This is a genomic window from Streptomyces sp. NPDC107575, from assembly GCF_055657265.1.
Genome location: NZ_JBVKBG010000007.1, coordinates 167688 through 224792, shown reverse-complemented (window position 1 = coordinate 224792; position 57105 = coordinate 167688). Strand labels below are relative to the sequence as shown.

49 protein-coding genes and 1 pseudogene (2 of these 50 running past the window's edge) are annotated in these 57105 nt (G+C 71.0%); 26 read left to right on the top strand and 24 right to left on the bottom strand.

All coding sequences use genetic code 11. From position 1 onward, the window contains the following. The 5 genes and pseudogenes from prcB to arc form a co-directional block, all read right to left on the bottom strand. Positions 1-450, bottom strand: the 5' portion of a protein-coding gene (gene prcB, locus ACZ7L4_RS33420; protein WP_472108483.1) for a proteasome subunit beta. The gene continues 396 nt to the left of window position 1, outside the view; only the first 450 of its 846 coding nucleotides appear in the window; the start codon lies at positions 448-450; the stop codon falls past the left edge of the window. Then, positions 402-589 (bottom strand): annotated as a pseudogene (locus ACZ7L4_RS33415) (endonuclease domain-containing protein); the annotation flags it as partial. The pseudogene ACZ7L4_RS33415 and the gene prcB, both read right to left, overlap by 49 nt. Positions 590-684: 95 nt before the next feature. Beyond that, positions 685-903, bottom strand: a complete 219-nt coding sequence (locus tag ACZ7L4_RS33410; protein WP_327664184.1) for a ubiquitin-like protein Pup — start codon at positions 901-903, stop codon at positions 685-687. Between the two features lie 202 nt (positions 904-1105). Continuing rightward, positions 1106-2617 (bottom strand): depupylase/deamidase Dop, encoded by a 1512-nt coding sequence (dop, locus tag ACZ7L4_RS33405; RefSeq protein ID WP_472108481.1) that lies wholly within the window; start codon positions 2615-2617, stop codon positions 1106-1108. A gap of 280 nt (positions 2618-2897) precedes the next feature. After that, positions 2898-4664: a proteasome ATPase gene (gene arc, locus ACZ7L4_RS33400; RefSeq protein WP_450817373.1), complete on the bottom strand. Its 1767-nt coding sequence runs from the start codon at positions 4662-4664 to the stop codon at positions 2898-2900. A gap of 263 nt (positions 4665-4927) precedes the next feature. Between arc and ACZ7L4_RS33395 the strand changes: the two genes are divergently transcribed. After that, complete coding sequence (locus tag ACZ7L4_RS33395; RefSeq protein ID WP_472108480.1) at positions 4928-5242, top strand: ferredoxin; 315 nt, start codon at positions 4928-4930, stop codon at positions 5240-5242. 79 nt (positions 5243-5321) lie between these two features. Here the strand turns inward: ACZ7L4_RS33395 and ACZ7L4_RS33390 are convergent, their stop codons facing one another. From ACZ7L4_RS33390 to ACZ7L4_RS33380, 3 genes are all read right to left on the bottom strand, one after another. After that, positions 5322-5897, bottom strand: coding sequence for a hypothetical protein (locus ACZ7L4_RS33390; protein ID WP_472108479.1), 576 nt, complete (start codon positions 5895-5897; stop codon positions 5322-5324). 219 nt (positions 5898-6116) lie between these two features. Continuing rightward, the gene (locus ACZ7L4_RS33385; protein WP_266721490.1) at positions 6117-7022 is read right to left on the bottom strand and encodes a tRNA (adenine-N1)-methyltransferase; all 906 of its coding nucleotides are present in this window, start codon (positions 7020-7022) and stop codon (positions 6117-6119) included. Positions 7023-7068: 46 nt separating this feature from the next. Next, on the bottom strand, positions 7069-8895 hold the full coding sequence (locus ACZ7L4_RS33380) for a site-2 protease family protein (RefSeq protein ID WP_472108477.1): 1827 nt from the start codon (positions 8893-8895) through the stop codon (positions 7069-7071). Between the two features lie 178 nt (positions 8896-9073). On the opposite strand from ACZ7L4_RS33380, the gene ACZ7L4_RS33375 reads away from it, so the two are divergent. Together ACZ7L4_RS33375 and ACZ7L4_RS33370 are read left to right on the top strand one after the other, a co-directional pair. Continuing rightward, positions 9074-9973: a RecB family exonuclease gene (locus ACZ7L4_RS33375; protein WP_472108475.1), complete on the top strand. Its 900-nt coding sequence runs from the start codon at positions 9074-9076 to the stop codon at positions 9971-9973. A gap of 64 nt (positions 9974-10037) precedes the next feature. Further along, positions 10038-10709 (top strand): response regulator, encoded by a 672-nt coding sequence (locus tag ACZ7L4_RS33370; RefSeq protein WP_266721484.1) that lies wholly within the window; start codon positions 10038-10040, stop codon positions 10707-10709. 68 nt (positions 10710-10777) lie between these two features. Here ACZ7L4_RS33370 and ACZ7L4_RS33365 read toward each other — a convergent pair whose 3' ends face one another. The 4 genes from ACZ7L4_RS33365 to metH form a co-directional block, all read right to left on the bottom strand. Then, the gene (locus tag ACZ7L4_RS33365; protein WP_472108474.1) at positions 10778-12355 is read right to left on the bottom strand and encodes an ABC transporter substrate-binding protein; all 1578 of its coding nucleotides are present in this window, start codon (positions 12353-12355) and stop codon (positions 10778-10780) included. Between the two features lie 71 nt (positions 12356-12426). Next, entirely contained in the window at positions 12427-14043 is a 1617-nt protein-coding gene (locus ACZ7L4_RS33360; protein WP_472108472.1) for an ABC transporter substrate-binding protein, read from the bottom strand. Positions 14044-14400: 357 nt separating this feature from the next. After that, positions 14401-15096: an HAD family hydrolase gene (locus ACZ7L4_RS33355; RefSeq protein WP_450817380.1), complete on the bottom strand. Its 696-nt coding sequence runs from the start codon at positions 15094-15096 to the stop codon at positions 14401-14403. A 99-nt stretch (positions 15097-15195) separates the two neighbouring features. Further along, the gene (gene metH / locus ACZ7L4_RS33350) at positions 15196-18705 is read right to left on the bottom strand and encodes a methionine synthase (protein ID WP_472108470.1); all 3510 of its coding nucleotides are present in this window, start codon (positions 18703-18705) and stop codon (positions 15196-15198) included. Positions 18706-18982: 277 nt separating this feature from the next. Between metH and ACZ7L4_RS33345 the strand changes: the two genes are divergently transcribed. The 4 genes from ACZ7L4_RS33345 (at position 18983) to ACZ7L4_RS33330 (ending at position 24152) form a co-directional block, all read left to right on the top strand. Beyond that, a complete protein-coding gene (locus tag ACZ7L4_RS33345; protein WP_472108468.1) occupies positions 18983-19774 on the top strand; it encodes an IclR family transcriptional regulator in 792 nt (263 codons plus the stop codon). A 356-nt stretch (positions 19775-20130) separates the two neighbouring features. Next, positions 20131-20928: an MIP/aquaporin family protein gene (locus ACZ7L4_RS33340; RefSeq protein ID WP_472108466.1), complete on the top strand. Its 798-nt coding sequence runs from the start codon at positions 20131-20133 to the stop codon at positions 20926-20928. Between the two features lie 50 nt (positions 20929-20978). Further along, positions 20979-22526, top strand: coding sequence for a glycerol kinase GlpK (glpK, locus tag ACZ7L4_RS33335; protein ID WP_450817351.1), 1548 nt, complete (start codon positions 20979-20981; stop codon positions 22524-22526). 9 nt (positions 22527-22535) lie between these two features. Continuing rightward, a complete protein-coding gene (locus ACZ7L4_RS33330) occupies positions 22536-24152 on the top strand; it encodes a glycerol-3-phosphate dehydrogenase/oxidase (protein WP_450817350.1) in 1617 nt (538 codons plus the stop codon). Positions 24153-24286: 134 nt separating this feature from the next. Here ACZ7L4_RS33330 and ACZ7L4_RS33325 read toward each other — a convergent pair whose 3' ends face one another. The 5 genes from ACZ7L4_RS33325 to ACZ7L4_RS33305 are packed head-to-tail and all read right to left on the bottom strand — an operon-like array spanning position 24287 to position 29291. Next, complete coding sequence (locus ACZ7L4_RS33325; RefSeq protein WP_472108464.1) at positions 24287-24826, bottom strand: MarR family winged helix-turn-helix transcriptional regulator; 540 nt, start codon at positions 24824-24826, stop codon at positions 24287-24289. A 58-nt stretch (positions 24827-24884) separates the two neighbouring features. Then, positions 24885-25499 carry an SRPBCC family protein gene (locus tag ACZ7L4_RS33320; protein ID WP_472108462.1) on the bottom strand — a complete coding sequence of 205 codons (615 nt, stop codon included), beginning with the start codon at positions 25497-25499 and terminating at the stop codon, positions 24885-24887. A gap of 23 nt (positions 25500-25522) precedes the next feature. Continuing rightward, positions 25523-27865: a xanthine dehydrogenase family protein molybdopterin-binding subunit gene (locus tag ACZ7L4_RS33315; protein WP_472108460.1), complete on the bottom strand. Its 2343-nt coding sequence runs from the start codon at positions 27863-27865 to the stop codon at positions 25523-25525. 5 nt (positions 27866-27870) lie between these two features. Continuing rightward, positions 27871-28434, bottom strand: coding sequence for a (2Fe-2S)-binding protein (locus ACZ7L4_RS33310; RefSeq protein WP_472108458.1), 564 nt, complete (start codon positions 28432-28434; stop codon positions 27871-27873). Further along, a complete protein-coding gene (locus ACZ7L4_RS33305) occupies positions 28431-29291 on the bottom strand; it encodes an FAD binding domain-containing protein (RefSeq protein WP_472108456.1) in 861 nt (286 codons plus the stop codon). Before ACZ7L4_RS33305 ends, ACZ7L4_RS33310 begins: the two co-directional genes overlap by 4 nt. A 204-nt stretch (positions 29292-29495) precedes the next feature. Here ACZ7L4_RS33305 and ACZ7L4_RS33300 point away from each other — a divergent pair, with 204 nt between their 5' ends. Further along, a complete protein-coding gene (locus ACZ7L4_RS33300; RefSeq protein WP_472108454.1) occupies positions 29496-30584 on the top strand; it encodes a TetR family transcriptional regulator in 1089 nt (362 codons plus the stop codon). Positions 30585-30677: 93 nt separating this feature from the next. On the opposite strand, the gene ACZ7L4_RS33295 is transcribed toward ACZ7L4_RS33300, so the two are convergent. After that, positions 30678-32060, bottom strand: a complete 1383-nt coding sequence (locus tag ACZ7L4_RS33295) for an MFS transporter (protein WP_472108452.1) — start codon at positions 32058-32060, stop codon at positions 30678-30680. Between the two features lie 219 nt (positions 32061-32279). Between ACZ7L4_RS33295 and ACZ7L4_RS33290 the strand changes: the two genes are divergently transcribed. The 15 genes from ACZ7L4_RS33290 to ACZ7L4_RS33220 all read left to right on the top strand — a co-directional run bounded on the left by ACZ7L4_RS33290 (position 32280) and on the right by ACZ7L4_RS33220 (position 47298). Further along, positions 32280-33764 carry an aldehyde dehydrogenase gene (locus ACZ7L4_RS33290; protein ID WP_472108450.1) on the top strand — a complete coding sequence of 495 codons (1485 nt, stop codon included), beginning with the start codon at positions 32280-32282 and terminating at the stop codon, positions 33762-33764. A 23-nt stretch (positions 33765-33787) separates the two neighbouring features. Then, on the top strand, positions 33788-34711 hold the full coding sequence (locus ACZ7L4_RS33285; protein ID WP_472108448.1) for a VOC family protein: 924 nt from the start codon (positions 33788-33790) through the stop codon (positions 34709-34711). Next, on the top strand, positions 34708-35502 hold the full coding sequence (locus ACZ7L4_RS33280) for an aspartate dehydrogenase domain-containing protein (protein WP_472108446.1): 795 nt from the start codon (positions 34708-34710) through the stop codon (positions 35500-35502). The genes ACZ7L4_RS33285 and ACZ7L4_RS33280 overlap by 4 nt, the downstream gene beginning before the upstream one ends. Beyond that, positions 35499-36263, top strand: coding sequence for an alpha/beta fold hydrolase (locus ACZ7L4_RS33275; RefSeq protein ID WP_472108444.1), 765 nt, complete (start codon positions 35499-35501; stop codon positions 36261-36263). Before ACZ7L4_RS33280 ends, ACZ7L4_RS33275 begins: the two co-directional genes overlap by 4 nt. 43 nt (positions 36264-36306) lie before the next feature. Then, a complete protein-coding gene (locus ACZ7L4_RS33270) occupies positions 36307-36828 on the top strand; it encodes a cupin domain-containing protein (RefSeq protein WP_450817338.1) in 522 nt (173 codons plus the stop codon). Position 36829: 1 nt separating this feature from the next. Then, on the top strand, positions 36830-37570 hold the full coding sequence (locus tag ACZ7L4_RS33265; RefSeq protein ID WP_472108820.1) for an SDR family oxidoreductase: 741 nt from the start codon (positions 36830-36832) through the stop codon (positions 37568-37570). 28 nt (positions 37571-37598) lie between these two features. Further along, positions 37599-38375, top strand: a complete 777-nt coding sequence (locus ACZ7L4_RS33260; protein ID WP_472108442.1) for an SDR family oxidoreductase — start codon at positions 37599-37601, stop codon at positions 38373-38375. A gap of 9 nt (positions 38376-38384) precedes the next feature. Continuing rightward, the gene (locus tag ACZ7L4_RS33255; RefSeq protein ID WP_472108440.1) at positions 38385-40031 is read left to right on the top strand and encodes a thiamine pyrophosphate-binding protein; all 1647 of its coding nucleotides are present in this window, start codon (positions 38385-38387) and stop codon (positions 40029-40031) included. Between the two features lie 13 nt (positions 40032-40044). Next, positions 40045-40986 (top strand): PDR/VanB family oxidoreductase, encoded by a 942-nt coding sequence (locus ACZ7L4_RS33250; RefSeq protein WP_472108438.1) that lies wholly within the window; start codon positions 40045-40047, stop codon positions 40984-40986. Positions 40987-41015: 29 nt separating this feature from the next. Beyond that, positions 41016-41258, top strand: coding sequence for a recombinase-like helix-turn-helix domain-containing protein (locus ACZ7L4_RS33245; RefSeq protein ID WP_472108437.1), 243 nt, complete (start codon positions 41016-41018; stop codon positions 41256-41258). A gap of 6 nt (positions 41259-41264) precedes the next feature. Then, on the top strand, positions 41265-42266 hold the full coding sequence (locus ACZ7L4_RS33240; protein WP_472108435.1) for a Rieske 2Fe-2S domain-containing protein: 1002 nt from the start codon (positions 41265-41267) through the stop codon (positions 42264-42266). Beyond that, entirely contained in the window at positions 42263-43510 is a 1248-nt protein-coding gene (locus ACZ7L4_RS33235; RefSeq protein ID WP_472108433.1) for an MFS transporter, read from the top strand. The genes ACZ7L4_RS33240 and ACZ7L4_RS33235 overlap by 4 nt, the downstream gene beginning before the upstream one ends. Positions 43511-43650: 140 nt before the next feature. Next, the gene (locus ACZ7L4_RS33230) at positions 43651-44616 is read left to right on the top strand and encodes a PAC2 family protein (protein WP_450817331.1); all 966 of its coding nucleotides are present in this window, start codon (positions 43651-43653) and stop codon (positions 44614-44616) included. A 286-nt stretch (positions 44617-44902) separates the two neighbouring features. After that, positions 44903-46657, top strand: coding sequence for a S8 family peptidase (locus ACZ7L4_RS33225; RefSeq protein ID WP_472108431.1), 1755 nt, complete (start codon positions 44903-44905; stop codon positions 46655-46657). Between the two features lie 38 nt (positions 46658-46695). Continuing rightward, the gene (locus ACZ7L4_RS33220; protein ID WP_472108429.1) at positions 46696-47298 is read left to right on the top strand and encodes a hypothetical protein; all 603 of its coding nucleotides are present in this window, start codon (positions 46696-46698) and stop codon (positions 47296-47298) included. Positions 47299-47376: 78 nt separating this feature from the next. Here ACZ7L4_RS33220 and mshC read toward each other — a convergent pair whose 3' ends face one another. The 4 genes from mshC to ACZ7L4_RS33200 form a co-directional block, all read right to left on the bottom strand. Continuing rightward, positions 47377-48606 carry a cysteine--1-D-myo-inosityl 2-amino-2-deoxy-alpha-D-glucopyranoside ligase gene (gene mshC / locus ACZ7L4_RS33215; protein WP_472108427.1) on the bottom strand — a complete coding sequence of 410 codons (1230 nt, stop codon included), beginning with the start codon at positions 48604-48606 and terminating at the stop codon, positions 47377-47379. A 173-nt stretch (positions 48607-48779) separates the two neighbouring features. Continuing rightward, complete coding sequence (locus ACZ7L4_RS33210) at positions 48780-49613, bottom strand: SCO1664 family protein (protein ID WP_472108425.1); 834 nt, start codon at positions 49611-49613, stop codon at positions 48780-48782. Beyond that, positions 49577-50167 carry a DUF3090 domain-containing protein gene (locus ACZ7L4_RS33205; RefSeq protein WP_472108423.1) on the bottom strand — a complete coding sequence of 197 codons (591 nt, stop codon included), beginning with the start codon at positions 50165-50167 and terminating at the stop codon, positions 49577-49579. The genes ACZ7L4_RS33210 and ACZ7L4_RS33205 overlap by 37 nt, the downstream gene beginning before the upstream one ends. 98 nt (positions 50168-50265) lie before the next feature. Beyond that, positions 50266-50952: a histidine phosphatase family protein gene (locus ACZ7L4_RS33200; RefSeq protein ID WP_472108421.1), complete on the bottom strand. Its 687-nt coding sequence runs from the start codon at positions 50950-50952 to the stop codon at positions 50266-50268. Between the two features lie 62 nt (positions 50953-51014). Between ACZ7L4_RS33200 and corA the strand changes: the two genes are divergently transcribed. Beyond that, positions 51015-52016: a magnesium/cobalt transporter CorA gene (gene corA / locus ACZ7L4_RS33195; protein WP_472108419.1), complete on the top strand. Its 1002-nt coding sequence runs from the start codon at positions 51015-51017 to the stop codon at positions 52014-52016. Between the two features lie 6 nt (positions 52017-52022). Here the strand turns inward: corA and ACZ7L4_RS33190 are convergent, their stop codons facing one another. Both ACZ7L4_RS33190 and ACZ7L4_RS33185 read right to left on the bottom strand, forming a co-directional pair. Then, a complete protein-coding gene (locus ACZ7L4_RS33190) occupies positions 52023-52808 on the bottom strand; it encodes a ferritin-like domain-containing protein (RefSeq protein WP_472108417.1) in 786 nt (261 codons plus the stop codon). 246 nt (positions 52809-53054) lie between these two features. Further along, positions 53055-54116 (bottom strand): LLM class F420-dependent oxidoreductase, encoded by a 1062-nt coding sequence (locus tag ACZ7L4_RS33185; protein ID WP_472108415.1) that lies wholly within the window; start codon positions 54114-54116, stop codon positions 53055-53057. Positions 54117-54267: 151 nt separating this feature from the next. Between ACZ7L4_RS33185 and ACZ7L4_RS33180 the strand changes: the two genes are divergently transcribed. Next, positions 54268-55251 carry an aldo/keto reductase gene (locus tag ACZ7L4_RS33180; protein WP_472108413.1) on the top strand — a complete coding sequence of 328 codons (984 nt, stop codon included), beginning with the start codon at positions 54268-54270 and terminating at the stop codon, positions 55249-55251. Then, positions 55248-57105: the 5' portion of a helix-hairpin-helix domain-containing protein gene (locus ACZ7L4_RS33175; RefSeq protein ID WP_472108411.1), read on the top strand. 518 nt of this gene lie beyond the right edge of the window; the window shows 1858 of its 2376 coding nt (coding positions 1-1858); the start codon lies at positions 55248-55250; its stop codon lies off the right edge, out of view. Before ACZ7L4_RS33180 ends, ACZ7L4_RS33175 begins: the two co-directional genes overlap by 4 nt.

Sequence of the window (57105 nt, the reverse complement as noted above, 5' to 3'; positions counted from 1 at the left end):
GCCCTGCATGGCCATCCCGAGGTTCGACCGGATCATGGTCGACAGCCGGTTCGCCTTGCCCTCCAGCGACAGCTGGGCACCCTCGACCTTCTCGAAGTGCTCCAGTTCCAGCTGGAAGAGCTTCACCATCTCGACGGCCAGGCCGGCGGTGCCGGCGATGCCCACGGCCGAGTACTCGTCCGCGGGGAAGACCTTCTCGATGTCGCGCTGCGCGATCACATTCCCCATCGTGGCCCGCCGGTCACCGGCGAGCACGACGCCGCCGGGGAAGGTGATGGACACGATGGTCGTGCCGTGCGGGGCCTCGATGACGCCCTGCGTCGGCGGCAACTGCCGGTTGCCCGGCAGGATTTCGGGCTGGTGCTCGGACAGGAAGTCCATGAACGACGACGATCCAGGCGTCAGGAAGGCAGCCGGTAGACGCCCGGTGCTACGAGGGTTGGCTTCCACGCGTTTCCTTCCACGTAGGCGATGGCCCGACGGCCGGTGTCGGGATCGTCTCCCAACTTGCCGATGGCCGAATTGCAGTTGAAGCACAGTACGCCAGGACCCTACCCGGCTCGCGGCAGTGATCCACATGTAGTTCCGGTACGCACGGGCGCGGGACCTGCGAGGCCCCGCGGCCCGTCGCGATCACCCGAGTGGCGTGGGAACGGCGCACGCAACACCGTTCACATACGTGGACTACTCTCCACCCTTTTGAACGAAGGACCTCACGAAGTCCTCCGCGTTCTCCTCCAGGACGTCGTCGATCTCGTCCAGGACGGAGTCGACGTCATCACTCAGCTTCTCCTGGCGCTCCTTGAGGTCCTCGGTCGACTGCTCGTCGACCTGCTGCTCCTCGACCTCCTCGGTGGAGCGCGTCGCCTTCTGCTGTCCGCCGCCGGTGTCCTTGGTTGCCATGTCCAGCTCACCCCGCTCGGTTCGACATCCACGCCGGGGACGACGTGGTTCGCTCAGGTCGTTCGTGATCAGAACCCTACGCGTCGGCTCTGACATCGGCCCCGCACTTTGTGCAACGTGCGGGGCCCACCTCTGTGATTCCCCTGCCGCCGACTTTTCAGCCCCGGATCGGTGATTGATCATCGGCGGATCCACCCGCGGGTCACTGACCGGACAGCACCCTGACCAGGTCCTCGGCCGTGCGGCACCGGTCCAGGAGCTCCTTCACGTGGTTACGCGTTCCGCGGAGGGGTTCCAGGGTTGGGACGCGCTGCAGCGAGTCCCTGCCGGGGAGGTCGAAGATGACCGAGTCCCAGGAGGCCGCCGCCACGTCGTCCGCGTACTGCTCCAGGCAGCGACCGCGGAAGTACGCCCGGGTGTCCTCCGGCGGCTTCGTACGGGCGTTCTCGACCTCTGTCTCGTCCAGGAGGCGCTTCATCTTGCCGCGCGCCTCCAGGCGGTTGTAGAGGCCCTTCTCGGGCCGTACGTCGGCGTACTGGAGGTCGAGGAGGTGGAGCTTCGCGGCGTCCCATTCGAGGTTGTCGCGGCGCCGGTAGCCCTCCATGAGCTCCAGCTTGGTGACCCAGTCGAGCTCGCCGGACAGACCCATGGGATCCGACTCCAGGCGCCCCAGTACGTCCTCCCAGCGGCTCAGGACGTCCTTGGTCTGGTCGTCCGCGTCGGCGCCGAAGCGCTCCTCCACGTACTTCCTGGCGAGTTCGAAGTACTCCATCTGGAGCTGGACCGCGGTGAGTGTGCGGCCGCTGCGGAGCGTGATCAACTGCTGCAGGGACGGATCGTGCGAGACCTGGTGGAGGGTGCGGACGGGCTGGTCCACGGCCAGGTCGACGGCGATGAAGCCATCCTCGATCATGGACAGAACGAGTGACGTCGTGCCGAGCTTGAGGTAGGTCGAGATCTCGGAGAGATTGGCGTCGCCGATGATCACGTGCAGGCGGCGGTACTTCTCCGCGTCCGCGTGCGGCTCGTCACGGGTATTGATGATGGGCCGCTTGAGCGTGGTCTCGAGGCCCACCTCGACCTCGAAGTAGTCGGCGCGCTGGCTGAGCTGGAAGCCGTGGTCGTGGCCGTCCTGGCCGATTCCGACGCGGCCGGCCCCCGTCACCACCTGCCGGGAGACGAAGAACGGCGTCAGGTGGCGCACGATGTCCGAGAACGGGGTCTCCCGCTTCATCAAGTAGTTCTCGTGCGTCCCGTAGGAGGCGCCCTTGTTGTCGGTGTTGTTCTTGTAGAGGTGGATGGGCTGGGCCCCGGGCAGCTGGGCCGCCCGCTCCGCGGCCTCGGCCATGATGCGCTCGCCGGCCTTGTCCCAGAGCACGGCGTCGCGGGGGTTGGTGACCTCCGGGGCGCTGTACTCGGGGTGTGCGTGGTCTACGTAGAGGCGCGCTCCGTTGGTGAGGATGACATTGGCCAGGCCGATGTCCTCGTCGGTGAGCTGGCTGGAGTCGGCGGCCTCGCGTGCGAGGTCGAAGCCTCGCGCGTCGCGCAGCGGGTTCTCTTCCTCGAAGTCCCAGCGGGCCCTGCGGGCCCGGTGCATCGCCGCGGCGTAGGCATTGACGATCTGGGACGAGGTGAGCATGGCATTGGCGTTGGGGTGGCCGGGGACGGAGATCCCGTATTCCGTCTCGATGCCCATTACTCGCCGTACGGTCATGCGGCCCTCCTTGCCCGGCAGCGCCCTCGGTCGGGGGCGTCGCTCAAGTACCGCTGTTTCTCCGGTGCGTGTGCGGTGCCCGTCCCCGCACTGCGCGACCCGGCGGCATGGAAGAGCCTAGAACGCCTTTGCGCTGGTGGGGAGATCATTTGCGTCATTGGATTCGCTCCGGCTTCGAGCGGTGGGTGGCGTGGTCGGTTCCTGTGGTGCGCCGCGGAGTGCTGCCGCAAAACAGTCGGCTGCGGGTACCCGGTTCGGGCACCCGCAGCCACCCTGTCTTTTACAGGTACTGACCGGTGTTCGCCACCGTGTCGATGGAGCGTCCGGTGTCCGCGCCCTGCTTTCCGGTGACAAGGGTGCGGATGTAGACGATCCGCTCGCCCTTCTTGCCGGAGATCCGGGCCCAGTCGTCCGGGTTGGTGGTGTTGGGCAGGTCCTCGTTCTCCTTGAACTCGTCGATGCAAGCCTGCAGGAGGTGGGAGACCCGAAGTCCCTTCTGGTTCTGCTCGAGGAAGGCCTTGATGGCCATCTTCTTGGCGCGACCGACGATGTTCTCGATCATTGCGCCGGAGTTGAAGTCCTTGAAGTAGAGGACTTCCTTGTCACCGTTCGCGTACGTCACCTCGAGGAAGCGGTTTTCCTCGGATTCGGCGTACATCTGCTCCACGGCCGTCTGGATCATGGCGTGGACGGTGGCCGCCCGGTCGCTGCTGTGCTCGTCGAGGTCGTCGAGGTGCAGCGGCAGGCGCTCGGTGAGGTACTTGCCGAAGATGTCCTTGGCGGCTTCGGCGTCCGGGCGCTCGATCTTGATCTTCACATCGAGTCGACCGGGTCGCAGGATGGCGGGGTCGATCATGTCCTCGCGGTTGGAGGCGCCGATCACGACCACGTTCTGCAGGCCTTCCACGCCGTCGATCTCGGCGAGCAGCTGCGGGACGATGGTGTTCTCCACGTCCGAGCTGACGCCGGAGCCGCGGGTGCGGAAGAGGGATTCCATCTCGTCGAAGAAGACGATGACGGGGGTGCCCTCGCTGGCCTTCTCCCGTGCGCGCTGGAAGACGAGGCGGATCTGCCGCTCGGTCTCACCGACGTACTTGTTGAGGAGCTCGGGACCCTTGATGTTGAGGAAGTAGCTCTTGCCCTGCGCCTGCCCGGTCACTTCCGCGACCTTCTTGGCGAGGGAGTTGGCGACCGCCTTCGCGATCAGGGTCTTTCCGCATCCGGGGGGCCCGTACAGCAGGACGCCCTTGGGCGGCCGCAGTTCGTGCTCCCGGTAGAGGTCCGGGTAGAGGTAGGGGAGCTCGACGGCGTCGCGGATCAGTTCGATCTGGTTGCCCAGGCCGCCGATCTGCTCGTAGCCGATGTCCGGGACCTCTTCGAGGACCAGTTCCTCTACTTCGCTCTTCGGTACGACTTCGTAGACATAGCCGGATCGGGGTTCGAGAAGGAGGGCGTCGCCGGGGCGGATGGTGACGTCCAGCAGCGGCTCGGCGAGCCGTACCACCCGTTCCTCGTCGGTGTGCCCGACCACGAGGGCTCGATCGCCGTCCTCGAGGATTTCCTTGAGGGTGACGATGTCGCCGACGCTCTCGAACTCCATGGCCTCGACCACGTTGAGCGCTTCGTTGAGCATGAGTTCCTGGCCGCGCCGGAGCTCTTCGAGTTCGACGCTTGGGCTCACGTTCACACGGAGTTTGCGGCCGCCGGTGAAGATGTCGGCGGTGCCGTCCTCATTGGCCGAGAGAAAGACTCCGAAGCCTGCCGGCGGTTGTGCGAGCCGGTCGACTTCTTCCTTGAGGGCCACGATTTGGTCGCGGGCCTCTCGGAGTGTGTTGGCGAGCCGCTCGTTCTGGGCGGACACGCCGGCCAGGTTGGTCTGCAGCTCGACGATCCGCTCTTCGAGAATCCTCGTGTGTCGCGGAGAGTCGGCGAGCTTGCGCCGCAGGACGGCGATTTCCTGCTCGAGATAGGCAACCTGCCCGGCAGGGTCTTCGGACCCTCGTCCCGGGCGGATGCCGCGGTTGATGTCGTCGTCGTGGGCTGCCACGGTCCTCACCTCCTCCAAGGGGAGCTGGACGCTTCCAGACCCTACCTGGGCGGGTGTCGATTGAAACCCCTAGATCAAAAAGACGATGGGGTGTGTCCGATCTTCACCCTTGCGCTCTCCCTCACGCCAGGGGAATACCCACCCAACAACATCGGAAAGCGGCCGGTTGTAGGGTCGAAGCGTTCAACACCCGTCAGGCTTGGCCCGACTTGCTCCTCTGAAGGGGTTTTTCGGGGGCCGCGACGCAGGAAACGGCAGGAGACATGAGCGTGCGGCAAGAGGCCGGATCCGGTACCGACAGCGACGTTCCGCTGGAGGTGTGGATCGACCAGGATCTGTGCACGGGCGACGGGATCTGCGCGCAGTACGCTCCCGAGGTCTTCGAGCTGGACATCGACGGTCTGGCGTATGTGAAGAGCGCCGACGACGAGCTGCTGCAGGACGTCGGTGCGACAACGCCGGTGCCGCTTCCGCTTCTCACGGACGTGGTGGCGTCGGCGAAGGAGTGCCCGGGCGACTGCATCCATGTACGGCGGGTTTCGGACAGGGTCGAGGTGCACGGGCCCGACGCGGAATGAACGCGGGGTAGCCCGAAGTGTACGAACGGGCCCCGTTCGCCGGTTTTCCGGCGAACGGGGCCCGTTGCGTTCGGTGCCGTCAGGCGGCGCGGGCCTCGGAGGGCGTGGAGCGGACGAACGACCCGTCCTTCCACTGCCACTTGGCCTTCTCGTGGACGTCCGGGCGGTAGCGGGGCACGGAGTCGGAGGAGTAGCCGTCCAGGGCGGCGAGGACGGATCCGTCCTGTATGGCGAGGGTCGTCGCCGAGTAGTTGTCCTTGGGCTCGACGAGCGTGGCGACGACGCGCGGCTTGGCGCCCGCGGGCTGGGTGAGGACGTAGATGCCGCTGGGCGGCGTGCCGACGCCGGCGTCGCAGCGGACGACGGCGACCGTCTCCGGGCGTCCGTCGCCGTCGAGGTCACCGGCGGCCTTCTTCACGACCTTGGCCTTGACGGGCCCGCAGTCGAGCGGGAAGTGGACGGCGGCGGGGTCGGGGGCGGCGACGGCCGCGGGTCTGTCCGCGGGGGCCTTGTGGCCGGCCTGGGCCGCGGTGGCGGAGTCCGGCTTGAGGAAGCCGGAGACCGCGACGACCGCGGCGAGGGCCGCCGCGGTGGCCAGCCAGTGGATGGGTCGTGTGGTGGTGTGCGCCAGTTCCGGGACGGCGGATTGCTGCACGAGGAGCGTCTCCTGTGAGGGCTGTGCCGGTGGGGGTGGCCAGCATCGTGCCATACGTCACAGTGCGCGGGAACGGCGGGGTCCGTTCTTTCTCAGGTGATATCTGGTCCTGGTGCTGCCGCTTCGCCAACGAACAGGCGCCGCCGCGGAGTTCCCGTTGACGTGGGGAACTCCGCGGCGGCGCTGTCGCGTTGTGCGCTTGTACGTTTTTTTGGTGGCTCAGCGGCCGCGGTTGCCGCCCGCGGCGTTGGGGCCGTCGTAGTCCTCGCCGTAGGCGCCCTTGGCGGGGCGGCGGCGGCGCATGGGCGGCTCGACGCCGTCCGCGAGGCGGCGGGCGGTGAGCAGGAAGCCGGTGTGGCCGATCATCCGGTGGTCGGGGCGGACGGCGAGGCCCTCCACGTGCCAGTTGCGGATCATCGACTCCCAGGAGGTCGGCTCGTTGAAGCAGCCGATCTCGCGGATGGACTCGACGGTGCGGGCGAGCTGCGTGGTGGTGGCCACGTAGCAGCACAGGATGCCGCCGGGGACGAGCGCCTTCTTGACGACGTCCAGGCACTCCCAGGGGGCCAGCATGTCGAGGATGACGCGGTCGACGTCACCGTCGGACAGGTTGTCCTGGAGGTCGCCCACGGTGAGCTGCCAGGCGGGGTGCGGGCCGCCGAAGTAGCGCTCGACGTTGCCCTTGGCGATCTCGGCGAAGTCCTCGCGGCGCTCGTAGGAGTGCAGCATGCCTTGGTCGCCGATGGCGCGCAGCAGGAAGCTGCTGAGTGAGCCGGAGCCCACGCCCGCTTCCACGACGCGGGCGCCGGGGAAGATGTCGGCGAAGGCGAGGATCTGCCCCGCGTCCTTGGGGTAGACCACGGCGGCGCCGCGGGGCATGGACAGGACGTAGTCGGGGAGCAGGGGGCGCAGCGCGAGGTAGGCGACGTTTCCGGTGGTGCGGACAACGCTGCCCTCGGGTGCGCCGATCAGCTCGTCGTGCGGGAAGGAACCCTTGTGGGTGTGGAAGTTCTTTCCCTCTTCGAGCGTGAACGTGTAGTGGCGGCCCTTGGGGTCGGTCAGCTGAACCTGGTCCCCGACCGTGAAGGGCCCGCGCCTGCGGGCGGCACCGGTCGGTTCGGACATGCGAACAGACTACCGGGCTCGGCGGGGGACGCCGACCACAGTGCCGCTACGAGGGGCGGGCCATGGCCTTGACGAAGGCGCGTTCCACGTCGGCGGCGGAGAGGACTCCGTAGATGGCGCCGTTCTCCTCGACGACGAGGTATTCGGTGGCGGGGGTTTCGCGGAGGGTGTCGAGGAGTTCTTCGCCGGCGAGTTCGGCGGAGACGCGCATGCCGTCGGTGAGGTCCTGGGCGAGGCCGCTGACGGGGACCCAGGGGCGGCGGTGCTCGGGGATGCCGACGATGGCGGCCTCGCGGACGAGCGAGTGCGGGTCGCCGTCCGCGTCGACGACGACGAGGGCGCGGGCGCCCGCCTCGTTGGCGCGGCGGAGGGCCTCGGAGAGCGGGGTCTCGGCCTCGACGGGGACGGCCCGCCGGGTGAGGGTGCGGGCGCGCAGGTCGGGGAGGTGTTCGCGCAGTCGCGCCATGCGCAGGCTGTTGCCGGCGCCGGTCCAGATGATCGCGGCGAGGATGGCGGCGAGCAGCGCGTCCATCAGGGTGTCCATGCCGCCGGCCTCTTCGGCGCCTTCGCCGAGGGCGCCGGACTGGGTGAGCAGCGGCAGGCCGATGAGGACGGTGACGGCGAGGGCGCGGCCGACCCAGGCGGCGGCGATGGTGCCGCTCATGGGCTTGCCGGTGAGCTTCCAGACGACGGCGCGGAGCATGCGGCCGCCGTCGAGCGGGAGGCCGGGCAGCAGGTTGAAGGCGGCGACGATCAGGTTGGAGATCATCAGGCCCGCGAGGAGCACGCCGGGGACGGTGCCCGGTTCGACGGCGCGCATCGCCGCGTAGAAGACACCGGACAGGACGAGGGAGAGCAGCGGGCCCACGAAGGCGAGCATGAATTCGCGGCCGGGGGTCTCGGACTCCTTCTCGATCTCGGAGACGCCGCCGAAGAACTGGAGCTGGATGCGGCGCACCGGGAGCTTGTAGCGCAGCGCGACGACGGTGTGCGCCAGTTCGTGGATGAGCACGGAGGCGTAGAAGGCGACGGCGAAGAAGAGGGAGACGAGGTAGCGGGCCGCGCCGAGCTCGGGCAGCACGCGGTCGAGCTGGCCGCCGAAGACCCAGGTGATGAGCGCGGCGACGAGGAACCAGCTGGGCGCGACGTACACGGGGACGCCGAAGGGGCGCCCCATGAGCAGTCCGCCGCGCGGTTCCGGGCGCTTGGTGGGGCCCTTGGTGGCGCCCTTGCGCTTGCCGGAGGTGGCGGCGGCGCGCTCGGGGTGGAGGTCGTGGCGGTCGTAGGGGTGCGCGGGGGGTGCGTCCTGGGGCTGGGTGGCCGGGAGCGTGTCGGCACGGTCAGCGGCCGGGAGCGAGTCGGACCGGTCAGTGGCCGGAGGCGGGTCGGACCGGACCGCGGCCGAGGGCGCGTCGGCGCGGTCAGTGGCCAGAGGCGAGTCGGCACGGTCAGCGGCCGGAGGCGAATCGGACCGGCCCCGGGCCGGGAGCGCGTCGGCACGGTCCACGGCCGAGGGCGAGTCGGACCGGTCCGCAGCCGGAGGCGAGTCGGCACGGTCAGCGGCCGAGGGCGCGTCGGCGCGGTCAGTGGCCGGGAGCGCGTCGGTCCGGTTCGCCGCCGGTTGCGTGTCGGCACGGTCAGCGGCCGGGAGCGCGTCGGCGCGGTCAGTGGCCGGTTCCGTGCCGGAGGCCTCCGCCGCCGTGTGCTTCTCCCGTGCCGCGTGCTCCCGGTCCTCGGTCGCCGCGTGCGGCGCGTCCGGCTCCTGGGCCCCACTGGTTGCGCGGGCTTCGGCCGCGTCCGGCTCGACCGCGGCCGGCGGCCGGGGTGGCGTCGCCTCGCCGGTGCCGGACTGCGGCTGCCCGCTCTCGTCCACGGTGATCCCTCGGTCCCCTCGTTCGAAGCGTTTCCCGCCGTCCGGCGGGACGTTCTGGCGTCGATGGTATGCGGACAGTGCCGACGGGCCCCCGTCGACTCCCCCGCGCCACGCTACGCAAGACGCGGCTCCCGTGCAGGTGCCTGACTGTCAGTGCGGGCCCGTATCGTCGTGACGCATGGAGACCAGCACCGATCAGGCCCCCGCACGGGGCGTGCCCGCCCCGCCGGGGTCGCTCTCGCCGTCGCGCGCGAGCGATTTCATGCAGTGCCCGCTGCTGTACAGGTTCCGGGTGATCGACAAGCTGCCGGAGAAGCCGAGCGAGGCGGCGACGCGGGGCACGCTGGTCCATGCCGTCCTGGAGCGGCTCTTCGACGCGCCTGCGGACGAGCGGACGGCGCCGCGGGCGACCGCGCTGATCCCCGGCCAGTGGGAGCGGCTGCGGGAGTCGAAGCCGGAGCTGGCCGAGCTGTTCGCCGACGCGGGCGAGGGCGAGGAGGCCGCGGGCGAGCGGCTGGCGCGCTGGCTCGGCGATGTCGAGCGCCTCGTGGAGCGCTGGTTCACGCTGGAGGATCCGACGCGCCTCGAGCCGGTCGAGCGGGAGCTGTTCGTCCAGGCCGAGCTGGAGTCGGGCCTGAAGCTGCGCGGGATCATCGACCGCGTGGACGTGGCGCCGACCGGCGAGGTCCGCATCGTCGACTACAAGACGGGCAAGGCCCCGCGCCCCCAGTACGCGGAGGGCGCGCTGTTCCAGATGAAGTTCTACGCGCTGGTGGTGTGGCGCCTGAAGGGGGTCGTGCCGCGCCGCCTGCAGCTCGTGTATCTGGGCAGCGGGGACGTGGTGACGTACGACCCGGTGCCCGCGGACCTGGAGCGGGTGGAGCGCAAGCTGCTCGCGCTGTGGGAGGCGATCCAGCAGGCGACGGAGACGGGCGACTGGCGGCCGCGGCCGACGAAGCTGTGCGGCTGGTGCGACCACCAGGCGGTGTGCCCGGAGTTCGGCGGCACTCCCCCGCCGTACCCGTTGCAGATCGTCCCGGCGCCCGCGGCCGGGGTGGCGGACCTCCCGCAGGCATAGCAGGGCAGAATGGGCCGCCGGGTCTGTTCAGGGATCACCTGACCAAGGATCAAAGGAGAGTTTCGTGGCCATCCGCGTCCTACTGGTCGACGACCAGCCGCTGCTGCGTACGGGCTTCCGCATGATCCTGGAGGCCGAGCAGGACATCGCGGTGGTCGGCGAGGCCGGGGACGGTCTGCAGGCGCTCGACCAGGTGCGTGCCCTGCAGCCCGATGTGGTCCTGATGGACATCCGGATGCCGCGGATGGACGGCGTGGAGGCGACCCGGCAGATCTCGGGCCCCGGCAAGGACGGCCCGGCGAAGGTCCTGGTGCTGACCACGTTCGATCTCGACGAGTACGTGGTGGAGGCGCTGAAGGCGGGGGCCAGCGGCTTCCTGCTGAAGGACGCGCCCGCGGGCGAGCTCGTGCAGGCGATCCGGGTCGTGGCGGCCGGTGAGGCGATGCTCGCGCCGAGCATCACGCGCCGCCTCCTGGACAAGTACGCGGACCATCTCCCGTCCGGGGACGAGCCGGTCCCGGACACGCTGCACACGCTGACGGAGCGGGAGGTCGAGGTGCTGAAGCTGGTCGCGCGCGGCCTGTCGAACGCCGAGATCGCCGCCGACCTGTTCGTCAGCGAGACGACGGTGAAGACGCACGTGGGTCATGTGCTGACGAAGCTGGGCCTGCGGGACCGGGTGCAGGCGGCCGTGTACGCGTACGAGAGCGGTCTGGTCCGCCCCGGCGCGCAGTAGGCCACCGATCGCCCCGCTCGCGGGCCCGCCCCGGCGCGCGGCTGCGGCCGGGGCGGTTTCGTGAGCGGTCAGCCCTTGCTGATCTCCCAGAACCGGAAGACGGTCGACGCGTCGAGGCAGTTCTCGAGCCCGTACACGTCGGACTTGGCGACGGCGTACTGCTTGGCCTGCCAGACCGGCAGGATGGGCAGCTCGTCGGCGACGATGTTCTGCAGCTGCTCGTAGCGCGGGGCCGTGCCGGAGCGGTCGCTCTGGGCGCCGGTCTCGGGGATGATCCGGCCGCTGATGGTGCTGTTGTCGTAGCGGTTGTCGAGGACGTTGCCCTTGCCGAAGAACGGCTGGGTGAAGTTGTCCGGGTCCGGGTAGTCGGGCACCCAGCCCTTGACGTAGACGCCGTACTTGCCGGACTTGATGTCCCGCTCGTACTGGGCGAACTCGACGGACTTCACGTCGGCGTCGAACAGCCCGCTCGCGTTGAGCTGCTTGGCCATGGTCCTCAGCTCGGCGTCGGTGGCGGGGCCGTAGCGCGCGGGCGTGGACCAGAGCGTGAGCTTGACCGGCGTGCTGATGCCGTCGGCGCGCAGCGCGGCGGCCGCCCTGCTCTTCGAGGGGCGGGGCCCGTACTTGTCGAAGAACGCGGTGTTGTGGCCGGTGATGCCCGCCGGGATGATCGAGTACAGCGACGTGGCGGTCTGGTCGTACACGTCGTCGATGAGGGCGTCGCGGTCGATGAGGTGGGCGATCGCCTTGCGGACACCGATCTTGCCGGCGACCGGGTCGTCCATGTTGAAGACGAGGTGCTGGACCTCGGCGCTCGTGCCCTCGATGACGTCCATGTTCTTGGTGCCGGACTTCTGGATGTCGGCGACGTCCTTGGCGGCGAGGCCGCGGTAGGCGAGGTCGAGCTTCCCGGCGAGCAGGGACTTCTTCAGGCCCGCCTGGTCACCGTGGAAGAACTTCATGGTGACGCCGTGGTTCTTGACCTTGGCGGTGCCCTGGTACTTGGCGTTGACCGAGAAGTCGGCCTGCTTCTTGCCGAAGGAGTCGAGCTTGTAGGGGCCCGAGCCGACGGCCTTGCCGTCCGTGCGGAGCTTGTCCGCGGGGTACTCGGTGTGGTCGACGATCGATCCGGCGCCCGAGGCGATCTTGCTGGGGAAGGTCGCGTCGGCGGACTTCAGCTTGAAGGTGACGGTCTTCGCGTCCGGGGTCTCGACCTTGTCCAGCATCGGGAACATGATCGCGGGACCGGCCTCGTCGTTGATCCGCATCATGCGGTCGAAGGAGAACTTGACGTCCTTCGACGTGAGCGCGTGCCCGTTGCTGAACTTCAGGCCGGAGCGGAGCGTGCACGTGTAGACCTTGGTGGCGCTGTCGCTGAAGTGGCACTCCTTGGCGGCTTCCGGCTGCGGCTCGGTGCCTCCGTTGGGGAAGCTGAGCAGCGACTGGAAGACGTTGTTGAACAGCAGCCACGAGCCGGGGTCGTAGCCGGAGGCCGGGTCGGTGGCCTGGATGTCGTCGGACATTCCCATGACGACGGCGTCGCCGCCGTCGGCGGAGTCGCTGTCGTCGGAGCCACAGCCGGTCAGGAGTGCCGCGGCGAGTCCCGCGCCGAGGGGCATGACCAGCCACTGGTTGCGCATTCTCACGTACGTGCCTTGTCGTCGGTCGAGCGGACGGGCTGGGGCCGGCCCGCCAGTGGACCGGCCCCGGGGTGGGCTCAGCCGCTGACGCCGCGGCCCAGCTCCCACAGCTGAAGGACCGAGGAGGCGGACAGCGCCCATTCCACCCCGGTGATGTCGTCGCGGGCGGCGACGTACTGCTTGCCCTGCCACAGCGGGAGCACCGGCACGTCGTCGGCGACGACGTTCTGGATCTGCTGGAGGGGCTTGGACGCGGTGAGCCGGTCGGCCTCGCGGCGCTCGGCCGGGATCAGGTCACTGCGGATCCGGCTGTTGGTGTACGGGGACGCCAGGAAGTTGTCCTTGTCGAGGAACGGCGCGAGGAAGTTGTCGGCGTCCGGGAAGTCCGGGAACCAGCCGAGGCCGTAGACGTCGTACTTCCCCTTGAGCTGGGCGTCGCGGTAGGTGTCCCAGACGTCGCCCTTGATGTCCACGTGGAAGAGCCCGCTGGAGTTCAGCTGCTTCTGGAGGAGCTCGAACTCCTTCTTCGTGCCGGATCCGTAGTGGTCGCTCGTGTAGTGCAGGGTGAGCTTGACCGGGGTGCTGATGCCGGCCTGCTGCAGGATCGAGGCGGCCTTGGTCTTGCTGGGGTCGCCGTACTTGTTGAAGAACGAGTTCTGGTGGCCCGTGATGCCGCTGGGCACGAGCGAGTAGAGCGGCTCGGCGCCGGTGCCGTACACCTCGGAGGCGAGCTCGCCGCGGTCGACGAGCTGCGCCATGGCCTGCCGGACGGCCTTGTCGCGGACGGTGCTCGCCTTGGTGTCGAAGCCGAGGTAGCGGATCTCCATGCCGGGCATCTCGACCAGGTTGATGTTCTTGGGCGCGCCGGCGGTGGTGTCGGAGTACTTCTTGATCTGCTCCGGCGACATGGTGCGCGTCATCATGTCGATGTCGCCCTTCTCCAGCGCCTTGCCCATGGCGTCGGCGCCGGTGAAGGAGTCCAGCTCCACCTTGTCGTTCTTCGGCTTCAACTGACCCTTGTAGTTGGGGTTCTTGGTGAAGACGGTCTTGACGACGGCGTCGTTCTTGACGGTGGCCTTGAGGGTGTACGGGCCGGAGCCGTTCACCTTGAAGCCGTTCCGCAGCTTGTCCTTCGGGTACTCGTCGGGGTCGACGATGCCGGCGGAGGGCGTGGCCAGCTTGTACGGGAACGTGGCGTCCGGGGACTTGAGGTGGAAGATGACCTCGCGGTCGCCCTGCGTCTCGATGGTGTCGATCGAGGAGAGCAGACCGTAGGAGCCGCTGTCGCTCTTGATGTTCCTGACGCGGTCGATGGAGTACTTCACATCGGCCGCGGTGATCGGCTTGCCGTCGGCGAACTTGAGGCCCTTGCGCAGCTTGCAGGCGTAGCGCTCGCTGCCGCTGTCGGAGAATATGCAGCTCTGGGCGGCCTCGGGCACGGGCTCGCCGCTGCCGCTGCGCGGCATCGCCATGAGCGTCTGCACGGTCTGGCGCAGCACGTTCCAGGACCCGGTGTCGTAGGCGTACGCCGGGTCGAACGGCGCGGGGACCTTCCCGGAGGCGATGAACCGGTCCGTGGTGCCCACCTTGATCGCATCGCCGCCCGCGTCTCCGCTGTCCGACCCGCCGCATGCGGCGAGCACGGGGGCCAGCAGACCGATGATGGCCGGCAGCACCAAAGTCTTGCGGTTCATGCTCGAAGTTCTCCAGAGCTGTTGAACCCGCCGGCCCGGCGAAAGGGGTGGGACGCGTGGGCGACGGGAGGGTACGGCGATGTTCTCGCGACGACATTAATGGGCGTGCCGCCGCGGTTCGCGGGCGCGGGAGCGGAGCTTCCATCACGCTGTGGAATCAGGCGTGGACGCACCGAAAACACCTCAGGAGGAAGGTTCGTCGCATGGGGTGGCCAATCGGGACACAAGGGCACCCCGTACCGCACGGAAAGCGGTCGCACAGCACGCGCCCGACGGGCTGTCGACCCCCGTGGAAGTGGGAAAGGTCACACCATCAACGAGCTTGTCGTGCGCACCGATTCAGCCACCCCGCGGACTTCAGGACGTCATGAGTCCCTTCAGGAAAGGCACGTTGACGTGTTCCAGGGAGCGGACGACGGTGCGCCGGGGCGCGGGTTCGATCGGCGACACGGACGGCACGGCGACGACCTGACAGCCCGCGGCCTCGGCCGCCGTGACGCCGGTGGCGGTGTCCTCGATGACGGCGCAGCGCCCCGGCTCGGCGCCGAGTCCCGCCGCGGCGAGCAGGTACGGGTCGGGGTGCGGCTTGGTGCGTGAGACCTCGTCACCGGCCACGGTCAGGCGGAAGTTGGCCGGTCCGAGCGAGTCCAGGACGCGGTCGATGATGCGCCGGTGGGAGGCGGAGACGAGCGCCGCCGGCACGTCGTGCGCGGCGAGTTCGGCGAGGAGTCTCGCGGCCCCCGGCATCAGCGGCAGGGAGCTGCTGATGCGCTTCTCGAAGCCTTCGTTGAGCAGCACGGTCAGCTCGGGCACCGTGATGTCGGCGCCGGTGGCCTCGATGAGGAAGCCGGCGCTGCGGGTCATGGGCCCGCCGACGACGACATGGCGCCAGGCGTCGTCGAGGGCGTGGCCGAGTTCGGCGAAGACGGCCACTTCGGCGTCCCACCAGAATCCCTCGGTGTCGACGAGTGTTCCGTCCATGTCGAGGAGCACGGCCTGAAGGGTGGAGCCTTCGGCCGTTCGGGTACCGAGTGCGGGGACCGTGCTGGTCATCCGTACACCTCCATGAGGGACGAAGAGGCCGGTTGCCCCCTTTCGAGCTCAAGGGGCAACCGGCCTGCGCTGGACCGACCAGTGTACGACTGTTCGGAATTACCGCGCGTTGAAGTACTTCGCCTCGGGGTGATGGATGACGATCGCGTCGGTGGACTGCTCGGGGTGGAGCTGGAACTCCTCGCTGAGCTGGACGCCGATCCGCTCCGGCTCCAGGAGGTCGGCGATCTTCGCGCGGTCCTCCAGGTTCGGGCAGGCGCCGTAGCCGAGGGAGAAGCGGGCGCCCCGGTACTTCAGGTCGAACATGCCCGCCATCTCGTCCGGGTCCTCGCCCGCGAAGCCCAGCTCGGAACGCACCCGCGCGTGCCAGTACTCGGCGAGCGCCTCCGCCAACTGCACGGACAGGCCGTGCAGTTCGAGGTAGTCGCGGTAGGAGTCGGACGCGAACAGCTTCGCCGTCTCCTCACCGATCCGGGAGCCGACGGTGACGACCTGGAGGCCGACCACGTCGATCTCGCCGGACTCCTCCGGGCGGAAGTAGTCCGCGAGGCACAGCCGGCGGCCGCGGCGCTGGCGCGGGAAGGTGAACCGGGTCCGCTCGTTGCCCGCGTCGTCCAGGATGATCAGGTCGTCGCCCTTGGACACGCACGGGAAGTAGCCGTGCACCACGGCCGCTTCCAGCATGTTGTCCGTGTGCAGCTTGTCGAGCCAGCCGCGCAGCCGCGGACGGCCGTCGGTCTCCACCAGCTCCTCGTACGAGGGCCCGTCGCCGGTACGCGCCTGGCGCAGGCCCCACTGGCCCTTGAACAGCGCGCCCTCGTCGAGCCAGGACGCGTACTCCTTGAGCTGGATGCCCTTGATGACGCGGGTGCCCCAGAACGGCGGCTCGGGCACCGGGTTGTCGACCGCGACGTCGGAGCGCACCGGCCCCTCGTCGGGCGTCTCCTCGACCACGACGTCCCGCTTGGGCACCCGGCGCTGCTTGAGCTCCGGCAGGGTCGCGCCGGGCACGCCACGCTTGACCGCGATGAGCGCGTCCATCAGGCGCAGGCCCTCGAACGCGTCGCGGGCGTAGCGGACTTCGCCCTCGTAGATCTCGTGCAGGTCCTGCTCGACGTACGCGCGGGTGAGGGCGGCGCCGCCCAGGATCACCGGGAAGTCGGCGGCCAGCTTGCGCTGGTTGAGCTCCTCCAGGTTCTCCTTCATGATCACGGTCGACTTGACCAGGAGCCCTGACATGCCGATGACGTCGGCGCGGTGCTCGGCGGCCGCGTCCAGGATCGCGGAGACGGGCTGCTTGATGCCCAGGTTGACCACGTTGTAGCCGTTGTTGGACAGGATGATGTCGACGAGGTTCTTGCCGATGTCGTGGACGTCGCCGCGCACGGTGGCGAGCACGATGGTGCCCTTGCCCTCCGAGTCCGACTTCTCCATGTGCGGTTCCAGATAGGCCACCGCGTTCTTCATGACCTCGGCGGACTGGAGCACGAACGGCAGCTGCATCTGGCCGGATCCGAACAGTTCGCCGACGACCTTCATGCCCTCCAGGAGGGTGTCGTTGACGATGTCGAGGGCGGGCCGGTCCGCCAGCGCGTCGTCGAGGTCGGCCTCCAGGCCGTTCTTCTCGCCGTCGATGATGCGCCGCTGCAGGCGCTCCTCCAGCGGGAGGGCCGCCAGCTCCTCGGCCTTGCCGGCCTTCAGGGACTTGGCGGTGGCGCCCTCGAACAGCGCCATCAGCTTCTGCAGCGGGTCGTAGCCCTCCGCGCGCCGGTCGTAGATCAGGTCGAGGGCGGTGGTGACCTGCTCCTCGTCGAACCGGGCGATCGGCAGGATCTTCGAGGCGTGCACGATCGCCGAGTCAAGACCGGCCTTCACGCACTCGTCGAGGAAGACCGAGTTGAGGAGGATACGGGCGGCCGGGTTGAGGCCGAACGAGATGTTCGACAGGCCCAGCGTCGTCTGCACGTCCGGGTGGCGGCGCTTGAGTTCACGGATCGCCTCGATGGTGGCGATGCCGTCCCCCCGGGACTCCTCCTGACCGGTACAGATCGTGAACGTCAGGCAGTCGATGAGGATGTCCGACTCGTGGATCCCCCAGTTCCCGGTCAGGTCCTCGATCAGCCGCTCGGCGATCTGGACCTTGTGCTCGGGGGTACGGGCCTGGCCCTCCTCGTCGATGGTCAGCGCGATCAGCGCGGCGCCGTGCTCGCGGGCCAGCTTGGTGACCTTCGCGAACCGGGACTCCGGGCCGTCCCCGTCCTCGTAGTTCACCGAGTTGATGACGGCGCGGCCGCCCAGCTTCTCCAGGCCCGCCTGGATGACGTCGACCTCGGTCGAGTCCAGGACGATCGGCAGCGTGGACGCGGTCGCGAAGCGTCCGGCCAGCTCCTGCATGTCGGCAACGCCGTCACGGCCCACGTAGTCGACGCACAGGTCGAGCATGTGCGCGCCCTCGCGGATCTGGTCGCGGGCCATCTCCACGCAGTCGTCCCAGCGGGCCTCCAGCATGGCCTCGCGGAACTTCTTCGAGCCGTTGGCGTTCGTCCGCTCACCGATCGCCATGTACGCGGTGTCCTGGCGGAACGGCACCGTCTGGTAGAGCGAGGCGGCGCCCGGCTCGGGCTGCGCGGTGCGGGTCGTGGGCTCCATGCCGCGCACCCGCTCGACGACCTGGCGCAGGTGCTCGGGCGTGGTGCCGCAGCAGCCGCCGACCAGGGAGAGGCCGTATTCGCGTACGAAGGTCTCCTGGGCCTCGGCCAGCTCGGGCGCCGTGAGCGGGTAGTGGGCGCCGTCCTTGCCGAGGACCGGCAGGCCCGCGTTGGGCATGCAGGAGATCGGGATGCGGGAGTGCCGGGCGAGATAGCGCAGGTGCTCGCTCATCTCGGCGGGGCCTGTGGCGCAGTTCAGGCCGATCATGTCGATGCCCAGCGGCTCCAGGGCCGTCAGGGCGGCGCCGATCTCGGAGCCGAGCAGCATCGTGCCGGTGGTCTCGACGGTGACCGAGCAGATCAGCGGGAGGTTCACGCCGGTGGCGTCCAGGGCCCGGCGGGCGCCGAGGATCGCGGACTTGGTCTGCAGGAGGTCCTGGGTGGTCTCCACCAGAAGGGCGTCGGCGCCGCCCGCGATCATGCCTTCGGCGTTGGTCTGGTAGGCGTCGCGCAGCACCGTGTACGGGGCGTGGCCGAGGGTGGGGAGCTTGGTGCCGGGGCCCATCGAGCCGAGAACCCAGCGCTGCTGCCCCGTCTTCTCGGTGAATTCGTCGGCGACCTCGCGGGCGATGCGGACACCGGCCTCGGAGAGCTCGAAGTTCCGCTCGGGGATGTCGTACTCGCTCAGGGCGGCGAAGTTCGCGCCGAACGTGTTCGTCTCGACGCAGTCGACGCCGACGGCGAAGTACTCCTCGTGGACCGAGCGGACGATGTCCGGCCGCGTCACGTTCAGGATCTCGTTGCAGCCTTCGAGCTGCTGGAAGTCCTCGAGCGTCGGGTCCTGCGCCTGCAGCATGGTGCCCATCGCTCCGTCGGCCACCACGACGCGGGTGGCGAGGGCTTCTCGGAGGGCGTCCACACGGGCGCGGGAATCGGATGCGGGCGTTGGCGACGAGGCCATGAAAGTTCTCCCAGAGGTGCGACGGCTGTCGGCTTTGCGGCTCCACTCCCGGAGGCGCACCCGGTCAGGGTAACGGGGACCATGGTCCCGTCGTAGTGACGTCCACGAGCCGGAATGGTGTGCGCGTGTCGTGGCCGGATCCGTTCGTTGGAAATAATGGCGCACGCCGCGCTCGCCGGAGGTCGGCAACGACCGATACTGTTCAGCATTGCCGAACGTTGCATGGCGACTCCAGCCAGCGACCTGTCAGCGAGACACCGAGGAGGAAGGGACTGCGATGGCACGCAACATCCAGTCGCTCGAACGGGCCGCGGCCATGCTCCGGTTGCTCGCGGGCGGCGAGCGGCGGCTCGGCCTCTCGGACATCGCCGCCGCGCTCGGCCTCGCGAAGGGCACGGCCCACGGCATCCTGCGCACCCTCCAGGCCGAGGGATTCGTGGAGCAGGACTCCGCCTCGGGCCGCTACCAGCTGGGCGCCGAGCTGCTGCGCCTCGGCAACAGCTATCTGGACGTGCACGAGCTGCGGGCGCGCGCCCTGGTGTGGACGGACGACCTGGCCCGCTCCAGCGGCGAGGCGGTCTACCTCGGCGTACTGCACCAGGGAGGCGTGCTGATCGTGCACCACGTCTTCAGGCCCGACGACAGCCGGCAGGTCCTGGAGGTCGGCGTGATGCAGCCGCTGCACTCCACGGCCCTGGGCAAGGTGCTCTCCGCGTACGACCCGGTGGCGCACAGCGAGGTCCTGGAGGCCGAGCGCAAGGACTTCACCGCCCGCACGGTGTGCGACCCAGGCGAGCTCGAGTCGGTGTTCGACCTCACCCGTGCGCGCGGGTACGCCGCGGACATCGAGGAGACCTGGGAGGGCGTGGCCTCGGTCGCCGCGCCGATCCACGACCGGCACCGGATGCCGGTGGGCGCCGTGGGCATCACGGGCGCCGTCGAGCGGGTGTGCAGGGACCCCGAGACCGGGGGCGACGCCGGTTCCGGCGGGCTGCGCCCCGAGCTGATCGCGGCCGTGCGCGACTGCGCGCGTGCCGTCTCCCGCGATCTGGGCGCCAGCCGCTTCTGAGCCGCGCGGTCCCGACCCGGGGCGCAGGCCGCACCGACTCAAGGTGCAGGCCGCACCGATCCGAGTGACCATCGTTGAACGCCCACCGGCCTGCCGCCCCACAACGGCGGGTCGACAACCGCAGGCGATCAATAACGATCGCGCATTCGATAAAAGATCCCTTGACGAGCCGGGAACCGCAGAGCGAGACTCGCGTCCATCGGTCGGCATTGTCGAACACCTACCGGCAATACGCGTTAGAGTGTGAACAGGCCAGACCGGACCCGACCCTCGCCTGAGGGCTCGGACCACCGGAAAGGGACCCGGGAGGTTCGTTACTCGGGTTATCCCCTGGACGAAGGACAAAGGAGTCGCGGGTGTCCAGCCACGACATCTTCCTCGGCGAGACCATCGGTACCGCCATTCTGGTTCTGCTGGGCGGTGGCGTCTGCGCCGCCGTCACTTTCAAGCGCTCTAAGGCGTTCAACGCCGGCTGGGTCGCCATCGCGTTCGGCTGGGGCCTCGCGGTCATGACCGCCGCCTACATGACGGGCGCCGTCTCCGGCGCTCACCTGAACCCCGCGGTCACCGTCGGCCTCGCCATCGAGGGCGGCACCAAGTGGAGCGACGTACCGCTCTACCTGGTCTCCCAGCTCTTCGGCGCCATGATCGGCGCGGCTCTGGTCTGGCTCGCGTACTACGGGCAGTTCCACGCCCACCTCACCGACCGCGAGGTCCTGAGGGCGCACAACGGCGCCGCTGCCGACGACGAGGGCCTCGTCGACCCGAAGGCGGCCCCCGAGGCCGGCCCCGTGCTCGGCATCTTCTCCACCGGTCCGGAGATCCGGAACACGGTCCAGAACCTCCTCACGGAGATCATCGCCACGATCGTGCTGGTCCTGGCCATCCTCACGCAGGGTCTGAACGCCGACGGCAACGGCCTGGGCGTCCTCGGCGCCCTGATCACCGCGTTCGTCGTCGTCAGCATCGGCCTCTCCCTCGGTGGCCCCACGGGCTACGCCATCAACCCGGTCCGTGACCTCGGCCCGCGCATCGTGCACTCGCTGCTCCCGCTGCCCAACAAGGGTGGTTCGGACTGGTCGTACGCCTGGATCCCGGTGGTCGGCCCGCTCATCGGCGGTGCCCTCGCCGGCTTCATCTTCAAGCTGTTCTGAGCGACGCCACCGAGACCGACCACCCACGAACCACGCACGAGGAGCACTCCGTGACCGACGCACACACCACCGGCCCCTTCATCGCGGCGATCGACCAGGGCACCACGTCCAGCCGCTGCATCGTGTTCGACAAGGACGGCCGGATCGTCTCCGTCGACCAGAAGGAGCACGAGCAGATCTTCCCGAAGCCGGGCTGGGTCGAGCACGACGCGAACGAGATCTGGGCGAACGTCCAGGAGGTCGTCGCCGGTGCCGTCACCAAGGCCGGCATCACCCGCGACGACATCAAGGCCATCGGCATCACCAACCAGCGCGAGACGACGCTGCTCTGGGACAAGAACACCGGTGAGCCCGTCCACAACGCCATCGTCTGGCAGGACACCCGCACCGACGCGCTCTGCAAGGAGCTCGGCCGCAACGTCGGCCAGGACCGCTTCCGCCGCGAGACGGGTCTGCCGCTCGCGTCGTACTTCGCCGGTCCGAAGGCCCGCTGGCTGCTCGACAACGTCGAGGGCCTGCGCGAGCGCGCCGAGCGCGGCGACATCCTCTTCGGCACCATGGACACCTGGGTCATCTGGAACCTGACGGGCGGTGTCAACGGCGGCAAGCACTTCACCGACGTCACCAACGCCTCCCGCACGATGCTGATGAACCTGCACGAGATGCAGTGGGACGAGCGGATCTGCTCCTCCATCGGCGTCCCGATGTCGATGCTGCCGGAGATCCACTCCTCCGCCGAGGTCTACGGCGAGGTCACCGGCGGCAAGCTGGGCGACCTGCTCGGCGGCATCCCGGTCGCCTCGGCGCTCGGCGACCAGCAGGCGGCCCTGTTCGGCCAGACCTGTTTCGCCGAGGGCGAGGCCAAGTCCACGTACGGCACCGGCACGTTCATGCTGATGAACACCGCCGACAAGGCCATCAACTCGTACTCAGGACTGCTGACCACGGTCGGCTACCAGATCGGCGACCAGAAGCCGGTCTACGCACTCGAGGGCTCGATCGCCGTCACGGGCTCCCTGGTGCAGTGGATGCGCGACCAGATGGGCCTGATCAAGTCGGCCGCCGAGATCGAGACGCTCGCGTCCTCGGTCGAGGACAACGGCGGCGCGTACTTCGTGCCCGCCTTCTCCGGCCTGTTCGCCCCGTACTGGCGCTCGGACGCGCGCGGTGTCATCGCGGGTCTGACCCGCTACGTCACCAAGGCGCACCTCGCGCGCGCCGTGCTCGAGGCCACCGCCTGGCAGACCCGCGAGATCACCGACGCCATGACGAAGGACTCCGGCGTCGAGCTGACCGCGCTCAAGGTCGACGGCGGAATGACCTCCAACAACCTGCTGATGCAGACCCTCTCGGACTTCCTGGACGCGCCGGTGGTGCGTCCGATGGTCGCCGAGACGACCTGCCTCGGCGCCGCCTACGCCGCCGGTCTCGCCGTCGGCTTCTGGTCCAACACCGACGAGCTCCGCGCCAACTGGCGCCGGGCCGCCGAGTGGACCCCCCGCATGGACGCGGCCACCCGCGACCGTGAGTACAAGAGCTGGCTCAAGGCCGTGGAGCGGTCCATGGGCTGGCTCGAAGACAGCTCTGTCGAGGAGTAACACCCCACCATGAGTACCCAGTCCACCCTGCAGACCGTGCCTGCCCTCGGAACGCACCCGGTCGCCGGTTCCAACCCGAGCCGCGCCGAGACCCGCGAGCAGCTTTCCAAGGCGACGTACGACCTCCTGGTCATCGGCGGCGGCATCCTGGGCATCTCCACTGCCTGGCACGCGGCGCAGTCCGGTCTCAGGGTGGCCCTGGTCGACGCCGGCGACTTCGCCGGCGCCACGTCCTCCGCGTCCTCCAAGCTGCTCCACGGCGGTCTGCGCTACCTGCAGACCGGTGCGGTGAAGCTGGTCGCGGAGAACCACTTCGAGCGGCGTGCGGTGTCCCGCAACGTGGCCCCGCACCTCGCCAACCCCCTGACCTTCTACCTGCCCGTCTACAAGGGCGGCCCGCACGGCGCGGCCAAGCTCGGCGCGGGTGTCTTCGCGTACAGCGCGCTGTCCGCGTTCGGTGACGGTGTGGGTCACCTGCTGTCCCCGGAGAAGGCGCAGCGTGATGTGCCGGAGCTGCGGACCGACAACCTGAAGGCCGTCGCCGTGTACGGGGACGACCAGATGAACGACGCGCGGATGGCGCTGATGACCGTGCGTGCCGCGGTCGACGCGGGCGCTGTTGTTCTCAACCACTCCGAGGTCACGGGCCTTCGTTTCACCAACGGCCGGGTCACCGGCGCCGAGCTCAAGGACCGCACGAGCGGCGACGAGTTCGGGGTCAACGCCCGCCTGGTGCTGAACGCGACCGGCCCCTGGGTCGACCACCTGCGCAAGATGGAGGACCCGAACGCGGCGCCGTCCATCCGCCTCTCCAAGGGCGCGCACCTGGTCATGAAGCGCACCTCCCCCTGGAAGGCCGCGCTCGCCACCCCGATCGACAAGTACCGCATCACCTTCGCCCTCCCCTGGGAGGACATGCTGCTGCTCGGCACGACCGACGAGGAGTACGAGGGCGACCCGGCCGATGTCTCGGTCACCGAGAAGGACATCGACCAGATACTCGACGAGGCGGCCTTCTCGGTCCGTGACCAGCAGCTCAAGCGGGAGCTGATGACGTACTCGTTCGCCGGTCTGCGCGTGCTGCCGGGCGGCCCCGGCGACACGTCGAAGGCCAAGCGCGAGACGGTCGTCAACGAGGGCAAGGGCGGCATGCTGTCCGTCGCGGGCGGCAAGTGGACGACGTTCCGGCACATCGGCCGCACGGTGATGCAGAAGCTGGAGGCGCTGCCGGGGCACCCGCTCGGCGACGACTACGAGCCGATCAACTCGCTGCCGAAGAAGCTGCCGCTGCCGGGTGTCGCCAACCCGCGCGCCGTCGCGCACCGGCTGCTCGTCGACAGCCCGGCGCCCGGGCCGCGGATGGGCGCCGACACCGCCAAGCACCTGGCGACGCACTACGGTTCGCTGTCCTTCGACATCGCGCGCCTGGCGAACGAGAACCCGGAGCTGGCGGAGCGGGTCCACCCGGACGCGCCGGAGATCTGGGCGCAGGTCGTGTACGCGCGTGACAACGAGTGGGCCGAGACGCAGGACGACGTGCTGCGGCGCCGTACGACGCTGACGATTCGTGGCCTGGACACGGACGACGTGCGGTCCAAGGTGCAGGACCTGCTCGACAAGAAGTAGGGCTCACCCGGCGTGACGAGGGGCGGCTCCCACGGGGGGGAGCCGCCCCTTTTTTCTGTCACCTGCGGCGGGGTTGACGTCTCGGGGCTCTGCCCCGGGCCCCGCTGCTCAATCGCCGCAGGGGCTTGAATTGCTCACCCGGCAGCGGCACTGGATGGGTCGTCCGAGTCCAGGATCGAGTGCTCCAGCTTGCCGAGCAGGCGGGCCAGTTGGCGGCGTTCCGCCGGGGAGATGCCGGCGAGCATGCGTTCCTCGTTGGCGAGGTGGTCGGTGAAGACCTCGTCGACCGTGGCGAGGCCGAGGTCGGTGAGGCGGGAGTAGACGACACGGCGGTCGTCGGCGTCCCGCTCGCGCACTATCAGGCCCTCCTTCTCCAGGCGGTCCATCCGCAGGGTGACCCCGGCGGACGAGACGAGCCCCGAGTCGGCGAGCTGCCCGGCGGTGAGCCGGTAGGGCTTGCCCGCGCGGCGCAGCGCGGTCAGCACGTCGAACCCGGCGACCGACAGGCCGTGCCGCTCGATCGACGCGTTGAGCTTGGTGTTGTAGCGCAGGAACGAGCGGTGCAGGCGGGCCAGCACCTCCAGCGGTCCTGTGTCGAGCTCGGGCCGCTCGCGCGCCCAGTCCGCCACGATCTGTGTCACGGCGTCGTGCCGCTTCGCCTTCCGCTCGGCCATCCCCGTCCCCTCGCGCGCTTTCCACGGGCGGACGCGAAATCGTACGCCCCTGAAAATTCTACCCCTGAAGCGATCCGCGGCGGCGCCTGCCGATCACCGCGACCAGTATCACCGCCGCGAGCGCGGCGGCGGCCGGAACGGCGGCCTTCTTCACGAGTACGGGCAGCGCGGCGGCGCCGAGGTCGACGGCCTCCGGCTCGGCGGGCGCCACCGGAGCCGCGGACTCCGCCTGCTGGCCCGACATCAACTCCGCGAGCCGCTCCGCGAACTGGCCGACGATCCGGTCGCCGACCTCGGTCATGATGCCGCGGCCGAACTGGGCGGGGCGGCCCGTGATGTCGAGGTCGGTGCGGACACGGACGCGGGTGCCCGCGGGGTCGGCGACGAGCTCGGCGGTGACGGTCGCGGAGGCGGTGCCCGCGCCTCGGGTCTCGCTGCCGGTGAGGTCGAGCCGCATGCTGCGGGCGGCCTCGTCGCGGGTCACGGTGCCCTCGCCCCGGTAACTCATCTGCACCGCGCCGACCTTGACCTTCACACGGCCGGTGAAGGCGTCGCCGTCGAGGGCGTCGAGGACCGCGCCCGGCATGCAGGGGGCGACGCGGCCGAGGTCGTGGAAGAGCTTCCAGGCGTCGTCCGGCGCGGCCGGGACGGTGAAGGTGTGGTCGAGCTGCATGGTCGGGCTCTTTCGGTCGGGGGTCAGCGGGTGGTGGCGGGGGCGTCGCGCAGCAGGTCGCGGATGCGGCTGGGCGAGAGCGGGCCGCGGCGGACGACGACGCCGAAGGGGCGCAGGGCGTCCTCGACGGCGTTCGCGAGGACGGCCTGCGGGGCGATGGCGCCGCCCTCGCCGAGGCCCTTGACGCCGAGGTCGTTCATGGGGCTCGGCGAGTGGATCTCGTCCATGTCGAGGTCGGGGATCTCGGACGAGGTGGGGACGAGGTAGTCCATGTAGGTGCCGGTGCGGGGCTGGCCGTCGGGGCCGTAGATCATCTCCTCGTAGAGGGCGCCGCCGATGCCCTGGGCGATGCCTCCGGTGACCTGGCCCTCGGCGATGAGCGGGTTGACGATGACTCCGGCGTCGTGCACGACGACGTACTGGAGGATCTCCAACTCGCCGGTGTGCTCGTCGACTTCGACGACGGCGGCGTGCGCTCCGCTGGCGACGGCGAAGCCGGGCGGGCGGAAGTGGACGGTCTCGCTGAGCTCGGTGCCGTGCCGGCCGTCGGTGGGTTCGGGGGTGCCGGGGAGCGGCGCGCGGCCCGCGAGTTCGGCGAGGGTGAGGGTGGGCCCGTCGGGCGCCTTGGTGGTGAACACGCCGTCGGTGAGGGTGAGTTCGGCGGGCGGGACGTCCAGGCGGCGGGCCGCGAGGGAGAGGGCCTTCTCGCGGACGAGCCTGCCCGCCCGGTGGGTCGCGTTGCCCGCGTTGACGAGGGCGCGGCTCGCGATGGTGCCGACGCCGAAGGGGGTCGCGGAGGTGTCTCCACCGACCACGTCGATGACGTCGAGCGGCACGCCGAGCGCGTCGGCGGCGATCTGCGCCATGGACGTGCGGTGGCCCTGCCCCTGCGAGGGCGCGCCGATGGCGAGCTTGACGCGGCCGCTCGGCGCGATGTCGATGCGGGCCGTCTCGAAGGGTCCGAGCCCGGTCGCCTCGATGTACATGGCGTAGCCGACACCGATGCGCTTGCCCTCGCGCTCCTCCGTGGGCACGGAGACCTTGGCGCGGGCCCGGCGCAGCAGTTCGGGGAAGTCCCCGGAGTCGTACGACTGGGGGTTGCCGGAGCGGTCGACAAGGCCGGTCGTGTACGGCATGTCGTCGGGGCCGATGAGGTTGCGGGCCCTCAACTCGGCCGGTTCCAGGTCGAGTTGTGCGGCGAGGCGGTCCATCGCCCGTTCCATCGCGAAGACCGTCTCGGGGCGCCCCGCTCCCCGGTACGGCGTGGCGAAGGCGGTGTTGGTGAGGACGCCGATGACGTCGATGTCGACGTTCGGGATCCGGTAGGGGCCGAGGAGGTGGCACAGCGAGTTGTACGGGACGACCAGGCCGGTCATGTTGTACGCGCCGAAGTTGACGGTGATCCGGTCGCGGACGGCGAGGATCGTGCCGTCGGCGTCGGCGGCGAGTTCGATGCGGTGGAGCTGCTCGCGGGCGTGCGAGGCGGCGGTGAGGTTCTCGTTGCGGTCCTCGCGCCACACCACGGGGCGACCCAACTTGCCCGCCGCGTACGGGATCAGCATTTCCTCGACGTAGAGGATGCCCTTCTGGCCGAAGCCGCCGCCGACGTCGGTGGCGATGACGCGGACGGACTCGGCGTCCAGGCCGAGGGTGGTGGCGATGGACTCGCGGACGCGGTGCGGGGTCTGGGTGTTGGACCAGACGGTGAGTTCGCCGCTGTACGGGTCGGTGCGGGCGGCGACGGCGCGGGTCTCGATGGGCGAGGCGACGTAGCGGTGCGCCTGGAACTCCTCGCTGATCACGGTGTGCGCGGCGGCGAACGCGGCATCAGGGTCACCGACCTGGGCCGCGACGGCGACGGCCGTGTTGTCCGGCAGGTCCTCGTGGAGCAGCGGGGCGTCGTCGTCGAGGGCGCGGTCGGGGTCGACGAGGACGGGCAGCGGCGCGTACCGCACGTCGACGAGTTCGAGCGCGTCCTCGGCGAGGTAGCGGCTGTCGGCGAAGACGATGGCGACGGGCTGGCCGACGTACAGCACCTTGTCGGTGGCGAGCAGCGGCATCGGGGTCGTGGCGACGCGCGGGGCGAGGAGTTCGGCGAGGCGGGGCGGGGTGCGCAGCTCCTCCTTGTTCAGGAGCGGCGCGAGGTGGGCGACGTCCGTGCCGGTCCAGACGGCGAGGACGCCGGGGGCTTCGAGGGCGGCGGTGACGTCGACGGACTCGATGCGGGCGTGGGCGTGCGGGCTGCGCAGGACGGCGGCCTCTGCGGCGCCCGGCAGGTCGATGTCGTCGACGTAGCGGCCGTTGCCGCGCAGCAGGCGGTCGTCCTCGACGCGCGGGACGGGGCGGCCGATCCAGGTGGTGGTCATGCGGGTCACTCCCCTCGCTGTGCGTCGGTGGCCGGTACCGGTTCGTACGTCTCGTCGAGGGCCCGGGTGAGCGCGCGGCGGATGCCCCGGTAGCCGGTGCAGCGGCACAGGTGGCCGCTGAGGGCGTCGGCGACCTCGGTGTCGTCGGGCCGCTCGTCCTGTTCGGTCAGGGCGGTCGCCGTCATGAGGAAGCCGGGGGTGCAGAAGCCGCACTGCATGCCGTGGCAGGCGTGGAAGGCCTCCTGGACCGGGGTGAGCGGGGCGTCGGGGCGGGTCAGGCCCTCGACGGTGCGCAGCTCGGCGCCCTCGCACTGCACCGCGAGCGTGAGGCAGGAGCGGACGGGCGTGCCGTCGACGAGGACGGTGCAGGCGCCGCACACGCCGTGCTCGCAGCCGACGTGGGTGCCGGTGAGCCGGAGCCGGTCGCGCAGGAAGTCGCTGAGCAGCAGCCGGGATTCGACCTGGGCGGTGACGGGTTCGCCGTTCACGGTGAGCCGGATCTCGTGCCAGCCGGAGGGTTCGGCGAGCGGTGGCGTCCGTACGGTGGCGGGGCTCGGCGTCGTGGTCATCGAGTGCGCTCCCAAGCTGTCGTGCAGGCGCGGACGAGGAGGTGGGCGGCGGCCTCGCGGCGGTACGCAGCCGTGGCGTGGACGTCGTCGGACGGGTCGAGGTGGGCGAGGGCGGCGTCCCGCGCGGCGGCGAGGGCGGCCGGGCCCGCGTCGGTGCCGGTCAGCGCCTCTTCGGCGGCGGGGAGGCGGACCGGGGCGGGGCCGACGCCGCAGAAGACGACGCGGGCGGCGCTCACGGTGTGCTCCGCGCGCTCCAGGAGGACGGCGACGCCGACCGTGGCGAAGTCGCCGTGTCTGCGGGCGAGTTCCTCGAAGGCCCAGCCGCCGCCGTGGGCCGGGAGGACGACCTCGGTGAGGAGTTCGTCCGGTTCCACGGCGGTCTGGAAGGTGGCGACGAAGAAGTCCTCGGCCGGGACCGTGCGCTCCCCCGCGGGTCCCGCGATGACGAAGCGGGCGTCCAACGCCAGTGCGGCGGTGGGGAGTTCGGCGGCCGGGTCGTGGTGGACGAGGCTGCCGCAGACGGTGCCGCGGGCGCGGATCTGCGGGTGCCCGATGTGGCCGATCGCGGCGGCGAGCAGCGGCCAGCGCTCGCGTACGCGCGGGTCGGCGGCCGCGTCGTGCTGGCGGACGGCGGCACCGATGTGCAGCGCGCCCGACGCGTCCACGGAGAGTTCGCCGAGGCCGGGGATGCGCGTGATGTCGACGAGCAGGCCGGGGCGGGCGAGCCGCATGCTCAGCATCGGGATCAGCGACTGGCCGCCGGCGACCACCTTGGGTTCGCGGTCCTCGTCGGCGAGCAGGGCGAGCGCCTCCGGGACGGAGCGCGGGGCGCAGTAGTCGAAGGGTGTGGGTTTCAAACCGTCTGCCACCAGGCCTCTCGGAGCGAGCGAACGGTACGGATTACCTAAGAGCTGAAATGATTGACTCTGAAGTACCGTCTTGGCAAGGGGGTGACTCACATCCGTTTCCCCCAGACCCTGCAAGGATTGTCAATTTGAACGGGCGTGCATAAGGTGCCCCGCACAGGCTGCCCCCGCCCTCGGCTCGACTACTGTTGCGGCGTGGATCCACAGCAGGAGAGGCGGCGCGGCCGCTCGCACGACCCCGAGGGGAACCGGAGGGCCGTGCTCGACGCGGCCCGGCGGCTGTTCGCGGCGCACGGCTATCAGGGCGTCGGCATCCGGGCCATCGCCGCCGACGCCGGGGTGACACCCGGCCTCGTCATGGCGTACTTCGGATCCAAGGACGGGCTCTTTCGCGCGGTCGTCGGCGAGGGCACCGGCGTCACCGCCGCCCTGCTCGACGAGGCGGGCAACGACCCTGCTGGTCTCCCCGGGGCCCTCGCCCACTCCTACCTGGACCGCTGGGACCGCCTCTCCGCCCAGGACCCGCTGGCCGCGCTGATCCGCTCGGCGCTCGACCACCCGCCCAGCGCCGAGCAGTTGAGCGAGCTCCTGGAGCGTCTGGTGACCGGGCCCCTGCGGGGCGTGCTCGGCGAAGGACCGGAGGCGACGGCCCGGATCGCCATGATCCGCAGCGTTCTGTTCGGCGTCATCATGGAGCGCTACCTGTTCGCGCACGAGCCCGCCCGCTCGGTGCCGACGGTCGACCTGGAGCCGCTGCTCACCGACGTACTGGCCGCGGCCATCGGGACGCCCGCGGAGGACCCCGACGGGCCGCCGCGCCCCGGGACCTCCCCCGCCACCGACGCCGACACCCGCGTCTTCGCCGCCCTCACCGACTGCGCCGCCCGCTACCGCACGCTGATCGGCCGCGTCGTCAAGCGGCACGGCATCTCGCTGGCCGCCTTCGAGGTGCTCGCCGAGCTGCGCCGCACCCCCGCCCCGCACCGCCGCACCATGGGCGAGCTGGCGGCGGCCGGTGCGGTCGGGGCCGGCGGGATGACCCAGCACGCGGACCGGCTCGAGCGGGCCGGGCTCATCGAGCGGGAGGGCGACGCGCGGGACCGGCGGGTCGTGCAGCTGCGGCTGACGGAAGCCGGACGGGAGCTGGTCGACCGGGTCACCGAGGAGCGCCGGGCGGGCGAGCGGGAGCTGCTCGACGGGCTGCGGCCCGAGGAGCGGCGCGGGCTGCGGGCCCTGCTGGGGACGCTGGGCGAGGCCCTCACGGACGGGCCGGGAGCCGGCTGAGGCCGCACGGCTCCGTGCTCGGCGTGACACCGCACCGTACGACAACGGCGCCGGAGCCATCAGGCCCCGGCGCCGCGCCATCGCACTCCCCCGTTACGCGTTGAGCTCCTCCAGCGTCTTGCCCTTCGTCTCCACCGCGAACAGGGCGATCACCGCGCCCACGACGGCCACGATCGCCAACTGCGCGAAGACCAGGCCGAGTCCGCCGCCGGATCCGATGATCGCGCCGACCGTGATCGGGCCGAGGATGACGCCGAGCCGGTTCCACAGGCCGCCGAAGGCCGCGCCGGTGGCCCGGTTCCGCGTCGGGTAGAGCTCCGGCGAGTAGAGGTAGAGGCCCGCGTTGATCGCGTAGACGAAGAACGTCGTGCAGGAGGCGAACAGGGCGACCTGCAGCCCCGACGTCACCCCGACCAGGGCCAGGATCCCGAGCGTGAGCGCCGTGCCGCCGAGCGCGGCGACCAGCGCCGGGCGCCGCCCGATGCGGTCGATGAGGAGCGCGACGACGAAGGTGCCGATCAGACCGGTGATGTTGCTGAGCAGCGTGTAGACCAGCGCCGTCGTGAGGTCCAGGCCGAAGTTCTTGGTGTAGAGCGAGGGCAGCCACGTCGAGATGCCGTGGTTGACGTAGTACGCGACGAACCACAGGCCGGACAGGACGGCGGTGCGCCGCAGATAGCGGCCGGTGAACAGATCCCGCAGCCGGCCCCTGCCGGTCTCCGCCACGGGCGCGGGACCGGGCTCGGGCAGCGGTTCGCCCACGGCCCGCTCGACCTCGGACTCGATCCTGGCGATGACCTTCTCGGCCTCCTCCAGGCGCCCCTGGGAGAGCAGCCAGCGCGGCGACTCCGCGACGTGCTTGGGCAGCGCCACGGCGATCAGGACGGGCAGCCCGCCGAGGATGAACATGGCGCGCCAGCCCAGGTTCGGCACGACCCACACTGCGACGAGGCTGGCGGCCGCGAGCCCGGCCGGGAAGATCATCTCGTAGAGCAGGACGAAGCGGCCGCGCTTGTCGGAGCGGGAGATCTCGTTGATGTACGTGGCCGCGACCGGGACGACGCCGCCGATGCCGAGTCCCTGGACGAACCGGAAGAGCGAGAACAGCTCGATGCCGTTCGCCGTGGCGACGGCGAGGCTGGCGAGGCCGGTGATCGCGACGCCCAGGGCCACCGTGCGCACCCGGCCGATCCGGTCCCCCAGCCAGCCGGCGACCAGCGCGCCGAGCAGCATGCCGATGGAACCCGTGGTGACCGCGAAGGTCGCCTGCCCCGTGCTCAGGTGCCAGTCCTTGATGAGGACGGGCAGGGCGGACGCGGCGAGGAGCTGGTCGAAGGCCTCGAAGAACGTCACGGCGCCGATCAGGAAGCGCACCTTGACGTGCCAGCGGGAGTGCGGCAGCCGTTCGAGTCTGGCCGCGATCGAGCCGAGGCCCTGTTTGCCGGATTCTCCGGCTTTACCGGCCACAGTCGTCATGGAGGGGTCCTTCCGCGAGCACGCGAGCGTGCGGAGAGTTCATGAGGAGTTCCGGCGACAGTAGAAGGCAACTCCTAAGCGGTCAATGGTTAGCCACTTAGGGATCTGAAGACGGGTGAACGACGAAGACCCCCACGACAGGGTCTTGCGGAGAAACATTTAAGCGCTTAGCTTTCTAGTGCTTCAGCAAGTCAACTCCCGTGCGCCGGAGGTCCCGCCGTGTCCCACCACCCCACCGAAATCCTTGTCGCGGGCCAGTGGCGGCACGGCTCGGGCGCCCCGCTCGACACGGTCGACCCCGCCACCGGACAGGTGCTCGCCACGCTGCACACCGCGTCCGCCGAAGAGGTCGACGAGGCCGCGAAGGCGGCGGCAGCGGCCGTGGCGGACCCCGCCTGGCGCGCGCTCCTCCCCCACCAGCGGGCCCGGCTCCTGTACCGGATCGCGGAGCTGACCGAGGAGGCCGCGGACGAGCTGGCCGCGACGCAGACCGCCGACACCGGCAAGACCCTCACCGAGACGAAGGCGCTCGCGCTCAGCGCGGCCGGCACCTTCCGGTACCTGGGCGCCACGCTGGAGACCGCCGAGGAAGCGATCACCCCGTCGCGCGGCCCGTACGTCACGATGAGCGTGCACGAGCCGATCGGCGTGGTCGGGGCGATCAACCCGTGGAACTCCCCGGTCGCGAGCGACGCGCAGAAGATCGCGCCCGCGCTCGCCGCGGGGAACGCGGTGCTGCTCAAGCCCGCCGCCTGGACCCCGCTGGTCTCCCTGAAGCTCGGCCGGATCATCACACGGGCCCTCACCGAACTCGGCCTGCCCACCGCCCTGCTGTCGGTGCTCCCGGGCAGCGGCCGGGTGGTCGGCGACGCCGTCGTCAAGCACCCGCTCGTCGGCCGGATCGGCTTCACCGGCGGCACGGAGACCGGCCGCTCCATCGCGGAGATCGCCGCCCGCAAGCTGATCCCGGCCTCGCTCGAACTGGGCGGCAAGTCGCCCACGATCGTGCGGGCCGACGCGGACGTCGAACAGGCCCTCGCGGGCGTGATGTTCGGGATCTTCTCGTCCAGCGGGCAGTCCTGCATCGCGGGTTCGCGGCTGTTCGTCCACGCGTCGCTGTACGAGTCGTTCGTCGGTGAACTCGTCTTGCGCGTGCGGAAGTTGCGGGTCGGGCCGGGCACCGACCCCGACACCCAGGTCGGCCCGCTCGTGCACACCAAGCACCGGGACTCGGTCGCCGCCTACGTCGACCTCGCCCGCTCCGAGGGCGCCGAGGTGCTGTGCGGCGGCGCCGCGCCCGAGGGCCCCGCGTACGAGAACGGCGCGTACTACCTGCCGACCGTCCTCGCCGGCCTCGCGAACGACTCCCGTACCTGCCAGGAGGAGATCTTCGGCCCCGTCCTGGTGGTCCTCCCCTACGACGACGAGGACGACCTGATCGAGCAGGCCAACGACTCCGTGTACGGCCTGGCCTGCGGGATCTGGACCCGGGACCACCGCGCCGCCTGGAACCTGGCCCGCCGCATCGACGCGGGCACCGTGTGGATCAACACGTACAAGCAGTTCAGCGCGTCCACCCCGTTCAGCGGGATGAAGGACAGCGGCCTCGGCACCGAGAAGGGACGTGACGCCATCCGCGCCTACCAACGCCAGAAGTCCCTGTACTGGGGCACGTCCGAAGCCCCGCTCCCCTGGGCCAACTGACCATCCCCACAACGGAGTTCCGTATGCCTCACCCCCCGATCGCCCGGCTGCGCGCGCTGCGCTCCGTCGAGCTGCTCACCCCCTCGTTCGCCGAGGCCACCGACTTCTACGAGGAGGCGTGGGGCCTGGAGGTCGTCGAGTCCGAGCACAGCGCGAGCTGGCTGCGCGGCACCGGCGAGCAGCACCACGCCCTCCAGCTGACCCGCTCCGACCGCACCGGGCTCGGCCGCCTCGTGTTCGCCGTCACCACGCCCGCCGAGATCGACGAGGCGGCGCGCCGCCTGGAGGCCCGCGGCATCGTGCCCGTCGCCGGGCCCGGACCGCTCGACCAGGTCGGCGGCGGCTACGGCCTGCGCTTCCACGACCACGAGGGCCGGCTCGTCGAGCTGTCCGCCGAGACCTGGGCCGTCGCCCCGCGCGGGCAGGACGGGGCCGTGCCTGTCGGTGTCACGCACGCCGTCCTCAACACCCCCGACATCGACGCCGCCGTCGCCTTCTACTGCGACGTCCTCGGCCTGCGCGTCTCCGACTGGTCCGAGCACCAGATGGCGTTCCTGCGCTGCAACGCCGACCACCACTGCATCGCGTTCAACCAGGCCGAGTGGGTGTCCCTCAACCACGTGGCGTACGAGATGAGTTCGGTCGACCACTTCATGCGCGGGCTCGGCCGCCTGCGCCACCACGGGATCGTCCCGCAGTGGGGCCCGGGGCGGCACGGGCCGGGCAACAACACCTTCTCCTACTTCACCGACCCGACCGGGCTCGTCTGCGAGTACACGTCCGAGGTCGCCCAGATCGTCGAGGACCGGTGGATCGCCAAGGTGTGGCGGCGGATCCCGGAGCTCTCCGACCTGTGGGGCACGGCGGGCCCGCCGTCGAAGGAGATCCGCTGTCACATGGCCGGTTCGCCGGAGTCCCCGATCGTCGCCGAAGGAGTACGGAAATGAGCACGCTGAAGGTCGGACTCGTCGGCTGGGGCGCCATCGGCCGCGTGGTCGGCACCGCGCTCGCCGGGCGGGAGATCCAGGGCGCCGAGCTGACGTGCATCGTCGACAACCGTCCGCTCGGCGAGGCGGCGCCCGCGCCGCAGGTCACCTTCGAGGAGGCCATCGAGCGCTGCGACCTGATCGTCGAGGCGGCCGGTCAGGGCGTCGTCCGGGAGTGGGGCGAGCACGTCCTCACCTCCGGCACCGATCTGCTCGTGGCATCCACCGGGGCCCTCACCGACGACGAGCTGGCCAAGCGGCTGCTCGCCGCCGGGCCCGGCCGGGTGTTCTTCACGGGCGGCGCGGTCGGTGGCCTCGATCTGCTCCAGGCCGTGCGGGCCCTGGGGCCGATCGAGGACGTCCGGCTCACCACCACGAAGCTCCCCTCCACCCTCGAACAGCCTTGGATGGACGAGGAGTTGCTGGGCCGGATGCGCTCGGCGACCGGCCCGGTCACGGTCATGTCCGGCACGGCGCGCGACGTGCCGGTGAAGTTCCCCAAGTCGACGAACGTGGCCGCCTCGGTCGCCCTCGCCGTCGGCGACCTGGACGCTGTGCGGGTCGAGGTCGTCGCCGACCCGGGGGCCGAGCGCACCCGGCACGTCATCGAGGCGTCCGGGGAGCACGGCGCGTACCGCTTCGAGGTCGCGCACCGCCCCGACCCGGGCAACCCGGCGACCAGCCAGGTCGTGCCGTACGCGGTGCTGCGCTCGGTGGCCGCGCTCGCCGGGCGGTCGGGGCAGATCCTGTGATCCACCTGGAAGAAGCGGGTACCGAAGGCCCCCTGCTGCTGTGCCTGCACGGCATCGGCTCCTCATCGGCCGCGTTCGCGCCGCAGCTCGAAGGGCTCGCGCCGCACGCCCGCGTCGTCGCCTGGGATGCGCCCGGCTACGCCAAGTCGGCGGATCCGGAAGGCCCGTTGGACCTCGACGGCTTCGCGGACGCCGCGGCCGACGTGATCCGCTCGTACGGACCGTCCGCGCATGTCCTCGGTGTCTCGTGGGGCGGCGTCATCGCGCTGCGGCTCGCGACCCGGCACCCTTCGCTCGTCGATTCGCTGATCATCGCCGACTCCAGCGCGGGCTCCGGCACCGATCCGGAGAAGGCGGAGGGCATGCGGGCCCGCGCCGCCGAGCTGGCCGAGGCGGGCCCGCGCGCCTTCGCCGAGAAGCGCGGCCCCCGCCTGGTCTCCGAGCTGGCGCCCACCGCGCTCGTCGAGCGGGTCGTCGACACCATGGCCGCCTCCGTGCGACTGCCCGGATACGGGTACGCCGCCGAGGCCATGGCGGGCGCCGACCTGCGCCCCGAACTGTCCGCCGTCACCGCTCCCACGCTCGTGATCTGCGGCGACCGCGACAAGGTCACCGGCGTCGAGGCCTCCCAGGTCATCGCCGGCGGCCTGCACAAGACGGCCTACGTGATCGTCAAGGACGCCGGTCACCTGGCCAACCAGGAACAGCCCGAGCGGTTCAACGCCTGGGTCCTGTCCCACCTGCACATCGTCACCGCCTGACCGCCACTGCCCGGCTGTCGGCACCTACCTAAGGACGCACACCATGCCTTTGACCACCACCGAGTACGACAACGGCGGCGACCTCGGCAAGTACACCGACTCGCTGATCGCCTCGAAGGAGTCCCGCGTCGCGGACTTCGACACGCTCTCCTTCCAGGAGAAGGCGGGCCCGCAGTACCGCCGCGGCCAGATCCGCTACGTGGGCTCCGGCGCCACCGGCAACCACGAGGGCGACAGCCGCATCCTCCCGTCCGGCGGCTTCACCTTCTCGAACATGCTCCTTCCGCCCGGCGCCGAGGGTCCGGCCCACACCCACCACGACGTGGAGGAGGCCTTCTTCGTCCTGGAGGGCGAGGTCCGCGTGGGCGTGCACCGCGGCGCCGACGAGGTCGAGTACCGCACCCTCGGCTACCGCGACATGATCGTGGTGCCCGCCGGTGTGACCCGCTCGCTGAAGAACGAGGGCGACACCGACGCCCTGTTCTGCGTCGTCATCGGCACGCAGAAGCCGCAGGTGCCCTCGTACCCCGAGTACTCGCCGATGCACGGCGTCACCCGTGACTGACGTGCGTGACGCGCGCACGGTCGTCGTGACCGGGGCGGGCCGTGGCCTGGGACTGGCCATGGCCCGCCGGGCCGGCGAGGACGGCTTCCGGGTCGTCGTCGCCGAGGTCGACCCCGAGCGCGGCGCCCGGGCGGCGGAGGAGCTGCGGGCCGAGGGCCTCGACGCGCACTTCACCCGCTGCGACGTGGCGGACCCGGCATCCGTCGAGGAACTCGCCGCGTTCGTACGGGAGTTGGGCGGGCTGTACGGCCTCGTCAACAACGCGGCCCTCGCCAACGGCGTCGGCGGCAAGGAGTTCCAGGACATCGACATCGAGACCTGGGACCGCCTGATGACGATCAACGCGCGCGGCCCCTGGCTCGTGGCCAAGGCCCTGCACCCGCTGTTCGGACCGACCGGACGCATCGTCAACATCGCGTCGGACGCCGCCCTTTACGGCTCCCCGAGGCTCGCGCACTACATCACCTCCAAGGGCGCCGTCATCGCCCTGACCCGCGCGATGGCACGGGAGCTCGGCGAGCGCGGCATCACCGTCAACGCGCTGGCGCCGGGCCTCACCGAGTGCGAGGCGACCGAGGGCGTGCCGGAGGAACGGCACGGGCTCTACGCCGCGAACCGGGCGATCTCCCGGCCGCAGCAGCCCGAGGACCTCACGGGCCTCGCCTCCTTCCTCCTCTCGGAGGAGTCCCGCTATCTGACCGGACAAGTGATCGCCGTCAACGGCGGCTTCACGATGAACTGACCCAACTTCCTCACTGGAGCACTGAGTTATGGATCTGGGCCTCGCCGACCGGACCTATGTGGTCACCGGAGGCAGCTCGGGCGTCGGCCTGGCCACGGTCCGCGCCCTCCTCGACGAAGGCGCGAACGTCGCCACCTGCGGGCGCGACGCCGACCGCCTGAAGAGGATCGGCACGCACGACCGCCTGTTCACCGCCACCTGCGACGTGCGCGACGCCGACGCCGTACGCGGCTTCGTGGCCGCGTCCGCGCAGGCCTTCGGCGGACGTCTCGACGGGCTGGTCAACAACGCCGGCCAGTCGCGCATGAAGCGCCTCGACGACACGACCGAGGACGACTGGCGCGACGAGCTGGAGCTGAAGTTCGCGGGCGTGCTCAACCCGCTTCAGGCGGCGCGGAAGTACCTGAAGGCGTCCGACGCGGCCTCCGTCGTCAACGTCAACGCGGTCCTCGCCAAGCAGCCCGAGCCGCGGCTGATCACGACGAGCGCCGCCCGCGCCGGCATCCTCAACCTCTCGAAGTCCCTGTCCCAGGAGCTGGCCCCCGAGGGCATCCGGGTCAACTCGGTCTGCCTCGGCCTCGTCGACACCGGCCAGTGGACGCGCCGGCACGCCGCCGCCGACTCCGGGATGAGTTACGAGGACTGGCAGGCGGAGCTGGCCGCCGACCGCGGCGTCTCGCTCGGCCGGCTCGGCCGCGCCGAGGAGGTCGCCTACGCGATCGTCGCGCTGCTCTCGCCGCGCGCCTCGTACATCACCGGAACCGGCATCGATGTCTGCGGCGGCGTCGGCCGCGGCATTCTCTGAGGAGTTCGCATGTCTGATACGTCATCCACGGCGTACGCCAATGGCGGTGACCTCCTCGTCGCCGTCCTCAAGGAACTCGGCGTCGACACGGTCTTCGGCATCGTGTCCGTGCACAACCTGCCGCTGGTCGAGGCCGTCGACCGCGAGCTGCGCTTCGTGCCCGTGCGGCACGAGGCGAGCGCGGTCAACGCGGCCGACGCCTACGGGCGGGCCCGCGGCACGATCGGCTGCGCGCTCACCTCGACCGGCACCGGCGCGGGCAACGCGGCCGGTTCGCTCATCGAGGCGCTCGCCTCCGGCACGTCCGTGCTGCACGTCACCGGGCAGGTCGAGGCCGAATTCCTGGGCAGCGGGCGCGGTTTCATCCACGAGACGAAGAACCAGCTCGGCATGCTCGACGCCGTCTCCGCATACGCGGCCACGGTCCGCTCCACCGACGAGGCGGGCGACGTGCTGCGCGCCGCCGCCCGCGCCGCGCTCGCCTCGCCCGGCGGCCCGGCGAGCGTGGAATGGCCGATCGACCTGCAGTACGCGGCGCAGACGGACGCGCCCGTCGCGGTGGAACCGACCGCTACACCGGTTCCTTCGGACGAACTCGCAGCAGCCGCCGCGCTGTTGGCCACCGCCGAGCGTCCCCTCATCTGGGCCGGCGGCGGCGCGGCCCGCGCGGGCGCCGAGCTGACCGCGCTCGTCGAGGCGACCGGCGCGGGCCTGCTCACCTCGAACTCCGGGCGCGGCGCGGTCCCCGAGGACCACCCGCAGGTCATCGGCAACTTCGCCACCACCCCGGCCGGGCGCGCCCTGCTCGCCGAAGCGGACGTGCTCCTCACCATCGGCACCCACTTCCGGTCCAACGAGACCGCCGACTACGGCCTGAAGCTCCCGGACGCGGACCGACACATCCAGATCGACGTCGACGCCGCCGCGCTCGGCCGCGTCTACCCGGCCGCCCACACCCTGCACGCCGACGCCGCCGACGCGCTCGCCGCCCTGCTCCCCCACGCCCGCCCGGCCGAGGCCGCGTGGACGCGGCGGATCAAGGACGTACGCGCCGAGGTCCGCGCCACGCTGCACGACAACATCGGCCCGCAGGCCGCGATCTGCGACGCGCTGCGCGCCGTGCTGCCGCGCGACGCCGTCGTCGCCCGCGACGTCACCATCCCGTCCAGCAGCTGGGGCAACCGGCTCCTGGAGATGTACGACCCGCGCTCCAACGTCTTCCCGCGCGGCGGCGGCATCGGACAGGGCCTCGGCATGGGCATCGGCGCCGCGCTCGCGGACCCCGAGCGGCCCACCGTCGTCATCGCGGGCGACGGCGGCCTCGCCGTGCACCTCGGCGAGCTGCTCACCGTGGCCCAGGAGCGGCCCCGCCTGACCGTCCTGGTCTTCAACGACGGCGGCTACGGCGTGCTCCGCAACATGCAGGACCGCTACAGCGAGCGCCGCTCCGGCGTCGACCTCGCCACGCCTGACTTCGAACTCCTCGCCCGCGCCTGCGGGTTGCCTTACCTGCGGATCGCCGACGCCGAGCACGCCCGCCCTGTCCTGGAGCAGGCCGTCGGAGCCGAGGGCCCGACCCTCGTCGAGGTCGACCTGGCCGCGCTCGGCCCGATGAAGAACCCGTTCACCCCGCCCGTGAAGATCCCCGGCGCGTAAGGAGGCCAGCACCATGACCGAAGAGCGTCGCCTTGATCTGTTGGTCCGGCGGATGACCTGGGAGGCCGACGGCGTCCTGTCCGTCGAGCTGACCCACCCCGACAACAAGCCGCTGCCCGCCTGGGAGCCCGGCGCGCACCTCGACGTGCACGTCGGCGGCCAGGTCCGCCAGTACAGCCTGTGCGGGGACCCCGCCGACTGCGGCACGTACCGCATCGGCGTCCTCAACGAGCCGTCCTCGCGCGGCGGTTCGCGGCACGTGCACACCAAGCTGCGCCCCGGCCAGCAGGTCACCGTGTCCGAGCCGCGCAACCACTTCGCCCTTGAGGACGCCCCGGCGTACGTGTTCATCGCGGGCGGCATCGGTGTCACGCCGATCCTCGCGATGGCCCGTGAGGCCGCCCGGCGCGGCGCCGACTGGCGCATGGTGTACGGCGGCCGGGGGCGCGCCTCGATGGCGTTCACCGACGAGCTGCACGCGCTCGGCGGCGACCTGACCCTCGTACCGCAGGACGAGCAGGGGCACATCGACCTGGACGGGACGCTCGCCGGGCTGCCCGAAGGGGCGCTCGTGTACTCCTGCGGGCCCGAGCCGCTGCTCGCCGCCGTGGAGGAGCGCTGTCCCGCCCAGCGGCTGCGCCTGGAGCGGTTCGCCGCCCCCGTCGTCGAACGGTCCGCGGACGACGGCGAGTTCGAGGTCGAGTGCCGCACCTCCGGACAGACCCTCACGGTCGGCGCCGACACCTCGATCCTGGAGGCCGCCGAGAGCGCGGGCATCGACGTGTCCAGCTCGTGCCGCGACGGCATCTGCGGCTCCTGCGAGACCCGTGTCATCGAGGGCGCCCCCGACCACCGCGACTTCCTCCTGTCTGAGGCCGAGCACGCCGCGAGCGCCTCGATGATGATCTGCGTCTCGCGCTGCGCGGCCGGCGCCCGCCTCGTACTGGACCTTTAAGCCCCTCCTGGAATCCGTAGGAGACACCCATGAGCAGCAGCACCACCGAGACCACCGACTGGCCCTACCTGGAGGTCCACCAGTCGCGCACCCACGAGCCGAGCCCGTACGAGTACAAGCTCGCGGCGACGCTCGAAGAGGTCTTCACCAAGGTCGGCCACGAACTCGCCGACGTCGTGACCGGGTTGAACGCCCGTCAGGTCCACGCCCCCGACGGGCGGCCGTGGACCGAGGAATCCTTCCGCGCCGAGATGCACCGACTGGGAGCGTGACGCACCATGGCTCTGACCGCCGACAAGATCTACGCGACCGGCCTGCGCAACCAGTGGCACCCGGTCGTCCCCTCCTCCTTCGTCGCCCCCGGCGCCATGCGCAAGGTCACCGTCCTCGGTGAGCAGTGGCTGCTGTTCCGCCGCTCGGACGGCACCCTGAGCATGCTGGCCGACCGGTGCCCGCACCGCGGCGCCCCGCTCTCGCTCGGTAAACACCTGGGCGACCGGGTGGCGTGCTGGTACCACGGCGTCGAGGTCGAGACCGACGGCACGGTCTCCTCCGTGCCCGGTCTGCCCGGCTGCAACCTGGAGGGCAAGAAGCTCGTCACGTCGCTGCCCGTGCGCGAGGTGGCGGGCGCCGTCCTCGCGTACTTCGGCGACGAACAGCACCCGGAGCCCGTCGAGTTGACGCTCCCGGACCCGCTGACCGACCCCGACATCGACGCGTTCCTCTGCTACGCCGAGTGGGACGTGCCGTGGCGCTTCGGCGTCGAGAACCTGCTCGACCCGATGCACGGCCAGTTCCTGCACCACGACTCGCACACGATGTTCGACGGCGACACCACCGCGAAGTTCCGCATCCGCGAGACCGAGCGCGGCTACTTCTTCGAGAAGACCGACCAGCGGGGCGTCAACTTCGACTGGGTCGAGCTGTGCCGCACGGGCGTGGACTGGGTCGACCTGTCGATCCCGTACCCGCCGTCCGCGGGCCCCGGCGGCCCGTTCGGCATCGTCGGCATGGTCCGCCCGGTCGACGAGGAGCGCTGCGCCGTCTTCTTCTGGCGCTACCGCAAGGTCCAGGACTGGCAGCGCGACACGTGGCGCTTCCTCTACAAGACGCTCATCGAGCAGCGCCACTGGGAGGTCCTGGAGCAGGACCGCACCATGCTCGAGGCCATGCCGGCCGACGCCGACCAGCAGGAGAACCTGTACCAGCACGACCTCGGCGTGGTCCGGCTCCGCCGCATGTACCGCGGCGAGGCCGAGAAGCAGTCCGCGGGCGCATGAGCACCCGGGCCCGCTGGGCGGGCGTCCTCAGCCTGCTGGTCATCGTCCTGATCAGCTACGTGGACCGGGTGAACGTCTCCGTCCTCATCACGGACAAGGCGTTCACCGACCACTTCGGCATCACCGGCGACCCGACGGCACAGGGCGCCCTGTCGACCGTGTTCCTCGTCGGGTACGGCATCGCGGCGTTCGTCCTCACCCCGTTCTACGAGACGTCGCTCGGGGTGCGCCGCGGGCTCGTCGTCAGCGTCGCCCTGTGGTCGCTGATGACTCTGCTGTCGCCGTACGCGCTCGGCGCGCTCACGCTGACCGTGCTGCGTGCCCTGCTGGGCGCCGCCGAGGGGCCGCTGTTCTCGCTCAAGACGATGTACGTGCGCGAGCACTTCGAGCCGCACGAGGCGGGCCGCCCCAACGCGGTCAGCTCGATGGGCGTCTCCCTGGGCACGGCCGCGGGCCTGCCCCTGATCACGTACCTCGTCTACCGCTTCGACTGGCACACCTCGTTCATCGCCCTCGCGGCCCTGAACGCGGTGATCGGCCTGCCGCTGATCCTCCTCTTCGTACGAGGACGTGGCGTGCGCGGCGCCGAGCGCCCCGGTTTCGGGACCACGCTCAAGGGCGCGCTGCGGATGCCACGGCTCGCACCCATCCTGGTCATCGAGATCGCCACGCTCGCCTACCTGTGGGGATCGAGCGCCTGGCTGCCCTCGTACCTGCTGCACGAGCGGCACTTCTCGCTCTCCGCGATGGGGATCGTCTCCGCCCTGCCGTTCCTGATGTCACTCGTGTCCGGGTTCCTCGGCGGGCTGCTGCTCGACCGGCTGCCGCGGCGGCTGCTCGCGCTGCCGTTCGTGGTGGGTTCGACCGGCACCGCCGTCTGCGTGCTGCTCGTAGCGGGCGCGGACAGCGACGCGGCGGCGGCCACCGGCCTCATCCTGGCCGGCGGCTTCTGGGGCCTGCAGGGCCCGGCCATCCCCACCCTCGTCCAGCACTGCGCGCCCGCGCACTTCGTCGGCAGCGCCTACGGCGTCGTGAACGGTGTCGGCAACCTCGTGTCGGCGTTCATGCCCACCCTCATGGGCGTGGCCATCGCGGCGAGCGGCGGCCACGGCTTCGGCGCCGGATTCGGCCTCCTCGCCGGGGCCCAGGCGCTGACCCTGGTGTGCGGGGCATGGCTGCTGGTCAGGCCGATCCGCGAGACACCGGCCACCGAACCCGGCACCGCGCGGCTCGCACGGACCTGACGACCGCCCCGCGGTGGAGTGGACCACTCCGCGGCGGGGCAGTGTTGGGGGCAGTCCGCGCCCACAAGGGGATGCGGAGGGCCCCCGCCGACGCCGTAAGGTGGGCAGGTACGCGAGGGCACGTTGGAAGGAGGCGCTGGGTGATCGAGCTCGAGGGGGTTCCCGAGCTGGTCGACCCGGTCATGGTGGCCGCGTTCGAGGGCTGGAACGATGCCGGCGACGCCGCCTCCACCGCGGTCGCGCATCTCGACAAGGAGTGGAAGGGCGAGGTGTTCGCGGCGCTGGACGCCGAGGACTACTACGACTTCCAGGTCAACCGCCCGACCGTGTTCGTCGACGGCGGAGTGCGAAAGATCACATGGCCGACGACGCGGCTCTCGGTGATCCGGGTCGGCGGGGACAAACCGCGCGACCTGGTGCTGGTCCGGGGCATCGAGCCGTCCATGCGCTGGCGCTCGTTCTGCAACGAGCTGCTCGGTTTCGCGCACGAACTGGGCGTCGAACTCGTCGTCGTGCTCGGCGCGCTGCTCGGCGACACCCCGCACACGCGGCCCGTGCCGGTCAGCGGCGTCACCTCCGACCCGGATCTGGCCACGCGGATGAACCTGGAGGAGACCAAGTACGAGGGGCCCACGGGCATCGTCGGCATCCTCCAGGAGGCCTGCACGCACGCCGGCGTCCCCGCGGTCTCCCTGTGGGCCGCCGTCCCGCACTACGTGTCGCAGCCGCCGAACCCGAAGGCGACGCTGGCCCTCCTCAACCGCCTCGAGGACCTGATCGACCTGCGCATCCCGCTGGGCGAGCTGGCCGAGGACGCGCGGGCCTGGCAGTTGGGCGTGGACCAGCTGGCGGCCGAGGACAGCGAGGTCGCCGAGTACGTGCAGTCCCTGGAGGAGGCCCGCGACACCGCGGAGCTGCCCGAGGCCTCCGGCGAGGCCATCGCCCGCGAGTTCGAGCGCTATCTGCAGCGCCGCGACCCGGGCGCCGGACCGGGCGGTCACGCGACGGACGGCGGCGACGGCTCCTCCCATCTGCGCGACAACCCGAGCGGCAGGACCCGGCCGCCGAAGCCGCCGCGCCCGGAGAGCGACGACGGCGACGAGTAGTCGCGGAACGCAGTGACCGTCAGGGGCGGGGCGCCGAGCGCCCCGCCCTTCGTCGTGCCCTGCCCGCGCCCCGAGTCTGGCCGGTTTGCGGCGTGACAGTTGTTTCCGGCCGAATTGAAGGCAGTTGCAGGGGGTTCCCCATTCAACTTGTTTTCAAACGCAGTTGGCCGAGGGGGTCTGGACGGGCGGGCGTCGGCGTAGCAGGGTGAGCCCCGACGAGCCTCAAGGAAACACACGGCACAGGCAGACCCGTACGACCGGATGTGGCGAGGGGAGCTGTGGACCGATGACCGACCAGCACGCAAGCCCGGCGCAGGGGCCGGGAGCGGCCGGGCCGGGACCGGACGGATCCGGTTTCACCTATCGCGGGGCGGAAGAGGAACTCATCGTCGTGGCGCGCCCGGAGGCCCGCCTGCGCGTCCAGGCCGACGGCGTGCGCTCCGCGGCCGGCGCCGACGTATCGGCGCTGAACATGTTCCTCGGGGACGAACAACTCGCTCTTGAACCGCTGTTCGGCGGCGAGGAGCGGATGCGGGACGCCGACGGGGCGCCCGGGGCCGAGGTGCCCGACCTGGCGCTGTTCTACCGGGCGCGCGGCGGCGCCGAGCGCGCACAGGAGTTGCGGGCGCGGATCGCGGCGCTCCCGGAGATCGACACGGCGTACGTGAAGCCGGGCGCGGTGCCCGCGGCGCACACCTCGTCGCCCTCCCCGTCCCCGGAGAACTTCGAGGAGGCGCGGCGGCTGAAGGAGAAGACGGCCGCGACGCCCGACTACACGGGCCGCCAGGGCTACTTGGGCCCCGCGCCCGCCGGCATCGACGCCCAGTGGGCGTGGCGGCGGCTCGGCGGCAGCGGCGAGGGCATCACCGTCATCGACGTGGAGGGCGCCTGGCAGCTGGGGCACGAGGACCTGTCGGCGAAGCTCGCGGGCATCGTCGTCGGCACGCCGATCTCGGACGTGGCCTGGCGCAATCACGGCACGGCGGTCCTCGGCGTGATCGGCGGCGACCGCAACGAGCGCGGCATCACCGGCATCGCGCCGGAGGCGGTGACCGCGGCGGCGTCCTTCCAGGGCGTGGGCACGGCGGCGGCGATCCACGCGGCGGCCGAGCGGCTGAGCCCCGGCGACGTCATCCTGATCGAACTGCACCGCCCGGGGCCGCGGTTCGACTTCGAGCCGCGCGACGACCAGCGCGGGTACATCGCGCTGGAGTGGTGGCCCGACGACTTCGCGGCCATCAAGTACGCGACGGCGAAGGGCATCGTGGTCGTGGGCGCGGCGGGCAACGGCGCCGAGTCCCTCGACGACGCGGTGTACGAGCGCAGGCCCGACGAGTTCCCGGCGTGGTGGCACAACCCGTTCAACCCGTCGAACCGCTCCTCGGACGCGGTCCTCGTCGGCGCGGGCGCCCCGCCGCCCGGCACCCACGGCCGCGACCACGGCCCGGACCGCTCACGCCTCTCGTTCTCCAACTACGGGGCCCGCGTGGACGCCCAGGGCTGGGGCCGCGAGGTCACCACCACGGGCGGCGCCTGGGACCGGCCCGGCGACCTCCAGGGCGGTACCGAGGAGATCGCCTGGTACACCGACACCTTCTCCGGCACCTCGTCCGCCTCCCCGGTGGTCGTCGGCGCGCTGACCGCCCTCCAGGGAATGCTCAAGGCAGGCGGTCAGCGCCCGATGACGTCACGGCGGGCCCGCGAGGTGCTCCGGGCGACCGGCTCACCGCAGCAGGACGCCCCCGGCCGGCCCGCCTCGCAGCGGATCGGCAACCGGCCCGACATCAAGGGGGCGGTCACCAACCTGCTGCCCTCGACGGTCGGTTCGGGCCAGGCCGAGCGGTACTGGGACGAGCTGATCCCGTATCCGCCCGAACTTCCGCCCCGCCTCCGGCTGTTCGTGGCGGGTTCCTGGCGCAATCTGAACAACCCGTCCCCCGAGACCCGCCAGGCGGTGCACACCGCCTTCGCGGGGGGACGGCCGGACGTACGTGTGTGGTTCTCGGACGACGAGGTCGTCGGCCTGGTCGTCACGGGCTGAGGCAACGCAACCAACCATTGATGGAAGGTGGCACCCGCATGAGCATCACCCCCCAGATGGGCCAGCAGCAGTTCCCGAGCACCTCGCCCTACCAGCAGGGCATGGGCCAGCAGCAGTCGTACGGCCAGCAGCAGCCCGGCATGTTCGGCCAGAGCCACCAGGGCCAGGGGCAGGGCCAGGAGCACCTTCAGCAGCAGCTCCAGCAGCTCGGCCAGCAGCAGCCGTACCAGCAGTTGCTCCAGCAGCTCGGCGGGCAGCAGCAGGGCATGGGCCAGCAGCAGTACGGGCAACAGCAGTACGGCCAGCAGCAGGACCAGCAGGCGCAGCAGATGGAGCAGCAGGCCCAACAGCAGCTCCAGCAGGTCCAGTTGGCCGCGATCCAGCAGGCCCACCAGCAGGTGCAGCAGCAGGCCCTGGCCTCCGGCGTCGCGAACGGCTACATCGACATCGTGCAGCCGCTCCCGGGCCAGCCGCGGCAGATCTTCCTGCGCATCAACAACCAGTTCCGCGTCCTCAACAACCCCACCCCGCAGGCGCACGACGAGGTCCAGGAGGCCTTCGCGTTCGGCCACCAGGTCATCGGTGTCTGGGACACGGGGTCGCCGAGCATCCTGCGCAGCGTTCGGGTGCAGCGCATCTGATCGCGCACCGGAAGCAGAGCAATAAAGGGGCGCCTCCCCGCTCGGGGAGGCGCCCTCTCAGCTACCGGACGGGTGTTGCTACAGCGCCACGCCCAGCAGGGCGTCCACGGCACGCGAGACGACGCCGGGGGCGCCCTCGTCCGTGCCGCCCTCGCTCGACTGGGTCTCGGCCCAGCGGTCGACGGCGGTCAGCGCGGCCGGCGCGTCCAGGTCGTTCGCGAGCGCCTCGCGGATCTCCTCGACGAGCGCCTCGGCGGACGGGCCGTCGGGGCGGGAGACGGCCGCGCGCCAGCGGTCGAGGCGGGCCACGGCGTCGGTGAGCACCTGCTCCGTCCACTCCCAGTCGGAGCGGTAGTGGTGGGCGAGGAGCGCGAGCCGGATGGCGGCGGGGTCGACGCCCTCGCGCCGCAGCGCGGAGACGAACACCAGGTTGCCCTTGGACTTCGACATCTTCTCGCCGTCGAGCCCGACCATGCCGGCGTGCACGTACGCCTTGGCCATCGGGAACTCGCCGGTCAGCGCCTGCGCGTGCGAGGCGCCCATCTCGTGGTGCGGGAAGGCGAGGTCGGAGCCGCCGCCCTGGACGTCGAAGCCCATGCCGAGGTGGTCGAGGGCGATGGCGACACACTCGATGTGCCAGCCGGGGCGCCCCTGGCCGAGCGAGCCGCCGTCCCAGCTGGGCTCGCCGTCGCGCGCGGCCATCCACAGCATCGGGTCGAGCGGGTTCTTCTTGCCCGGACGGTCCGGGTCGCCCCCGCGCTCGGCGGAGAGCAGCCGCATCGCGGCGGCGTCGAGGTTCGAGACGGACCCGAAGTGCGGGTCGGCCTCGACGGAGAAGTAGGTGTCACCCTCGAGCTCGTAGGTGGCACCGGCGTCACGCAGTCGTTCGACGAGCGGCACGATGCCGGGTATCGCCTCGACGGCGCCTATGTAGTGCTGCGGCGGCAGCATCCGCAGGGCGGTCATGTCCTCGCGGAACAGGGCGGTCTCGCGCTCGGCGAGGCCCTCCCACTCGATGCCGTCGCGCACGGCCCGCTCAAGGAGAGGATCGTCGACGTCCGTCACGTTCTGGACGTAGTGAACCTGCCGCTTGGTGTCGAGCCACACGCGCTGCACGAGGTCGAACGCGTTGTAGGTCGCCGCGTGACCCATGTGGGTCGCGTCGTACGGCGTGATGCCGCAGACGTAGATACGGGCGACGGGACCGGGGGCAAGGGTGACGAGCCCACCGGTCGCGGTGTCGTGGATCCGGAGGTCGCGGCCCTTGCCGGGCAGGGCGGGGACCTCAGAAGCGGGCCAGGCATGCATGCATCGAGCGTAACCGGACGCTGCTTCCGCATACGAACCGGACCAGGCGCAATGGCCGAACTCGCCCTCTTGCGCGATCACTGCCGAGGGGGTAGGCATCTCAAGCCCCTGCGGCGATTGAGCAGCGGGGTCCGGGGCAGAGCCCCGCGACCGCAACACCGGTGCGGGCCGCACTACACCGGCGGCCAGGGAATCGCAGGCCAGTCCCCACCGGGCTCCCGGTGCCGCCCGGACTTCAGAAGGCCCGCCACCCGCTCCCGTACGGCCTCGACCTCGGTCGGCGTGATCAGCTCACCGAGCCGCGCAGCGAGCGGCTCACCCTCGCCGAGGGCCACCCGCAGCCCCTCCAGGGCGACCGTGGCCTCCTCCGTCAGCGGCTCCCCCGCCCAGCCCCACAGCAGCGTGCGCAGCTTGTCCTCGGCGTTGAACGTCACACCGTGGTCGATGCCGAACAGGTGCCCCTCGGCGTCGACGAGCAGGTGCCCGCCCTTGCGGTCACCGTTGTTGATCACGGCGTCGAGCACCGAGAGCCGGCGAAGACGGGCGTCGTCGGCGTGCACGAGCAGCGCCGTACGGCCCTCTCCGACCTCCGCGAACCCGATGGCCTTCCAGCCCTCCTCGGGCTCCTCACGGTCGACGAGAGCGAGCAGCTCGGCGCCGTCCGTGTCGTCCTCGGGCCCCTCGATCCACAACTGGCACATGCCCTCGCCGTACGGCCCGTCGCGCAGCACCGTCGGCGGCACCAGGCCCCAGCCGAGCGCCTCGGAGACCTCGTACGCGGCGACCTCGCGCTGCGCCAGGGTGCCGTCGGGAAAGTCCCACAGTGGACGCTCCCCGCGTACGGGCTTGTAGACGCAGCGCGCCTCGCGGCCGTCGTGGGTGACGGTGCACACCAGCACCGCGTTCGACGCCTCGCGGATCTGTCCTTCCACGTGCAGCTCACCGAGGGCGAGCAGGTCCCGGTCGTCGCTCACGCGTCGCGCCGGTATCCGTTCTGGCGCGGACATACGTGTCCCTCCGGGTCGAGCGGCAGGCTGCACAGCGGGCACGGCGGGCGGCCCGCGTTCACGACGTCCAGGGCCCGCTTGGCGAAGGCACGCGCCTGGTTCCCCGTGAGGCGGACGCGGAGCATCGGCGGGCCGTTCTCCTCGTCCTGGAGGAGCTTCTCCTCGGCCTCCGCCAGGTCCTCCTCGGACTCGGCGTCCAGCTCGACGAGGGCCTGCGCCTCGACGATCATGCGCTGCTCGTCGCCGTCCCACGCGAGTGCCATCGTGCCGACGCGGAACTCCTCCTCCACGGGCGCCTCCAGGGGCGCGGTGTCGGAGATCTCGCTGGGGGCCACGGCGGGCACCGGGGCGTTGCCCCCGCTGCGCCGCACGACCTCGTCGAGCAGTTCGTCCATGCGCTCGGCGAGCGCGGCCACCTGGGTCTTCTCCAGCGCCACGCTGGTGACCCGGGCTCCTGCCGTGGCCTGCAGGAAGAAGGTGCGGCGCCCGGGGAGCCCGACCGTACCGGCCACGAACCGCTCCGGAGGGTCGTAGAGGAACACCTGACGGGACACGTCCTGTCTCCATGGGATCGGGATCGACTGTCTTGAACCGGTCATGGCCGACCGGGCCGACTGTGCTTACGGCTGCTTCACCCTACTGCGGCAGACGATCACGGTGCGCCCGCGCCGCCCCCGACCGGCGCATCGCCTCCCTGCGGCGTCTCGCGCGGCGCCAGGGACGCGAAGTCACCGGTGTCTCCGAGGCGTACGAGAAAGGGGCGAAGCCGTGTGTAACGGATCGCTGTGATGGAACACGGCTCTACAGAGATGCGCTGAAAGAGGTCCAGATGAAGCCCGATGGCGTCCGCGACAAGGGACTTGATGATGTCGCCGTGCGAACACATCACATAGGCGGCGTCCTCGCCGTGTTCGCGCTCCACGCGCGCGTTCCACTCACGTACCGCCTCGGCGGCCCGGTGCTGCATCTGCCGCATCGACTCACCGCCGGGGAAGGCGGCGGCCGTCGGGTGCTGCTGCACGACCTGCATCAGCGGCTCGTCGGTCAGCTCGGCGAGCTTGCGGCCGGACCAGTCGCCGTAGTCGCACTCGCTGATGCCCTCCTCGGTGCGCAGGGTCAGCTCCGGACGGGCGGCGAGCAGCGGCGCGACGGTCTCCCTGCAGCGCTGCAGCGGGCTGGAGACGATCTCGGCGAGGGGCAGGCCGGCCAGCCGCTCGGGCAGCCGCGCGGCCTGCTCGGCGCCGCGCTCGTCGAGCGCCACACCGGGCGTCCGCCCGGCGAGCACTCCCGCGGTATTGGCCGTGGACCGTCCGTGCCGGACGAGGATCAGCGTGGGCATGTGCCCCACCCTAGGCATACGACGACGTGCGACAGTGCCCGGTCCTGGGAAGAATTCGCTTCGTGATCGTCGACTGCGCCATCTACCGGGAAGGGCGCCGCATCGAGCGCCCCGCGGACTTCTCCGACGCCCTCGACGAGGCGCGGGCGGCGGGGGACGCCTTCGTGTGGATCGGGCTGCACGAGGCGAGCGACGAGGAGTTCGACCGCGTCTCCCAGGAGTTCGGGCTCCACCCGCTGGCCGTGGAGGACGCCATGAAGGCGCACCAGCGGCCCAAGCTGGAGATCTACGACGACTCGCTGTTCGTGGTCCTCAAGCCGGTCGTGTACGAGCCGAAGAGCGACAAGGTGTCCACGGGCGAGCTGATGCTGTTCCTGGGCGACTCGTTCGTGGTGACCGTGCGGCACGGCGAGGGCGCGCCCCTGAAGGCCGTACGGCAGCGTCTGGAGGCCGAACCGGAGTTCCTGAAGCAGGGGCCCACGGCGGTCCTGTACTCGGTGGCGGACGCCACGGTGGACCACTATCTGGAGGTCGCGGCCGAGCTGCAGACCGACCTGGAGGAGCTGGAGACGGAGGTCTTCTCCCCGCAGGGCGGCGGCACCCGCGACACCGCCGAGCGGATCTACACCTTCAAGCGCCAGATCCTCGAATTCCGCCGCGCGACCGGACCGTTGGCGATGCCGGTGGAGCGGCTCGCCGGGGTCGGGCCGTGGGGCCTGGCCGCCGTGCCGTTCGTGCACGAGGAGGCGCGGCCGTTCTTCCGCGACGTGAACGACCACCTGACGCGGGTCAACGAGTCCGTGGACGGCCTGGACCGCCTGGTGTCGGACATCCTTTCGGCGCACCTGGCGCAGATGAGCGTGCGGCAGAACGACGACATGCGGAAGATCTCGGCGTGGGCGGCGATGGCCGCGGTGCCCACGATGATCGCGGGCATCTACGGTATGAACTTCGACCACATGCCGGAACTGCACTGGGTGTGGGCCTACCCGGCAGTGATCGTCCTGATGGCCCTCCTGGAACTGCTGCTGTTCCGCCTGTTCAAACGGCGCGGGTGGCTCTGAAGCACCTCAGGCGAACTCGACCGTGGCAGGCGGCCCGCCCAGGGCGTCCCGCCGCTCCGGCATGCTCAGCGACACCATCCGCCGCCAGCCGCCCAGGCGCTCGTACGCGTACACGGCGTGGATTCCCGCGGCCAGCGCCGCCGCCTTCGGCCTCGACCAGCCGAGAATGCGCCCCATGTGGTCCATGACGGCAAGGCTGACGTCCCGGTAGACCGCGATCTCCGCGAGCGCGCACTCGCGCAGGATGCGCTGGATCGTGCGGCCGTGCCCCGCGTACGCGAACCGCAGCAACTCCTCGTGGCAGTACGCGAGATGGTTGTCCTCGTCGTTGGAGATCATCTTGACCGCGCGGCCGAGGTCGGGATCGTCGGCGAAGTGCTTGCGCAGCATCACCATCTGCTCGGAGGCCCGCTGCTCGGTGACGCGGCTGTGCGCCAGGTACGTGACGATGTCCTGCACGGAGAGCCGCTCGTCGGCGCGCAGCCGCTCGTGCGAGAGTCCGATGCCGTACCGCTCCAGAAGCATCGTGTAGTCGGCCTCGGCGGGGACGGGCGCCGGCTCCAGGCCGCGCTTCTTCATCAGGGCGTTGAAGATCCGCCCGTGCTTGTCCTCGTCCGCGCCGTGCCGCGCGATCTTGGGAGCGAGTCCGCGCTCGCTCTCGGGGACCAGCGCGGCGATCCGCCCGTTCTCCCAGCCGCCCTGGGATTCGCCGCCGGCGGCAATGGAGCAGAACAGCCGGAACGACTCGTCGTTGTCGATGATCTCCTGGAACAGACTCTTGGCCGACAGCATCTGCTACCTCCATCTCGCCGCGCCGGACTCCGCAGTACTGCAAAGTCCGAGTCAAATGCGGGACATGGGGCAGGGCAACAGCTATGCGGGTCAACTCGTCCGAAAGGAGGACCCGGGGCGCGGGAGGAGCCGTAACCAGGCCCCTCGTGACGCGTTGTGCTCTGTGACGGCCGTGGCGGGGAAGACCCCCCGAGCCCCCACCACGGCCGCAGAAAAACTCCGCTGAGCCCCCTGGGCCCTTGAGCCCTAGGCCAGCCCGGCGCGCTCCATGGCCTCGGTGCCCGCGCGCAGCGAGGCGAGCCGGTCGTCGAGCGTGAGCCCGGCCGGGTTGACGGTCAGCGTGGTGACCCCCGCCTCGGAGTAGGCCCGCATCCGGTCGGCGATCCGGTCCACCGAACCGAGCAGCGTCGTGGAGTCGATGAGCTGCTGCGGGACGGCCGCCGCCGCGCCCGCCTTGTCGCCGTCCAGGTACTTGTCCTGGATCTCGGCGGCCTCCTTCTCGTAGCCCATGCGCTGCGCGAGCTGGTTGTAGAAGTTCTGCTTGCGGCTTCCCATGCCGCCCACGTAGAGGGCGGTGTACGGCCGGAACATGTCCGCGAGCGCGCTCACGGACGCCTCGTCGTCCCCGCCGAGCGCGAGCGGCACCGTCGGGCAGACGTCGAAGCCCTCCATGGTCTTGCCGGCCTTCTCGCGGCCCGCGCGGATGTGCTGGAGCGCGGTCTCCTCCAGGTGCTCGGCGGCCGGGAAGATCAGCAGGGCGCCGTCGGCGATCTCACCGGTCTGCTCCAGGTTCTTCGGGCCGATCGCGGCGATGTAGAGCGGGATCCGCTCGCGCTCCGGGTGCACGATCAGCTTGAGCGGCTTGCCGGGCCCGCCGGGCAGCGGCAGCGTCCAGTGCGCGCCTTCGTGCGACACCCGCTCCCTGCTCATCGCCTTGCGGATGATCTCGACGTACTCGCGGGTGCGCGCCAGCGGCTTGTCGAACTTGACGCCGTACCAGCCCTCGGAGACCTGCGGCCCGGAGACGCCGAGGCCGAGTCGGAAACGGCCCCCGGACAGCGAGTCGAGGGTCGCGGCCGTCATCGCCGTCATCGTGGGCTGGCGGGCCGGGATCTGGAAGATGGCCGAGCCGACGTCGATCCGCTCCGTCTGCGCGGCGACGTACGCGAGGACGGTGGCGGCGTCGGAGCCATAGGCCTCCGCGGCCCAGCACACCGCGTAGCCCAGTCTGTCGGCCTCCTTCGCGACGGCCAGGTTGTCCGCGTCCATGCCTGCGCCCCAGTAGCCGAGGTTGATGCCGAGCTTCATTGACCACATCCCCTTAACGCTTAACGCCTTGCCGGATCCAGTGATTTACCCATGGGTAAGGTGCCTCGCCCGGCACCCTAACCCGGCGACCCCGGCGGCAGATATCCACAGGGCCCCCGTTCCTGACCTTCGGCCAGTAACCTCAGCGCCCATGGAGCAGAGGCATCTCGGCCGCACCGGCCTGCGTGTGTCCCGGATCGGGCTCGGCACCCTCACCTGGGGCCGGGACACCGACGAGCACGACGCCGCCGACCTGTTGAAGGCCTTCTGGGAAGCGGGCGGCACGCTCGTCGACACGGCCGACGTGTACGGGGGCGGGGAGTCGGAGTATCTGCTCGGCAAGCTCGTCGAGGGCCTGGTGCCGCGCCGTGACCTGGTCATCTCCACGAAGGCGGGCAGCGTGCCCGACCCGGACCGGCGCTTCGACTGCTCGCGCGGCCATCTGCTCTCGGCCCTGGACGCCTCGCTCGCCCGGCTCGGCACGGAGTACGTCGACCTGTGGCAGGTGCACGCGTACGACCCGGGGACCCCGCTGGACGAGACGCTGCAGGCCCTCGACATAGCGGTCAGCAGCGGCCGCGCGCGCTATGCGGGCGTCTCGAACTTCTGCGGCTGGCAGCTGGCCAAGGCCGGGACGTGGCAGCTGTCCGCGCCCGGCGCGCGCACGCGTCTCGCCAGTACGCAGATGGAGTACTCGCTGCTGCAGCGCGGCGTGGAGCGCGAGGTGCTGCCGGCGGCGCTGGACCTCGGCATCGGCCTGCTGCCCTCGTCGCCGCTGGGCCGCGGGGTGCTGACCGGGAAGTACCGCTCGGGCACGCCCGCCGACTCGCGGGGCGGCTCGGACCACATGGCGCCGTTCGTCGAGCCGTATCTCGACGAGGCGGCGGGGCACATCGTGGACGCGGTCGCGACGGCGGCGGACGGGCTGGCCGTGACGCCGCTGCAGGTGGCGCTCGCGTGGGTCAGGGACCGGCCGGGGGTGACCGCGCCGATCGTCGGCGCGCGCAACGCGCAGCAGCTCACGGCGGCATTGTCAGTGGAGGCCCTTAGTCTTCCTGACGAGATCTGCCAGGCGCTCGACGATGTGTCGGCGCCCGTGCACCGCTATCCCGATCAGGACTGGAGCACGTTGTGAGTACGGAGTCCGCTCCCGCGGAGAACGAGTCAGGGGCCCGCCCCGACACGGATCCGGCTGCCGCCGCGAGCGCGGAGGCGGAGCCGGTGTCGGCGGACGGCCCCGGAGCGGAGGGCCCTGCCGGCGCGGTCGGGGGGACCGACAAGGGCGCGGACGCCGGAGCCGAGGGTGCGGAGGGCGCCGAGGGCGCTGCCGCCGAGGCCGGCGCGGTCGAAGGGACCGACGACGGCGCGGACGCCGGGGCGGCCGAGGCCGACGGCGGGGACGGAGCTGTGGCCGAGGCCGACGGTGCCGAAGCCACAGCCGGGGACGCCGAGGAAAGTGCCGAGAAGAAGGCCGAGGTCTCCGAGGCCGAGGCAGAGCTGGCGGCCCAGCGGGAGTTCCGGGAGCGGATCGCGGAGCGGAAGGCCGCCAAGGAGGGGCCGATCGACGCCGGGACGAAGCTGAGCGGTACCGCCGCGGATCTGCTGGCCGCCGTACGCGCGGTGGAGAGCGGCGAGAAGCCGGTCTCCGCCCCCGTGCTCGCGCGGCCCGAGCCCGAGCCGCGGCAGGACACCGCGGCCGCCGCCCCCGCCGAACCCGTGCGCAGGCCTCAGGCCCCCGGTCACGCGGGCCCCGACCCGGACGCCGTCGCCGCGGTGCGGGCCGTGCTCGTCGAGGGCGGCGCCCCCGAGTCGCTGGCCGGCGCGGCCGCCGCGGCCCTGGGCGAGGGCGCGGGCGACGAGCTGCGGGCGGATCCGTGGCTGTTGCTGCGGGTGAGCGGAGTACGGCCCGAGCAGGCCGACGGGTTCGCGCGGGCGCTGCTCGGCGCGGAGTGCGGGCCCGAGGACGAGCGGCGGGGCCGCGCCGTCACCGTATGGCTGCTGGAGCAGGCCGCGGACGCCGGGCACACGGCGCTCGACCTCCCGGTCCTCGCGGAGGCGCTCGGCAAGCGCGGCGTGCCCGACCCGGAGGAGGCCGTGCAGAGCGCCGTCGCGGAAGGCGATGCGCTGATCTTCCACGACCCCCTGGAGGACGCTCCCGCGCCCGCCCCTGCCGCCTCCGAGGAGGACGGCGAGGAGGAAGAGGCGGAGCGGCCGGTACGGGTCCTGGTCGGACTGGAGCGGTACGCGCTCGCCGAGGAGAGCCTCGCCGACGGGCTCGCCCGGTTGCTCAACGCCGCGCCCAAGGACGACGGCCCGGCCGCCGCCGGGCTCGAGGAGGCCGCGGGCTCGGAGCGTGGCACGACGGCCGAGCTGATCCGGGCGATCGCCGCGCACCGTCTCGTTCTGCACACCGGTGGCGAGGCGGCCCGCGCCGAGCCCGTCGCCGCGGCGGCCGCCGCGGGCAGGCTCGGCCTGCGGGTGTGCGTCGCCGCGCACAGCGCGGACGGCCGGCGCCGGGCCGCCGAGCTCCTCGGGCCGGACGCGCCCGGGACGGCGACCGCGACGGTCGCGGGTCTGCTCGCGCAGACGGAGGGACCGGGGCTGGACCGGGACGGGGCGTTCGCCCTCGACCTCCTGGTCGTCCTGGACGCTCCGCAGTTGGACGTGGGCGATGCCGCGATGCTGGTGGAGCTGCTCGCCGACGGGACGTGCCTGGTGCTCAGCGGGGACCCGGGGACGCTGTGGTCGGCCGGTCCCGGCCGGGTCTTCGCGGACGTCGCGGCGGCCGAGATCTGCCCGCGCATCGCCTCCCGCACGCCGGACTTCGGGCCGATCGGCGAGCTGGTCTCGGGCATCGGCATCGGTGAGCTGAACCAGGTGGAGGCGCCCGGCAAGGAGGTCGTGATCGTCCCGGTGCGGGACCCGGCCGAGGCGATCCACCGCACGGTGCAGCTCGTCGCGGACTCGGTGCCGCGGGCGATCGGGGTGC

What these genes read in the sequence shown, in the direction of transcription:
- ACZ7L4_RS33260 (WP_472108442.1), top strand. Translation starts at nt 37,599, where the DNA reads ATGGATCTGGGCCTCGCCGACCGGACCTATGTGGTCACCGGAGGCAGC.
- dop (WP_472108481.1), bottom strand. Translation starts at nt 2,617, where the DNA reads ATGACCGTACGGCGAGTAATGGGCATCGAGACGGAATACGGGATCTCC.
- ACZ7L4_RS33245 (WP_472108437.1), top strand. Translation starts at nt 41,016, where the DNA reads ATGAGCAGCAGCACCACCGAGACCACCGACTGGCCCTACCTGGAGGTC.
- ACZ7L4_RS33185 (WP_472108415.1), bottom strand. Translation starts at nt 54,116, where the DNA reads ATGAAGCTCGGCATCAACCTCGGCTACTGGGGCGCAGGCATGGACGCG.
- ACZ7L4_RS33410 (WP_327664184.1), bottom strand. Translation starts at nt 903, where the DNA reads ATGGCAACCAAGGACACCGGCGGCGGACAGCAGAAGGCGACGCGCTCC.
- ACZ7L4_RS33310 (WP_472108458.1), bottom strand. Translation starts at nt 28,434, where the DNA reads ATGACCACGACGCCGAGCCCCGCCACCGTACGGACGCCACCGCTCGCC.
- ACZ7L4_RS33360 (WP_472108472.1), bottom strand. Translation starts at nt 14,043, where the DNA reads ATGAACCGCAAGACTTTGGTGCTGCCGGCCATCATCGGTCTGCTGGCC.
- ACZ7L4_RS33235 (WP_472108433.1), top strand. Translation starts at nt 42,263, where the DNA reads ATGAGCACCCGGGCCCGCTGGGCGGGCGTCCTCAGCCTGCTGGTCATC.
- metH (WP_472108470.1), bottom strand. Translation starts at nt 18,705, where the DNA reads ATGGCCTCGTCGCCAACGCCCGCATCCGATTCCCGCGCCCGTGTGGAC.
- ACZ7L4_RS33190 (WP_472108417.1), bottom strand. Translation starts at nt 52,808, where the DNA reads ATGCTGTCGGCCAAGAGTCTGTTCCAGGAGATCATCGACAACGACGAG.
- ACZ7L4_RS33225 (WP_472108431.1), top strand. Translation starts at nt 44,903, where the DNA reads ATGACCGACCAGCACGCAAGCCCGGCGCAGGGGCCGGGAGCGGCCGGG.
- ACZ7L4_RS33315 (WP_472108460.1), bottom strand. Translation starts at nt 27,865, where the DNA reads ATGACCACCACCTGGATCGGCCGCCCCGTCCCGCGCGTCGAGGACGAC.
- ACZ7L4_RS33280 (WP_472108446.1), top strand. Translation starts at nt 34,708, where the DNA reads ATGAGCACGCTGAAGGTCGGACTCGTCGGCTGGGGCGCCATCGGCCGC.
- ACZ7L4_RS33250 (WP_472108438.1), top strand. Translation starts at nt 40,045, where the DNA reads ATGACCGAAGAGCGTCGCCTTGATCTGTTGGTCCGGCGGATGACCTGG.
- ACZ7L4_RS33200 (WP_472108421.1), bottom strand. Translation starts at nt 50,952, where the DNA reads ATGCCCACGCTGATCCTCGTCCGGCACGGACGGTCCACGGCCAATACC.
- ACZ7L4_RS33345 (WP_472108468.1), top strand. Translation starts at nt 18,983, where the DNA reads ATGGCACGCAACATCCAGTCGCTCGAACGGGCCGCGGCCATGCTCCGG.
- ACZ7L4_RS33270 (WP_450817338.1), top strand. Translation starts at nt 36,307, where the DNA reads ATGCCTTTGACCACCACCGAGTACGACAACGGCGGCGACCTCGGCAAG.
- ACZ7L4_RS33240 (WP_472108435.1), top strand. Translation starts at nt 41,265, where the DNA reads ATGGCTCTGACCGCCGACAAGATCTACGCGACCGGCCTGCGCAACCAG.
- ACZ7L4_RS33355 (WP_450817380.1), bottom strand. Translation starts at nt 15,096, where the DNA reads ATGACCAGCACGGTCCCCGCACTCGGTACCCGAACGGCCGAAGGCTCC.
- ACZ7L4_RS33210 (WP_472108425.1), bottom strand. Translation starts at nt 49,613, where the DNA reads ATGTCCGCGCCAGAACGGATACCGGCGCGACGCGTGAGCGACGACCGG.
- ACZ7L4_RS33220 (WP_472108429.1), top strand. Translation starts at nt 46,696, where the DNA reads ATGAGCATCACCCCCCAGATGGGCCAGCAGCAGTTCCCGAGCACCTCG.
- ACZ7L4_RS33255 (WP_472108440.1), top strand. Translation starts at nt 38,385, where the DNA reads ATGTCTGATACGTCATCCACGGCGTACGCCAATGGCGGTGACCTCCTC.
- ACZ7L4_RS33285 (WP_472108448.1), top strand. Translation starts at nt 33,788, where the DNA reads ATGCCTCACCCCCCGATCGCCCGGCTGCGCGCGCTGCGCTCCGTCGAG.
- ACZ7L4_RS33375 (WP_472108475.1), top strand. Translation starts at nt 9,074, where the DNA reads ATGGAGACCAGCACCGATCAGGCCCCCGCACGGGGCGTGCCCGCCCCG.
- mshC (WP_472108427.1), bottom strand. Translation starts at nt 48,606, where the DNA reads ATGCATGCCTGGCCCGCTTCTGAGGTCCCCGCCCTGCCCGGCAAGGGC.
- ACZ7L4_RS33395 (WP_472108480.1), top strand. Translation starts at nt 4,928, where the DNA reads ATGAGCGTGCGGCAAGAGGCCGGATCCGGTACCGACAGCGACGTTCCG.
- ACZ7L4_RS33330 (WP_450817350.1), top strand. Translation starts at nt 22,536, where the DNA reads ATGAGTACCCAGTCCACCCTGCAGACCGTGCCTGCCCTCGGAACGCAC.
- ACZ7L4_RS33325 (WP_472108464.1), bottom strand. Translation starts at nt 24,826, where the DNA reads ATGGCCGAGCGGAAGGCGAAGCGGCACGACGCCGTGACACAGATCGTG.
- ACZ7L4_RS33385 (WP_266721490.1), bottom strand. Translation starts at nt 7,022, where the DNA reads ATGTCCGAACCGACCGGTGCCGCCCGCAGGCGCGGGCCCTTCACGGTC.
- ACZ7L4_RS33180 (WP_472108413.1), top strand. Translation starts at nt 54,268, where the DNA reads ATGGAGCAGAGGCATCTCGGCCGCACCGGCCTGCGTGTGTCCCGGATC.
- ACZ7L4_RS33320 (WP_472108462.1), bottom strand. Translation starts at nt 25,499, where the DNA reads ATGCAGCTCGACCACACCTTCACCGTCCCGGCCGCGCCGGACGACGCC.
- ACZ7L4_RS33295 (WP_472108452.1), bottom strand. Translation starts at nt 32,060, where the DNA reads ATGACGACTGTGGCCGGTAAAGCCGGAGAATCCGGCAAACAGGGCCTC.